A 57,076-nucleotide genomic window follows, 5' to 3' on the forward strand; every position below is an offset into this window, starting at 1 on the left:
ATTCTACCAAGAAAGGGTCTTCCTTTTTACATGGAATTTTTCATTTACACAAAATATTTTATACTCTCATGACGAAAATGCTTTAGAGATAAAAAAATAGTTTGAGGTTATAAAAGATATATCTAAAAAATGATAAAGTAGTGCATAAATATATCTTGTTTTGTATATTTAGAGTTAATTTTATAAAATTTGTATTTTCAAATATTGATAAAAACAGAAAATTAAAAAATAAAAAATTTAAGTGAAGAAATGGATAAATGAATGAATTTAAAAAACATTTAATTTTTTTGTTAAATAAATGTTTAAGATTGAGAGGGGGCGGGTATGTACCGTACAGTGGTGTTTTTCGTGAAAAAGTTGAAGTTTAAGCATTTGACATCTCAATTTCTTTCGTATAACATTGCTAATCAGACTGAAATTTAATAAAAAAATCAAATATTTTCGGAGTTGATATGTGTGGAACCAATTATAAAAGTCGAAAATCTTTCCAAGGTTTTCGGGACACGAATTAAACAAAGTGTCCAGTTACTAGAGGAGGGGAAAACGAAAGAACAAATTTTAAAAGAAACAGGAGATACGGTCGGTGTCAATCGAGCGAATTTTGAAGTGTATCCTGGTGAAATTTTTGTCATTATGGGACTTTCTGGTAGTGGTAAGTCGACACTCATTCGTTTAATTAACCGACTCATTGAGCCGACGGAAGGCAGTATCGTCATCGGTGGACAAGATTTAGCAAAAGCAGATAAAGCAACTTTGCGTGACATTCGACGCAAAAAGCTCGGAATGGTATTCCAAAGTTTCGCGCTCTTTCCGCATCGAACAGTGCTTGAGAACGCAGCGTTCGGTTTGGAAGTTCAGAAAGTAGCGAAAGCAGAGCGCGAGAAAAAAGCGCAAGAAGCATTAGAACTCGTGGGGTTAGGTAATTATATCCATCAATATCCTGATCAATTATCAGGCGGTATGCAGCAGCGTGTCGGGTTGGCACGTGCATTAGCAAATGATCCGGATGTTCTCTTGATGGACGAAGCATTCTCCGCTTTAGATCCTCTCATTCGTAAAGATATGCAAGACGAACTCGTCGATCTTCAAGCGCATATGGCTCGCACAATTTTATTCATTACCCATGACTTAGACGAAGCGCTCCGTATCGGAGACCGCATCGCTTTAATGCGTGACGGTGTCATCGTTCAAATTGGTACACCAGAAGAAATCTTAATGAATCCAGCAAACGCGTATGTAGAGAAGTTCGTAGAAGATGTTGACCGTTCGAAAGTGTTAACGGCTCAACATATTATGAACCGTCCTGAAATGATCAACGTCGATAACCATGGACCGCGTGTCGCATTAGAGCGTATGCGTGAAGAAGGGATCTCGGGTGTGTATGTCGTAGACAGCAAACGACATCTCGTCGGTTATGTGACAGCTGATGCGGCAAGTGAAGCAATTAAAGAGAAAAAAGAATTACGTGATGTGCTCATTACAGACATTCCAACAGTCGATAAAGATTTACCGATGAGTGATATTTTCAACGTCATTCACGATTCACCTTTACCGATTGCGGTGACGGAAGAAGGACGTCTATTAGGCGTGCTCGTCCGCGGTGCTGTAATCGCCGCATTATCGGAAGAAGGAGAGGTGAATATGAATGTCTAGTATTTTAGACTTCGCTCCTCGTATTCCAATCGCGGAGAAAACGAAAGACTTTGTCGATTGGATGACAGATGCATTTTCAGGGATTTTCGGTTATTTGAAAAAAGACGGGAAAGAAGCTTTAAATGGCTTATCCGACGCAATGGAAGCTATTCCGCCTGTCGTCGTCATCATTCTCGTCGCTTTACTCGCATTTTTCATTACGGGTAAAAAATTCGGCTTAGCGACATTCTCAGTAGTTGGGCTTTGGCTCATTTATAACCAAGGATTCTGGAGCCAATTGATCGATACGTTCACGCTCGTATTAGTGTCGAGTGTTTTATCGGTCGTCATCGGGATTCCGCTCGGTATTTTAATGGCGAAAAGTAAAGTCGCAGAAGCGATCATCACGCCTGTTTTAGACTTTATGCAGACGATGCCAGCGTTCGTGTACTTAATTCCAGCGGTTGCCTTTTTCGGAATCGGAATGGTGCCAGGGGTGTTCGCATCACTCATTTTCGCGACACCACCTACTGTGCGTATGACGAATTTAGGAATTCGTCAAGTGTCGACGGAGTTAGTGGAAGCGGCGGATGCTTTCGGTTGTACACCTGGACAAAAATTGTTCAAAGTAGAATTGCCAATGGCGAAATCAACGATGATGGCTGGTGTGAACCAAACGATTATGCTCGCCTTATCAATGGTCGTTACAGCAAGTATGATCGGTGCGCCAGGTCTCGGAAGTGAAGTATTGAGTGCCTTACAACGTGCTCAAGTCGGACCAGGATTCGCAGCAGGGCTCGGTATCGTTATTTTAGCGATTATCGTCGACCGTTTAGCACAAAACATTAATAAAAATAAGAAAAAAACGTCATGAACACTTTTCCATTGAAAAGTTTCATATAAAAATTTTAAAGGAGATGGATTATTTGTTAACAACAGGATTAAAGCGTTTCGGCTTAGTAGCTGGACTCTCATTATCACTCATCATCGCAGGATGTAGTTCAGATGACAACGCAAAAGAAGAAGGAAATACGGATGGCTCAAGTGCTGAAACTTCAGTAAGTGAAGCAGTCAACTATACAATTACAGGAATTGAACCAGGTGCAGGTGTATTCAAAGCGGCAGAAAATGCGGTAGACGAATATGACTTAAAAGGCTGGGACGTTCAAGCGTCATCAAGTGGTGCGATGGCGACAGCGCTCGGTGAAGCGGTGAAAAACGAAGAGCCAATCATCGTTACAGGATGGACACCACACTGGAAATTCGCAAAATATGACTTGAAATATTTAGAAGATCCAAAAGGTGTATTTGGTGACGTGGAAACGATCAACACGATGACACGTAAAGGATTTAAAGACGACAATCCAAATGCTTACAAATTTTTAGAGCAGTTCGAATGGACGACAGAAGATATGGAAGCAGTGATGGCTGAAATTGAAGAAGGAACTTCACCAGCAGAAGCAGCAGCGAACTGGGTAGAAGCGAACGAAGAAAAAGTCGCTACTTGGACAGAAGGCGTTGAAGAAGGTACAGGCGAGATCGAACTCGTTTATGTTGAGTGGGATTCTGAAATTTCATCGACAAACGTTGTCGGTAAAGTGTTAGAAGACTTAGGTTACACAGTGACATTAACACCGCTTGACAATGCGATCATGTGGCAAGCAATTGCAGGTGGCGAAGCGGACGCAATGGTGGCAGCTTGGTTACCAGCAACACACGGTGACTTATACGAGCAGTTCAAAGATGACATTGACAATGTAGGTGTGAACTTAACAGGTGCAAAAATCGGTTTAGTCGTTCCAACATATGTCGACATCGACTCAATTGAAGATTTAGAGTCAAAATAATACGCTCTATTTTTCATTAAATAGGGTGAACGACAGAGGCATTTTCCGTTTACAATTGAACGGAAAATGCTTTTTTACGCTGGAAAAACATTTCGGAAAGGATGAGGTGTTTTTCGTATATATGGTAAAAATAAACTATAATGAAAGAAAAGAGAGGAGAATGTAATATGTTATTCCTTTGGTACGGTTCTATTTTGGCAGCGCTCGCGACGTTAGCATTCGGCTTATCTCGTCGCTCACCGAAATATGTTGTAATTAGTGCTATTTTATTTTTACCATTTTCTTATTATTTCTTAGGGTTTCCAGTGGCAATTCGCTATGTCGGTTTATTACCTGTCGCGCTTCTTCTTCTCGCTATTATAATGAAGCGTAAACATATGTCGAAAGCAGCGGTTTAAACGGTTCCTCCTCTTTTTGTTTCGCTTATTTCACGATAGGGAATAAGGAGAGCGAGGTGATCAAGATGTATCCGAAATTACTTTGGAAACGAGAAGCATTGCGACAAAATGTTGAAACACTTGATTTGTATTGTCAGAAGCAAGCATTGCAGTGGATTGCGGTGACGAAAGGTTTTTGTGCGCATTTACCGATCGTGGAAGCATTAGTTCAATCGGGCGTGACCCATTTTGCAGATTCGAAGTGGCAACATATTCACGAAATGAAAGAACGCTTTCCGAATATTCATGTTGATCTCATTCGAATTCCGGCGAGAGAAGAAATTCCGTACGTCGTAGGAGTAGCTACACGCATCGTCGTCACGTCGTATGAAGTAGCGCATTTATTGAATGAAGAAGCAAAAAGTAAAAATAGTATACAGCCGATCATCGTGTTTATCGAACTAGGTGATCGACGTGAGGGCATATCGCAAGAAAAGGCAACGCAATTATTAAAACGTTTGGACGAGCTTACACATATTCGAGTCATCGGAGTAGGGATGAATGTCACTTGTTTTAACGGAGTGGTGCCAGATGGAGAGAAGATGCAAGAGTGGGCATCCTTTGTCGAACGTCTTCCTCGAAAGTATGACGTATATTCAGGGGGAAGTTCTAGTGTTTTGCAAACTTTGTGGAATGAGAAACCTCTACCGTATGTGACGGAGTTACGGATCGGTGAAGCATTGTTATTTGGTGTGGAAGCTTCGTATGGGGAAGCTTTGCCAAAGATGCGTCAAGACGTATTCGAACTGCATGTGCAAGTCGTCGAAGTAGAATGGAAAGAAGAACGACCATCAGGGATGTGCAGTGCGCGTACTTTTCAACAAGGGGTTCGGCAAAATCGAGACGGGTTACGCAAGCGTGCTATCATTCATCTTGGGGCGCAAGATGTTGCGGTTGAAGCGATTTGTCCGGTAGATTCGAATATCGAAATAATCGGTTGGTGTAGCGATTATACGATTTTAGATGTGACGGACTGCCACGAGGACATCGATGTTCATTCCATTATCGCTTTTCACATTCAATATGCCGCCTTGTTGCGCTTGACGACATCGCCTTACGTTACGATAGAAGAAATGGAAAAAAACGAGAAGTGATTAGTCTTCTCGTTTTTTCTTTTCTTGTTTCGCTTCTTCTTTTTCTGTTACCGTAAATGTCGTCGACAATGTAACATTGAACGTATTTTCATTTTCGCCGAGAATGTTAAATTGAAAAATAGCATCCACTTCATATTCTCCTGGCTCAAAATCCCCTGCATTTAAAGCGGCAACATGTTCGTCTGTGTAAGGTTTTCCGATGCCTTGAATGTGCGGAAGTGCTTTGAATTGATACGGTTCAACGAGCATTTGTTCAGGTTGTAACGTAATGCGTCGTGCCGCTCCGCTCGGGGGAGATGCGTACTCAAATCGTTCATCGATGCGACGCGTATGGAAAGTAACCCACGAGGAGTCGAAAGTCGCAAATGTCGCTTCTTCGCCATTGTATTGAAGCAAGGCAAGCATCTCAATTTGTTCACCGGTGTAGTAATTTGTCTTCGCATCCGCCAGCGTAAACTCAAAATCTTCTATTTCCTCTGTATGCACAGTTTCTTCACGTTTTATTTTTTTCTCATTTTGACAAGCAGTTAGAACGAGAAGTACGCTGACGATCAGGAGAGTCATTAACTTTTTATTCAACATAAAACCGCCTTTCTATCGTTATTTTACCACGATTAATAGGGAAGTTGAATGTCAAAATTCAGATTGACTCTCATTTTGAAAATTGTTACGATGAAGAAAATAGCAGAAAAGTAGGCGACGTCTTTGAATTGGAAAGTAGTAGGGAATATCGTCGGATTTATTCTCGTCATCGTTGTAGGCCTTTTTATTTTTGGAGATTCCTTTCAAAAACAATTAACGAGCGTCATGAATCAAATCGATCAAGTCGATGAAATTGTCGTCGATGGAAAAACTGTTTTTGAAGGAGAGCAAGCGAAACCGTATGTAGAAAAAAATCCGGTATCGTTCATTATGGAATTATCTAAAAAAGAGCGGAAACAATTCGTCAACGCACCGTTACATGAAATCGAATATCGAATCGATGGGAAAAAATTGTACGATGTTCATATTTTACAATGGGACGGCGATGAAAGTGAGTGGCAACAGTGGATTGCTCAAAATCATCTCGATGATACGGTCATTCGTACGTATTCCTTTATGAAAGAAGGTCAACCGCTCATCATTTACTGGCCGAAAAACCGCTATATTTTATGGGCGGATACGGAAGCGACAGAACGATTGTTTGAACAACTCAATGGATAGAAAAAGCTCGGACGACGATGTCCGAGCTTTTCTTTATGAACGTTGTTGAGGTAAAAGCCATTCATAAATGACTTGAGTTCCTCGTTCTCCAAGACCTTCACTTTCGATTTGTTCGTACAATTCGAGTGCTAAGTCAAGTCCTGGCGTTTTGAAATTGAGTTCTTTTGCGACTTCTTGTGCGATGCGCATATCTTTCACGAAATGTTTCACGAAAAATCCAGGATCCGTATCGCCTTTTAACATGCGCGGTCCGAGATTGTCCATCGTCCAGCTTCCACCAGCACCTGGTGCGACAGTTTGGCGTGCACGTTCTGGATCAAGTCCTGTTTTGTTCGCGTAAAGGAGCGCTTCCGATACCGATAACATCGTGCCAGCGACGGCGATTTGATTGCTCATTTTCGCATGTTGTCCAGATCCTGCAGGACCGTGCAACATTATATTTTGTCCGATCGCTTGGAAAATTGGCTGCACTTTTTCGTAAGCTGCTTCGTCGCCACCGACCATGATTGATAACGTTCCATTTTTCGCACCGATATCTCCCCCAGAAACAGGCGCATCTAAAGCGAACATATTGCGTTTTGCAGCACTTTCGCCAATTTTTTCTGCAAGTAATGGACTCGAAGTTGTAAGATCGATAAAGATTGTCCCTTCTTTGGCGTTTTCCAATAAGCCGTCCGCTCCGAAATACGTTTCCTCTACGTCGATCGGATAGCCGACAATCGTCATAATGACGTCGCTCGTTTCAGCGATTTCTTTCACCGTATCGAGCACGCGAGCTCCCGTTTCTTCGAGTGCTTCCGCTTTCGCACGCGTTCTGTTGTACATGTTCACTTCAAATCCTGCTTTTCGTAAATTGCGGATCATGCCACTTCCCATAACCCCTGTACCGATAAATCCAATTTGCATCCAAATAACCCCCTTAAGTTGTGTTGTCTTTAGTATAGAATGAACTTATTTGAAAAGAAAGGTAAGTCTCTGAAAAAGTAACGATTTTGGAACGTAAGGAAAAATCGTATCGCGCAATGTGACGAGCCAGCGCCGGTCCCATTGTGCCGCCCAACCGATTTGTCTTGAAATATCGATGACCTTTTTCGTTTTCGGAACACGGTACGCATCGTATCGCTCTGCAATGAGTTCCCACGTATCTTCCCGTTCAAAAGCGAGCATTAACTCATACGCATCTTCAATCGATTGCCCAGCACCTTGTCCCATATTCGGCGTCGTCGCATGAGCGGCATCCCCTAACAATAAAATGCGTCCGTAATGGAAAGTAGAAAGAGGCGCAATGTCATATAAATCGTGATGTAAGAAATAATCGTCTTTCGTCTCTTGAATGAGCCGTTCGACAGTAGGGCCGAAATGTTTAAACTGCGCGGCTACTTCACGGGGAGATAAATTTGCATAAAATGCGTCTCCTTCGCGCGCATTGACACAAGCAAACCAGTACACCTCGCCATTATGTAAAGGAGCCCACCCGAAACGCCCGTCCGTCGACCATGCTTCACTTGAAACGTGTAGTGGGACATCTCTCTCATTTTGCGAAATGCCGCGCCAACATGTGTATCCTGCGTAGCGTGGAGAGGAGTTCGGTACGAGTTGTTGGCGGAAAAGAGAATGAATGCCATCTGCTGCGATGACGAATTCATGTGTCGTTACCGTCCCGTCTGTAAAAGTTAATGTGACACTATCTTCATTTTGTGTAAAATGTTCGACTCGTTTATTGAAATGAAATGAAGCAGAAGGAACTGCTTCAAAAAGGGCTTCATGTAAATCAGCACGCTGAATCGTAATCGTTTCCTCACCGAATTGCTTTTTTAAACGGGTGAAATCAATTGTATTCATCAATTTTCCTTTCCCGTTATAAAATCGTTGTTCGTGGAGTGGCAAGCCGTGCGCTAAAATTGATTCCCCAACTTCCATTTGTTGCAAGGCGAGCATCGCATTCGAACCGATCCCAATCCCTGCTCCTAACGGTTTGAAAGAAGAAGTACTTTCATAAATTGTTGTCGAAATCCCAATTTTATTTAAAGCGACCGCTGTTGCTAAGCCTCCAATGCCACCACCGACAATCGCAATGTCCATCATAGTTCTCCTCCTTTTTCTTCATTATAACAAACCGTGACGAGAAAGATGTTTAAAAGAAAGTGAAGGTGGTATACATACAATGATTCAAAAACATGAGGAGGAATATAACATGGCAAAAATCGCAGCAGTACTCGCAGATCAGTTTGAGGATATTGAGTTTACACGTCCGAAAAAAGCATACGAAGATGCAGGTCATACAGTAGAAGTAGTAGGGCTTGAAGAAGGCACTGTAACAGGTAAACATGGCGAACAAGTACAAGTCGATGTGAAAGTAGCAGATGCCGATTACGGTACGTACGATGCACTCTTTATCGCAGGTGGCTTTTCACCCGATATTTTACGTGCAGACGACGAAATGGTTGAATTTACAAAGCAGTTCATGGATGACATGAAACCTGTTTTCACAATTTGTCACGGTCCTCAACTATTAATTAATACGAAAACATTAGACGGTCGCGACATTACAGGATACAAATCGATCTTAGTCGATTTAGAAAACGCAGGTGCAAAATTGCACGACACATCTGTTTTCGTCTGTCAAAATCAACTCGTCTCAAGCCGTACACCAGACGACTTAGATGACTTTGAAAAAGCGTCAGTCGAATTACTTCAAGAAAAAGGTCTATAGTCAGCATTTATTGCATGAATGTGCTATAGTGAACATAATTTCATAGTGAAAAGCATTCTAGGGTTCCGAGCTATCGCTGTCTGTGACCGAGAGAATGCGCGAAGGAAACTTCGTACACGGAAGGAGAAAAGCCTGGGAGATATGACTCGTCATATGTCCTAGGCTTTTTTCTATGTAGAAAGGAATGAAAATCATGGCAAAAGAATGGTTGAAAATTGTCGTCGCCGGTTTATTTGAAGTCGGTTGGGTTGTTGGTTTAACGCATTCGACGACTTGGTGGCAATGGGGATTGACGGCGATCGCTGTTTACATTAGCTTTTATTATTTAATCATGGCGGGAGAGAAGTTGCCAGTCGGTACGTCGTATGCGGTTTTCGTTGGAATTGGCACCGTCGGAACGGTCTTGATGGAAAATGTTGTCTTCGGAGGCGAGTGGAGCTTTTTACAAGCATTATTTGTCACGACATTGCTCGCAAGCATTGTCGGTTTAAAACGCGTATCGGGGGAGGGGTAATATGATTTGGGTCGTCTTAATTTTCGCTGGTTTATTTGAAGTGTTAGGGGTGATGATGATTTCTTATTTTCATCAACAGCGCAATTTACGTTCTGTCGTATATATGATCGGTAGTTTTGCGATTAGTTTTGCTTTATTGAAAATCGCACTCATGACATTACCGATGGCGACCGCTTATGCCATTTGGACAGGGATTGGCGCAGCGGGTGGCGCGCTCGTCGGAATGTTGTTTTTCGGAGAATCGAAAGATGTTAAGCGTATTTTCTTTATTACACTTATTATCGCCTCTGTCATCGGCTTGAAAGTGATCGGCAGTTAAAGCGATTAAGTATAGTACAAAAGTTTTATTTCCATTTTTCAAGAAAAAGCGAGAGTCCCTTATATGATAGCGTTTCGATAAATTTTTGCAAAATTCATTCTCTAAATCTTCTTTGAACGACATGTGAAAGTGTGTAAGAATGGATAATGCGAGACATTTTGAGGCGAAGGACGTATCGTTTGTCTGCTTTTGTTTTTTGAGAGCACGGACTCACATTTTACGCTTCGCAAAATGTTACACTTATCACTCTCTTTTAGAGCGATGAGCGATATTCGTTTTGAAATGCCAAATTAAGTGAGCCGTTCGTACGTTTCTCGCCGTACATGAAAAGAACGAGCTGACGTCATTTGGGAAGGTGGAACTTTTTACATGTCGGAACAGGTGTACCAATTCATTGCGCTTCTTTTGTATATGGTCGCGTTATTATGGATTGGCTGGTATGCGTATAAGAAAACTACAGATTTAACAGATTTTATGCTCGGAGGACGTTCGCTCGGTCCAGGCGTAACCGCATTAAGTGCGGGGGCTGCGGATATGTCAGGTTGGCTGTTAATGGGCTTGCCTGGTGCGATTTATTTATATGGAGCGAGTGAATTGTGGATGGGTGTCGGCTTGCTTGTCGGCGCGTATGTCAATTGGTTGCTCGTCGCTCCTCGCTTACGAGCATATACGGAAGTGAATGATTCCATCACTGTCCCGAGCTATTTGGAAAACCGTTTGAAAGATACTTCGAATATTTTAAGAATGGTGACAGCGCTCGTCATTTTACTATTTTTTACGTTTTACGTATCGAGTGGAATGGTCGCAGGCGGGAAGTTTTTTGAAAGCTCATTCGGCCTCGATTATCACGTCGGTTTAATTACCGTTGCCGTCGTCGTCATCGCGTACACATTATTCGGTGGATTTTTAGCGGTAAGTTATACGGACTTTTTCCAAGGACTTATTATGTTTTTCGCTTTAATTCTCGTCCCGATCGGTGGCGTCATCTATTTTGGTGGATGGGCTGAAGTGAAAGAAATTATCATGTCGCTCAATCCGTCTCATTTTAGTTGGACCTCTTCGGTTGAAGCGGGCTCTGTCCTCGGTGATTATTTAGCGAGCATTGACAAAGTGCGTGCTGTCACATTTGCTGGAATTGCTTCGTCTCTCGCATGGGGGCTCGGTTATTTCGGTCAACCGCATATTATCGTGCGCTTTATGGCGATTGAATCGCTAAATGAAGTGAAAAGTGCTCGTCGCATCGGCACAGGTTGGATGTTGTTAAGTTTGATCGGTGCGACATTTACCGCATTTGTCGGGCTCGCGTATTTTTCACAACGTGAAGGAATTGGGGCGATTGACCCTGAAACGGTCTTCATCGTCATGGGGCAAGTGTTGTTCCATCCGATTATTGCAGGAGTCATTTTAGCGGCGGTACTCGCAGCGGTGATGAGTACGATTTCGTCTCAATTAATTGTGACGTCTTCAGCGCTCGTCGAAGATTTGCACAAAGCGATCTTCAAGCGTCATCGTCCAGACCGCTATTATGTGTTGTTAGGACGTGTTGCGATCTTATTCGTCTCGGCTATCGCTTTACTGCTTGCATGGCCGAACAATGAGTCAATTTTATCGCTTGTAGCTTTCGCATGGGCAGGCTTCGGGGGAGCATTCGGACCGATCGTTTTATTGTCATTGTATTGGCGCGGTCTCACTTCACAAGGAGCGATTGCAGGGATGATCGTCGGTGCGATCACTGCTTTCATTTGGCATTACACGCCGATTGACACAGGAATTTTCGCTGTGTATGAAATTATTCCAGCGTTTATTTTAAACTTGCTTGTTGCGATATTCATTAGTCGCAAAACTTATACAAAGAACGACCAGATTGAACAGGAATTTGAAGAGACGCTCGCTTTATTGAAGAAGCGTCCATAAAGGAAAGCGTACAGTTTCGCACTGTGCGCTTTTTCTCATTAGACAAATTGACGAACTTTTATTACGCTAATAGAAAGAACTTATGAGGAGGAGAAAGACCGATGCCGACGATTGTAATTGCAGAAGATGAAATGCCGATACGCCGTGTGTTAGCGCTATATTTTGAGCGTGCTGGTTATGACGTATTGCAAGCAGAAAACGGAGAAGAAGCGTTGCGCTTTTGGAAAGAGCATGCCGTTGACGGTTTCGTATTAGATATTATGATGCCGTTCGTGGACGGTTGGACTGTTTTAGAAACAATTCGGGCGGAAAGTGATGTGCCGATTATTATGCTGACGGCACTCGGGGATGTGCCGAATCGCATTCAAGGATTAAAAAAAGGAGCGGACGATTACATTGCGAAGCCGTTTGAAGCGGAAGAAGTCGTCTTGCGAATGGAAGCGATTTTTAAACGGATTGCGCCACCGCGCTTCGTCTACGGTTCTCTCGTCATCGTTCCAGAAGGGCATACGGTTACATTAAAGGGTCGCCCAATCGATTTAACACCGAAAGATTTTGCGATGTTAGCTTTTCTCGCTCGGCATCCGAACCGGACTTTTACGCGTGAAGAGATTATTGAACATGTTTGGGGAAATTTTTATGAAGGAAGCGACCGAGCGATCGATGTAGCGGTGAAACGTATTCGTCAAGCGTTGCGCGATTGGCCAGCGGAAGAAGGGCAAATTAAGACGATTCGCGGCACGGGGTATCAATTCCATGTCCCGGCGTAAATGGCCGATGAGTCGCTACTGGTCGCTCTTGTTTTTTGCAGTGTTAATGATCGGACTACTGATCATCGGTTTCGTCGCATCTTCTTGGTTGAAACAAAATGCACTCGATGACCGTCTTCGTTTAATGGACGCTTTAGCGGTCGATGCGACAGAAGCGATTGCGCACGGCAATCCGAATGCCATTCCACAAGATATGACGACCGTGCCGCTTCTTACACAAAATGGCTCATTCGTGGCGATGAAACGAACGCCGACGATGTATGTGATGGACCGTCAAGGCATTATTCGTTTAGCGAATCAACATCAACTGATCGGCACATATGTTGCGGACGAGCGAATTTTACAAGCGCCTGTCGGGACGTCGCAACTGAAAGGGAAAGATACGATTTTCATCGTGAAACGTCCGATTGAAACGGCGTATGAAACGATTGGATATGTCGTCATGCTAGAAAAGAAGTCGGTGCTGACGGCACTTGATTCGAGTCGTTACCAGCAGTTTCTCATTTTCATCATCGCCTTGGCAGTCATCGGATTCATCGTTATTTCGCTCATTTCTCGCCGTTTAACAGCACCGATTGCGACCGTTGTCGAAGCGTCACGCGCGATTGAGCGAGGCGAATATGAACAATACTTAAATACGAATTCAGTGAAAGAACTCGAACTTGTCGAGTTGATGGAGTCCTTTAACGCGATGTCGAGCCGTCTGCAACAGCTCGAATCGGTTCGAACGGAATTGCTTGCGGGCGTGACGCATGAATTAAAGACGCCACTCACATCGATGACGAGCTTACTACAAGCGTTGCGTGACGATGTCGTACCTGAAGAAGAACGTGCGGAGTTCGTCGAATATGCGTTAGAAGAAGGAGAGAAAATGAAGCGCCTCGTCGATGATTTAGTCGAATTTAATACGTTTGCGACCGGACGTGTGCACGTTGAATTAGAAATGCTCGATGTGCGTGAAGTACTCGAACGTCTCGCTCATGTTTATGAAGCGACTTATCCAAACGTAACGATCGAACTTTGGGAAGCTCCGGTTTTATTATCGGTCGATCGTTTACGCCTCGAACAAATCGTCAAAAACTTATGGAATAATAGCGTGCGTGCTATCCGGGAACGAGGGGCATTACAAGTCGTGTACGAAAATGAAAGTGACGCGCATTGTTTTTATTTCATCGATGAAGGGAAAGGAATACCAGAGGAAGAACAGCCGTATATTTTCGAGCGATTTTTCAGAGGACAAGAGAAGCTCGAAAGTCGTGGATTCGGTCTCGGTTTAACGCTTGCGCAAATGATGGCGCATTCGATGAATGGTCATTTACACCTTGTCCGAAGTGACGAACGAGGAACGGTTTTTCGTTTAATTTTTCAAAAATAAAGAGCGTTTGTCATACAGCTGACATATAACGGCTTTATAATGAAACTATAAGAACGAGACGGAGGAGATTGTTATGGCGAAAGAAACAGGAAAATTAGCAGTACAATTAATTGGAGCGGGTGTTTTAGGTTCCGCTTTTACATTGATTGGCGTCACGCAATTTGACCTATTAAATACAAATCATTCGGATGAACAAAATAAAGAAGTCGTCGATCAACAAGTGAAGCAGCAAAGTGAACAAGCGACACAAGTGAATCATACGACGCAAAATTTAAGTGATATTATCGCAAAAGCGTCGCCGAGTGTTGTAGGTGTCGTCAATTATGGCCAACATCCTTTCCAACAACAGACAGTTGAACAAGGCGTCGGTTCAGGTGTCATTTATAAAGTAGATGGCGACAAAACGTATATTGTGACGAACAACCACGTCATCGAGCAAGCGATGAACATCGAAGTGTCTCTCCATGATGGTGAGCGCGTTCCTGCGAAATTGATTGGAACAGACGTATTGACGGATTTAGCTGTGCTCGAAATTGCGACGATTGACGGCATGGAACCTTTACCATTCGGCGAAACGACAAACCTTCAAATGGGGCAAGATGTCATCGCCATTGGAAACCCGCTCGGCTTAAATTTATCGAGCACTGTGACGAAAGGAATTATTAGTGGACTGGACCGAACAGTTCCTGTCGAAACGTCACAAGGAAACTGGGAATTAAACGTTTTACAAACGGATGCTGCGATCAACCCCGGAAATAGCGGGGGCGCCTTATTAAATTTACAAGGCGAAGTGATCGGCATTAACACGTTGAAAATCGCGAGTGAAAAAGTAGAAGGGCTCGGATTTGCGATTCCGAGTGAGGAAGTGCAAACGGTCGTCGATGAATTGTTAGAAAACGGTGAACTCAAGCGTCCGATGCTTGGCGTGCGCGTCATTGATTTAAGTCAATATGCGAATCCTTACGCTGCCTTGCAAGGTCGTGAAGTCATTACCGGACTTAGCGTCGATTCAGTAGAACCGGGTTCTATTGCACAAAAAGCAGGAATGCAACGAGGCGACATTATTAAAAAATTAAACGATGTCGAAATTGAATCGATGTACGATTTACGTAAGTTTTTATATCGAGATGTGAAAGAAGGAGATGTCGTGACAGCGACAGTGCTCCGCAATGAAAAGCCGATTCAATTACAACTCCAATTTTAAAAGATGACATATATATAAACGAGAGTACGGATATTCATTCCATGTACTCTCGTTTTGCATTCCTTTACGTCGTTTGTTGTTTTTTCATCCGATAAATTAAAAAGCGTGCGTGATCGTCTTTTTCGTAAAGTCCGGGCACAACGACTTCTTGCGTTACGCGGAACGGGGTGCTTCGTTCTAAAAATCGAATGTATGATTCTGTAGGGTAATATAAAATAATGTCAAGATCTCGCGGATGTTCTTTCGCGGAAGCGACGATTCGTTGTACGACTTGTTGGAATAACTCGACAGTGAACGGATTGAAGAAGTAAAAATGAGTATCTTCTTTTTTGATCGTATAGCGTTCCGCAAATTTTTGTTTAAAGCGAATTTTCCCTTTACCGCGGCGGATGCGTGTGCGGAATGTTTCTTTATTAAGTAATGCTTTCGCATGTAATTCTTCACTCATTTCAATTCCTTTGACGAGGTTTTGAAAACGGCTATGGACGTAAAAAGGGACGCGTCCTTTACCACTACCGAAGTCGACAAGTACCGCATCCTCTTGTAGATCATACTCGTAAAACAATTCGTCTAACGCTTCATACGGCGTCGGTTCATATCGGTGATGATGTGTTGATTTTTTTAAGTCACTCCGCCATCCAGTCGTTTTAATTTTTAACTGTTTTTCATAATGAGCAGCAACCAATGAATTCACTCCATTTCCATATTCAACAGCATTATACTAAATAATAGGAAGAAGTCAAAAATGCAATGAAATTGTAACTTTTCTGTACTGGCAGGTCGATTACAATAGAAAAGGAGAAAGGAAGAGTAGCTGTCAACAACCCGCCACTTAACGACCTTGCGGTCTGTTTGAAGTGGGGGCTTGCGTCTACCAAATTACAGCAGTGCCTCTACCCTCATAGAGTGCAATTACGCTTGTTCCTACCCAGTAGTGCGAACGAGCAAAGCTCTCCTACCTTCGAGTGGTGGAACACAAGGACGGTTGACTTCGCCCCTACCGCAAGGGATATACCCAAACAGTAACCGTTAAAACGGATTTCGATACGCTAAAGATTTTACGGTTACAACGATTTCCTGTAACCAACCTCATATCTTTAGTTGTCAAAGAACGATAAGAGTGCCTTCAGCAACAATTTGCCCAACGGTTTTCTCTTATTGTTTATTCTAATAAAATTGAAAGGAGGAGGCAAGGTACAGGTTTCAGATACTACCGTATCTGACGGCAATTCCTCCCCCACTTATCGTTGAGCGATCGCCCTTCACACGATTAAAGTGGGGGTATCCTTGCCGATTTCAGATGAAAAGATTTCTATTGTTTAGCCTCTTATTCGTATTGACGGCTTGTCAATTGGGGGCGTATGAAGAAGTGGACTTGTTAGATTTTGAAGTCGTTGTAGCAGGGGATGTCGTACCGCAGCAAGTAGAACAAATGCAGCTCTATACATTAGGTAGCCAATGTGTCAGTTTAGAAAAAGCAGCGACATGTACAGATGTCGGATGGGAACCTGAAGCTTTAAATGTCATCGATGTCCCTCAAGGCGAGACGATTGAAATTCACGAATTGACGTACGGTGAACGAGCAAAAAGAATAACGGTCGATCGCGTCATTGATGTCGAATCGTTAAAGACGGAGCGGATTTTAGAAGATGGGGGCGAAGCATTTCAAGTGCCTGAACAATCCGGACATTATATGTACATCGTCACTTTACATTATGCAGACGGCAAGCAGTTCAAAAAAGCGGACGGTTCGATTTTACTCAATTTACGCGTGAAATAAAAAAGACAAAGTCGGTTTATTTCGACTCTGTCTCTTTTTGTTTCACCGTATCAAGCGCAGCTCTTCGGCGTGCTAAAATCGTCATCGATAAAAATAAATAAAGGGCGAAAATCGTCGCGATCAATGCTGTGACGAATGACCATTCAAATAACTGCTCGCGCGAAATTTGTCCTGTCGCGTCACTTTGTTGAAACTTCACATAGTTGACGACCGTATTTATAAGAAAGGCGAGGATGGGTGCTACCCAAACACGCTTTAAAAGGAGCGTCACACCAACGCTGATTGAAACGATGACGAACGGGATGATGACGAACTGTACAAATGGATCCATTGTTGAACACCTCACTTCTGACAATATAACGAAAAGAGCGTACAATGTAAATGAATTTCAAAGAAAGGCGTGACCGAAATGAACAACCCACGTGTCGGTGTAGGAGCCGTCATTTTAAATGAAGCGAGTGAGATATTATTATTAAAACGATTAAAATCCCCAGAAATGTATGCCTGGAGTATACCAGGAGGGAAAGTCGATTGGATGGAAACGATTGAAGAAGCGATCGTTCGAGAAATCGAGGAAGAATTAGGGGTATCGATTGAGCTCATTCGTCTCGTCGGCGTTACGAATCACATTTTACCTGACGAACAAGCACACTGGGTGGCACCTACGTATTTGGCGAAAATTGCGAAAGGGGAACCGCGCAATATGGAGCCGAACAAACATGAAGCGATCGGTTGGTTCGCCTTGGATGATTTGCCTGAGCCTCTTACACTCACAACAACTTCGGCATTACGAGATTTACAACAAATGATTTATTAAAGAAGGTGAACGGTTTGCGGTGGGTAGAACAATTGACAATCGGTCGAATCGCGATTGAAGTGACGGAAGTAGGCATTCAAAAAGTAGAATTTACAGAAGAAGCTGTAGGTGGCGAACGCAATCATTGGACGAACGAATGTCTAGCATGGCTCGCGCAATATTTTGAAGGAGACACTACGCCGTGCGATGTACCGCTCGTTGCGACAGGAACTGAGTTTCAACAGAAGGTGTGGCAAGCGTTGCGAACGATTCCGTACGGAGAGACGCGCACGTACGAAGGGATCGCGATTCAAATCGGTAAGCCGAACGCATATCGAGCAGTCGGGAATGCGAACAATAAAAATCCTTGGATGATCCTCACGCCGTGCCATCGCGTCATCGGAAAGAACGGTAAACTCGTCGGATATCGTGGAGGATTATCGTTTAAAGAACAGTTATTAGTACATGAACGACGACATTCACATTGAATGTCGTTTTTTAGTACGATATAATAAATGAATAGTCATTCAGAAAGGAGAGAGTGTATGAACGTTGAAACGATTCAAGGGGTGACGGCCGTTTGCCAAACTGTCAAAACGATTGGCAATATGCAAATGGACGTTTGTTTTTATATGATTGACAATACATTGATCGATAGTGGGCCGTATCGTTTGGAGAAGCCATCGCTCGAAATGATTACAAATTCAGCAGTGGACCGCGTCTTATATACGCATCATCATGAAGACCATACAGGAAATGGAGCAGCGCTTGAGCAACTCGGCTATGATCAATGGATTCATCCACTCGGTCAAGACATTTGTGCAAAAGATGCGGAGATTCCATGGTACCGTGAACAGTTTTGGGGCAAACGTTCTGCATTTCAAACGCAACCGCTTAGCGAAATGTTTGATACAGGAAAACGAACATTACAAGTATTACATACGCCAGGACATTCTTTCGATCATGTAGCGTTATATGACGCATCGGAAGGGATTTTGTTCACAGGGGACTTATTCGTTCAACCACGTCCGAAAAGTTTGTTCGAATTCGAAATTGTTCCTGAACATATTCAGTCTTTGCAATATTTATTAGAACAAGACTTCGAGACGACATTTTGTCATCATCAAGGGTATTTGAAAGATGGACGACAAGCACTTGAACAGAAACTCAATTATTGGCTAGAATTGACGGAGCGTGTACAAGAAGAAGCGAGTCGAGGATACACGATCGATGAGATTACGAAAAAGCTGTTCCCGAAACAACATCCGATGAATATCGTGTCGGAAGGGCAAAACTCACCGAAACATATCGTACAAAGTATTTTGACCGGAAAGGGTGTCACTTTATATTAAGAAAACGCCGAAGTTGGTGAAAAGGACCAACTTCAGCGTTTTTTTATTTCGTTTTAAATTGTGCGATTTCTGCTTTTAAAACATCTGCGAGTTGAGCGAGACGTTCTGTACTTGCTGATATTTCTTGCATCGCTGCGAGCTGCTCTTCTGTTGCTGCGGTCGTATCTTGTGACGTGCTCGTCGACTGTTCTGCGAGATCTCGTAACGTGCTCGTCGTAGATAATACTTCATTAGACATCGCTTGAATTTGCTCAACGGCTGCTGATACAGTTTCAATTTTATGATGCACTTCAGAAACGGAACATTCAATCTGCTCGAATGTAGCGAGTGACTCTTCTGTACGTTCGAGCCCTGTCGTTACTTTTTGTTGCCCTAAAATGATGGATTGTACAGCTTGCTCAGCAGATGTGCGCACTTCGATGATCATTTCATCGATTTTTGATGCAGATTTCGTCGATTCTTCTGCTAAGTTTCGTACTTCTTCTGCAACGACAGCGAATCCAGCACCGTGTTCACCTGCGCGAGCGGCTTCAATTGCAGCGTTTAAAGCGAGTAAGTTCGTCTGTTCACTTATGCCAGCGATCAATGCGGAAGCTTCTTGGATTTCGCTCGATTTGCGAGCCATTTGCTCCATAATTGTCGTCGATTGTTGAATTGTTTCGTTAATATCATTCATTTGAGTTGAAACGTCATGCATCACATGCTTTCCACTTTGGACGTAACGCTCCATTTCATCAGCAGACTGCAACATTTCTTCGTTGCTCGCTGTAATTTGATCGATACCGAGTCCGACTTCTTTTAAAGATTCTGTCGACTGTTCGACGTAATTCGCTTGTTCTTCACTCATTCGCATACTACTTTCAGCAGCAAGTGTGACCATTTCACTGGAAGCGAGAGATTCTTCTGTGCTTGCAGAGAGTTGTTCGGATTGAGAGGCGAGTTCTTGTGAAGAATCATTCACTTTACGAATGACACCGTTCCACGTCGCAAGCATTTGGTTTAAGGCAGCTGCCATTTGTTGAATCTCATCTTTCGTTTTGACCGAAATTGGTTCGACGGCTAAGTTTCCGTTCGCCATTTCAATTAAATGATTCGTCGCTGTTAAAAGAGGGCGACGAATCGAGCGGCTTAAAATTAAAATGATCGTTAAACCACCTAAAATCGCAAAAATGACAATCGCAATCATCGTCATATTCGACTTAGCAATTGATTTTTCCAAGTCGATAATGGCTACATCTGCTTCATCGTGCAGTTTTTCAATTGTCTCTTCAGCCATTTGAACGAAATCACGGTTCATAGCAGTAGCGGTAGCTGCAACGCCCATTAAGTAAGCGCTTTCACCTTCCGTGTGATAATTCATTGCAACTTCAATTGCCATATCGAAGTATTGATATAAGTAATCTTTCATTTCATCGAGCCGAGCCTCGTAATCGGGACCGAGTTCTTCGTACAGTTCATCCATCGTTGCTTTTGAGTTTTGTTCAAGTTGATCAATGTTCGTTAAGTAAACATCTTCTCGATATAACATATATCCTCTTAAATTCGCTACGATTTGTAGAGAGTTAGAAAGAAGATGATCGAGTGCGGCAATGGGTTCCATTTTTTCTTCTAATATAACATCATATTGATCTGTAACTTTCTTACTAGTCAAAAAACTTAGACTAGCAACGATGAGTAAAAGTATCGCAATTAGTCCAAAAGCAGCTAAAAATTTTGATTGTACAGACTTCATTTTTACACATCCTTTGCATCATTATGTATTATACGTATCATCATATAACAATTTTGATATAAAAACGAGCGCTTTTTATATAAATGTTATAAATAGACTGATTTTTAGGTCGTTAGGTTCGATATTTGCTATTTCGGGTATGTAAGCAGGAGAAGAGGAATGAATATGCAACAGTTAAAAATTTTAGTCGTCGGGCAACAAGTCGAAGCGATTTATGAGCGGTTTGTCGCATTGGATAGTGAACGTTTTGCACTGACAATCGTTCAAGGGTATACAGATGAGACGACGTATGAAGATTTCTCGAAGCGTGTTCAGCAGTACAGTGAAGTAGGAGAAGATGTCATCGTCTATACGATTCAATCGAACGAACGATGGAAAGAGATTGATGAGCAAACGTTAAAGTTTTTACGAGGACATGATAAACGAGTCGTCGTTTTACAAGTAGGGCAAGCGAGTATTTCTGAAAAGAGAGAAGAAGAGTGGGCGAAAGAGCAAGTGGACTATGTAAATTTGAACGCAGTTGAAGATTTAAATAGTTTTCTTCATCAATTAGGAGAACGTCAAGTCCAATTCGCTGAATTAGATCAAGTGAAAGAGGAAGTGGAAAAGTCGATTCGTCGTCACGTCGGCATTGCTTTCGCAGTCGGCTTTACACCGATTCCTTTCGCGGACGGGCCGATATTGTTAGCGAATCAAGCGAAAATGTTATCGAAAGCGATGCAGCGATACGACCTTGGCAGTTTAACGCGCCAAATACAAACGATTGTCGGGGCACTTGGACTCGGACAAGTCGTATCGCAATTCGGGCGTTACGCTGTATCCCAAGTGGCCAAATTAATTCCAGGTGTCGGAACTGTCGCAGGTGGTGTCATTAACGGAGCGGTCGCTAGTGCTATTACGACAGCGCTCGGTTTGACGATTTCAGAGCTGAGTTATCGTGTGAAACGAGAAATGATTCTCGACCCGAACGTTTCAAAAAAAGAATTGATTGACCGTATTTTTACAAAAGAAGAAGCAAAACAATTATTTGACCAATTTTTGAAAAAAGAACAGCAATCTTAAAAACGAGGGCGTTGATGCTCTCGTTTTTTGTTATACTGATGGGGAGGTGAAAGAGATGGATAGTCATAGCACATACTTGTTATATACGTTACTCGTTTTGAAAAAATATAGTCATAGTGAAAAGTTATTAGGAATAGCAGATATTATGGAGTATATACAAGAAGATTTTGAGTTGGAAAAAAAGCTCGATCGGCGGACTGTGTCGAAACATTTAAAGATTTTGAATCAATTGCATATACATAGCGAAGATTTAAAAGAACCTATTTTCCCATATGAACTTATACAAGAAGGGCGTAAATATTATTTGCGCAGTAATTTTGAACAGTCTGAAGTGAAGATGCTTTGTGATGCGGTCGCTTCCTCTCGCTTCATTCCGAAAGTGTATAGTGAGCAACTCATTCAGAAGCTCGGTGCACTCGTCGGTCAAAATTACACAGCGAAATATGCCACTCGTATTCAATTTAAAGACCATGAAGAAAAAGAATATAATGCAAGTTTATTTTACAATATTGAACAAGTGTCTGAAGCGATTGAACGAGGACATGCGATTGAATTTGATTATTACAAATACAATTTAAATAAAGAGTTGATTCCGTTTAATGGGACAGATTGTGATCGTCGTAAAGTGTATCCGTACTATTTAATTTGGACATTGAATCATTATTACGTCATGTGCCGTTATGAAGATTATGAAAAAGATTATTTTTTACGTTTAGATAAAATGAAAAATATTGACATTTTAAAACAGAAGGTTGACCCGTTGCCGGCAGACTTTGATATTCATACGTACACGCGCAATCAAGTGTTCATGTTCGGTGGAACATCTGAGCCGATTCGTTTTCGTTGTAAAATTTCAATATTAGGTCCTGTCATCGACTTTTTCGGAGAGGATGTTGAAATTCGTTCGCTCGACGAGGAACATTTCCAAGTGCGCATCGAAACGAGTCAGCAAAGTATTTTTTATTGGCTCGTTCAATATGCAGGGTCGATTGACCAAATTGAACCTGTTGAATTGCGCGAACGTTATATCGAGCAACTGAAGACCGCTCTTCATATGAATGAAGAAGGAGCGGAGTAAATGAAAAGAAATCAGCAAAAAATGGGGCGAGTGTCTCGATTTATCGGGATGCTTAGTTTGATGATTGCGGGGATTCTGTATTTTACACCGCTTCCGCTTGAACAAAAGATGGACGTTTGGACTGTCGCTTTGCCACTCGGTTTAGTCAGCATCCTCTTCGGGAATTATTATATGAAGCAAGCGAGTGCACACGTTCAAGAAGAGTATGGCCCGTTCGATATCGCGTCACTGTCCGAGCTCATTTTTATCCCGAAAATGCAATGGACGCGCGAATGGCTCAATGTGGATGCGGACGGTCGTATTTTATTTACGATTCGTGTAGCGGGTTCTACGTCATCGAAAGGGTTGCGAAGCTTTTCAGATGCAGCGGAACGAGGATTATTCGTTCCTGTCACGTATGAAATCGTCGATGAAACAGGTGTCGTCGCAGCCTTCCGCATGTCTCAAAATGTGAAGCAAGCCGAGGTCGAAATATTCGATGCTGAAGGAGAATTGCTCGGGACGTACGATGAAAATGTGATGGATAGTTTATTAAAAAAGCAAGGACAGCTCGTTTGCTTAGGAGAAGTGTTGGCGGAAGTGAAAGAAAAGTCTGCTGCTGGAGATATCGATTTGCGAAAGCCGGATGGAACTTTTATTGCACAACACCGATACGGACGTTTCAAACATGCGATCAAACCAGCATTTGAGTCTTATTCAGAAGTATATTATGTCACGCTTAATGAAGCGCTCGCTGCGGAAGAAAAATGGTGTGTCGTCGCATTATTTAGCAGCTTTTACATTCGCAGTGCAAAATGAGGAGGAATGAAGTGAGACGTTTAATCGGAGTACTAGTATTAAGTGTCGTACTCGTCGCTTGTGGGAACAGTGATGAGTTTATGAAAGTGAATGATGATTTAATTGAACATGTCGGTATCCCGTACGATGCGATTTGGGTGGAGCTTGATCAAATCGAACAAGATGTTGAAGCGGGCCTCGTCACGTCTGAAATGTTCGAAAGTCGTGTGGAAGATTTGTATGAAGAGAGTAAGGCAATCGTCGCTTATGCCGAAGCGTATGAACAGCCGAAAGATAAAGACGCGCAACAATTGTTGAAACATATTCAAGAAAATGCGCAAGTGAAACAACAATATATCGACGCTGTACAAAGCTATTTGCAATGGTTAAATACAGTGCCTGAAGATGAAGAAGAAATTGTAACCGAGACTTGGGAATATGAAGACCGTATTGAATCGTCTCGACAAGCGTTAATCGACAGCGATGAAAAAGTACAAACGTTCATCGATTCAGTGATCGGTCAATAAGCAAACCCCGTACTCCGACGTTTAATCGTTCGGTACGGGGGTTGCTGCATTTAATCTCCGTTCGCTGTTCGGTGTATTCGAGAATACCTTCATTGTATAAGTCGCCAGCTCCGCGTGTTCCAGCGGAAGGTTCCGCCACTTTCTTCGCATAAGCTTCGCGATCTTCTAACCATTGACGCTGTTGTTGTAACGCTTGAAAGTCCGCTTTAGGCAGTTGCTGTTTCAAAATGTTATAAATGTGATTGAGCTGTGCGTCGACTTTTGTGGAATGTTCTAATTGCACTTCACGATACTTGAATAAATCGCTACTGCTCGTCTCTAATGCAGCATACGCTTGTTCAGCAGTTTGGCGCGCTTCTTTTAATCGTTTCATTTGCTCTTTTGTCGATAAAAGAGCGCTTGGTTGTTGTTCTTCTTTCGGCAGTTCCTCCTGTTTTGGAGTTGTCGCTTCTTTTTCATTGACTTCTTCTGACGGTTCGGAAGTCTTTTGTTCATTTTCTTTTTCTTCACCCATTGTAGATTGTACTTTTGTCGCTTCATTTGTTGGAGAAGAACAGGCGACGAGTAGTAGGGCAAGTAAGCTGATGCTCATTATTTTTTTCATCTTTTATTTCCCTCCCTTTCGACATTTTCCATGAAATGGATAGCGATTTCAAGGGAAGACGAGCAACACGTGAATAAAAGCTACTTTCTCTTCACGCGTTGCTCTTTTTTGCCTATGAAATGTGCAATATTTTTAATGAGAGAGAAGTACGCTTTAATTGCCTGAATATTTGTCGATCCATTCTTCAATGCGCCACGTCGTATATTCTAAAAGGGCACCGTTATAAATGTCATTCGCTGCTGTGCCGCCTTCCGCAATTTTCGCTTGAGATTCAGCGTACGCATCGCGATCTTTAATCCATTGACGTTGCGTCTGTTGTAACGCTTTAAACTCTGCATCAGGCAAGTTTTGGCGAAGCACTTGGTAAATACCATTTAATTGCGCGTCAACTTTTTGATAATGTTCGTATTGAATTTCGCGGTAGTCTGCCATCGAAGCACTTGAAGGAAGGGCGTCATATTGTTCGCTCGCCCAACGTTCCGCATCGTCTAGTAAACGTTGTTGTTCAGGTCGTGATAAATACGATTTCGGTTTTTCGACAGGTTTTGGTGTCGGTGATACTGCGACAGGTTTCGGTTGTTCTACTGGTAATGTTGCTATTTTTGCTTCTGCAATTGTTTGTAATTTCGGATGTTGAATCGCTTCTAGCTGTTTTTTCGCCTCGTCATATTGCTCCATTTCGAGTGATTTTTCCGCTTCAATCAATTGAGTTAATTGTTCGATCCACGTTTCAGTTTCAGCGCTCGGCTTCGCTTCATGTGCTTTTTCGAAAGCGTTGCGCGCGGCATACCAATCTTCATTTTCGAGTGCTTTCATAGCCATTTCTTTTTCAGCCATTGCGTCCACAGTGACTTCTTCTTCGACTGGCGTTGAAACTTTTGTCGCTTCGTTCGTCGCATTGGAACAAGCACTGAGAACGAGTAAACTAGCGATAATCCACTCTTTTTTTAACATATGTCCCCACCTCTTTAGTTCTAATTTCTTATTCTCTTTACATTATACGATAATTTCCAAAAAAGAATAGACACGAAAAAGAGTTATGTTATAATTTAGTCTAGTAAAGCACTAAAGTATAAAGGGGGAATTAAAATGAATGCTGTATTAATTAGTGTCATCGTCATGCTCGTTTTAAGTTTATTGCGAGTTAATGTCATTTTCTCACTCATCTTCGCATCATTAACAGCTGGACTCGTTGCGGGAATCCCAATTAGTGACGCGACGACATTGATGGTGAATGGAATGGGAGATAAGTCAGGAACGGCACTCAGCTACGTCTTACTCGGGATGTTTGCGGTCATGATTGGACTGTCTGGCATTATGTCGCTGCTCGTTCAATTTTTAAGAAAAGTGTTTCCGAATCGTCGTTTTGCACTCATTTTAATGCTTGCGTTCATTGCGAGTTTTTCACAAAACTTAATTCCCGTTCATATCGCATTCATTCCGATTTTAATTCCGCCATTACTTCACGTATTCAATGAGATGAAAATTGATCGTCGTGCAGTAGCGAGCGCTTTAACATTCGGCTTGAAGTTTCCGTATATTACAATCCCTGTCGGTTACGGACTTCTGTATCAAACTTTAATTAAAGAAGCGATGGATGAGAATGGAATGCCAATTGCGAAGTCGACAGTTTCCGTTGCGATGTTATTTCCTGGAGCGGCGATGATCATCGGTTTGTTTATCGCTGTATTTATTACGTATCGCAAGCAAGTAGAACCTAAAGAGCCGATTCGTAAATTAGAACAGCCTGAAGCGGTGGAGAAATGGAATATTCATCATACGTTGACGATTCTTGCGATTATCGGGGCACTCACTGTACAAATTTGGCAAGATTCGCTCATTTTAGGGGCGCTTACAGGTATTATCATTTTATTTATCGCACAAGTTGTACCGGCTGCGCGTGGGGATGAAGTCGTCCAAGAAGGGATTGCGATGATGGGCTTTATCGCTTTCGTCATGCTCATTGCAGGTGGATATGCGAACGTTTTGAAAGAGACGGGACATGTGAACGAGCTCGTTGAATGGACGTTAACGATTACAGGAACGTCGCCATTTATTATCGCTTTTTTCTTATTATCGATTGGTCTCATCATCACGCTCGGAATCGGTTCGTCGTTTGCGACAATTCCAATTTTAGCGACATTGTACATTCCGGTCTTTTTAGAAGCGGGAATTTCGGTTACACTAGCGGCTGTTTTAATCGGTACTGCTTCTGCGCTAGGAGATGCGGGTTCACCAGCGAGTGACTCGACGCTTGGACCGACAGCTGGATTGAATGCTGACGGAACCCATCACCACATATGGGATACATGTGTCCCGACTTTCGTACATTACAATATTCCACTCTTCTTAATTGGACTCGTAGCGGCAGTCGTTTTAGGGTAATATTTGAAATGGAAGCAGAACCGTGTGAAAATATGAAGAGAGAGTGAGAAGGGGATGAAGAAATGATTGAATATGTTAATTTGGACATTTTTAAAAGTAAGGCGGATGCGATCGTCAATCCTGTCAATACGGTCGGTGTAATGGGTGCAGGACTTGCGAAATTGTTCGCAGAGCGTTATCCGAAGATGGAAGAAGAGTACGTGCAATTGTGCGAAGAGGGCGATTTACGTGTCGGCATGTTGCATTGGTATGAATCGGATGATTATTGGCTCGTCAATTTTCCGACGAAAGCGCATTATCAAAATTTGTCGAAACTTGCGTACATCGAAGCGGGATTGAAAACATTTGTCGCGACTTACGAAAACTATCCGATTCAATCAATTTCATTTCCTCAATTAGGATCGGGCTTAGGAGGCCTCGTCTGGGAAGATGTGCGTCAATTGATGGAGCGTTACTTACAAGATCTCCCTTTACATATTTATATTCACGTTCCGCCATTTCACGATGCGTAATATTGAAGGGGCGTACGGCACGAATCAAAATTGGCTTGCGACATATGGGGAAACGACGCCATTTTGGGCAGCGCGTGCTTGTGGTGTTGCGGCAGCTACGAATGTTTTATTGCAAGAAGAGCGAGTGACTGAGCGACAAGCGGCTGTTCGCATGGGAGCTGTATTTCGTCAAATGAAGCCGAAATGGTGGGGGATGCCTTCGATGCATAGTTGGTTGCGTCATATGCAAAAACTCGCACATTCGCAAGGCTGTAGACTCCACATGAGCAAACCTCATCATACGGATGAACGAGCGTTGCGCCAGTTTATCGAATATAGTTTAGCGCGAGGACAATTTGTCGTCGTTCTCCATTGGTGGCATCCGATTAAAATGCTGCGCTACCATTGGGTGACGATCACAGCCTCCAATGAACGAGGTTTAACGATATCGAGTTGGGGAAAACGTTACACGTTTACGTGGGAAGAATGGTTCAGACGATCATTTCATGCAAAGTACGTCGGGTTAAAACTCATTGATATATTATGATTTTTCACTCATAATAAAAAGCAGACCCTATTCGGAGAGAACTGAGAGGGAAATGATTTAAAGGAGACAGGACTTATATGGAATTACAACGTGCCAAAATTATTAATCCAGTCGACCCGAACCGTGCGACGAAATTATTCGGTGGAGAAGCTTCAGGAATTTTGAATTGGAATGACTTGAAATATCCGCACTTTTACGAACTTCGAGAAGAAGTACGTGCGAACTTTTGGATTGCAGCAGAAGTCGATATGAGCGCGGATGGTCGAGTATTTCCAACGTATGCGCACCGCGATGCTGTGCTCGAAACACTCGCGCTACTTGCGCACCATAACGAACAACAAATCGATCTCTCATCGCTCGTAGCGGATTATACGACAGACCCGTCTGTCACGAGTGTGTTTGCGACGATGTACGACCAAAACAGTGAGCATAACCATGCGCTCAACTATGCGATCGGCCATTTAGCAGGTGAAGAAGAACAAGCAGAAGTGTTACGCGTTGACAATGACGTCCTTTCAAAACGTCGTCTCCGCGCAAAAGAACAGTATGAAAAGCTGCAAAAAGAACCGACAGAACGTCACATTTTAGAAGCGCTCGCTTACTTAGCGGTATTTAAAGGAATGCAATATTACACACGTTTCGTCACGACGTATGAAATGACAGAGCGTGGCGAAATGAAGTCAGTGAGTGAACTCGTCGGTCTCATCCATCGCGACCGCCTCGCGCAGTTGAAATTTATCGGCGAACTGTTCCGTACAGCGCTTCAAGAGAGTGGTATCGACAAATTAGACATCCACCCGTACGTAAAAGAACTCATTCGTGAAGAAGTCGAATTAGAAAAAGACGACGTTGCACGAGAAGATTTAGAGTCATATATTCGTTACCGTGCGAATCGTGTTTGTCGGGTACTTGGGGTTACGGAAATGTATCAAGAAACATCGAATCCACTCGCTTGGATCGATAAGTATACGACATTCGAATCGACAGACGAAGCACCGAAGCAAGAAAGTGTCGGCTTCGACTTAGACGGCTTTGACGATTTGTAATATGTAAAACGAAAAAACTTCCTCCTTTTTTATTTAGGAGGAAGTTTTTTATTATTTTTGCAAATGATCGTGTGCGACTGGAATATTTAATTTTTCAAGGTGTTTACGCATTGCATATGTAATGAGTTGTAATGTGCGAACGCGCGCATAGCGTTTTTGATTACCTTCGACGATGTACCAAGGAGCATTTTTGGTATTCGTTTTCGCAAACATATCGTCTACAGCTTCTTCATACGCATCCCATTGTTCGCGGTTGCGCCAATCTTCTTCTGTTAATTTCCAACGACGGAAGGGATCTTCTTCACGGCTCTTAAAACGTGCGAGTTGTTCTTCTTTACTCACATGGAACCAAAACTTCAAAACGAGGAACTTTTCGTCTGTTAACATTTTTTCGAAATCGTTAATTTGTCCATATGCACGTTGCCATTCATCCTCTGTTGCGAAACCTTCGATGCGCTCGACGAGAACACGGCCGTACCAAGAACGGTCGAAAATCGCGATTCCACCGTAACGTGGTAAATTGCGCCAAAAGCGTTGTAAATAATGTTGACTCTTTTCTTCAGTCGTCGGTGCAGCGGTCGGATGCACTTTGTAACCGCGTGGGTCGAGTCGCTCTGTTAAACGTTTAATCGCTCCACCTTTTCCTGCTGCGTCCCATCCTTCAAAAGCGAATACTGCAGGAATATCGTTTAAATAAAACGTCTGTTGTAATTTGAGTAATTCGAATTGGTAATGTTTCAACTGTGCTTTATACTCTTTTTTTGATAACTTTTTTGATAAATCTACATCTTGTAATGTTAAATGCATGTTAAAAACCTCCATGTTGTATTTGTCATATGTTGAAAAATCGATTATGATTTGTAACAACCCATTCAGGGTATATGTAAGGCGTTATGAATTGAGGAAGGTGCTAACTATGTCTCACAAAATCAGTATTATCGACATCGGATCCAATACGATTCGACTCGTCATTTATGAAAAAAGACAAGACCGATACAGTTATGAATGTATCGAGAACATTAAAGAAACCGCTCGACTCCGCTCACGTTTTGATAAAGAGGGAAATTTATCCGAAGAAGGAATAAATATCCTCGTCTCTACATTACATGAATTCATGAAAATCGTCGACCATTATGGTGCGGATGAATGTGTAGCGGTTGCGACTGCTTCTCTGCGACTCGCAGAAAATTGCGACGATGTACTCGCTCGTGTGAAAGCGGAAACAAATATTGAAATCCGTTTGCTTAGTGATTACGAAGAAGCGTACTACGGATATTTCGCCGTTCATCATTCCATTAGCTTGCAAGAAGCTGTGACGATTGATATAGGTGGGGGCAGTACGGAAATTACGTATTTCAAAGATGGCAAAATGAAAAATTATCATAGTTTTCATTTTGGAGCGCTCTCTTTAAAAATGGAATATATTTCAGATGAAATGCTCACAGCGAAAGAACAGAAGCGTATGAAACAATTTTTAGCTGAACAGTTTGCTTCACTTGACTGGTTACAAAACTTGCAAGTACCTGTCATCGCAATCGGTGGCAGTGCTCGAAATATCGGTCGTGTATATCAACAAATTGTCGACTACCCACTCGACGAACTTCACCATTACGAAATGACCGTTAAGCAATTGCGTAAAGTAGAAGAAGTCATTTCCGAGCAAAGCTTATCCAGTTTGCAGAAGATGGACGTCATCGATAAAGAACGAGCAGATACGTTACAACCTGCAATCGCAACATTTATCGCATTGTGTGAAACGGTCGGTACGTCGACGTGGATCATTAGTAATCGCGGGCTACGTGATGGTCTCCTTTACGAAATGCAAGGGAAGACAGAAGAGCAAAGTGATGAATTAATTGAAGAGAGTTTGTATGAATTGAAAAGTCGCTTCTATATTGGGAACCAACAAGAAGATGACTTACGTCGACTTGCTCTACAACTATTCCATGAGGTTAATCACCTACGTCCCGTCTTCGATTCTTCAGATGAACGTTTGCTGAGACTTGCTACGCCAATTTTCAACTTAGGTAAAAAAGCGGATGCTGAAACGAGTAACATGACTTTCTTCCTCGTTTCACATTATACACTACTTGGCTTGTCACAAAAAGAGCGAATTGCGATTGCGCTCATTGCCTCGTTTAAAAATCGTAGGCTTTTCAATCAATATGCAGAACCGTTCTCCCCATGGTTTACAGAAGAAGAGCTCCACCGTTATGCAGCGCTCGGTGCGATTTTGAAAGTGGCACAAACGTTAGACCGTACGAAAACATCCCACGTTAAAATGATTATCATTAGTGAGCCGAAAGAATCACAATGGGAAGCTAAAATTATTTATGAATGTTCCATCATGGCGGAAAAATATCATTTTAACAGACAGAAAAAACATTTAGAAAAACAATTTAACGTAGTAATCTCCCCGAATTTTGTAGAAAAGTTGTAATTTACAAGAAATTTACGAAAATTCACAGAAATGAAATAGATTCTTTGGTACTATATTGTTATACTAAAGAATAGGAAATTATTTGAATTTTAAATAAAGGAGAGCGATGACGTGGAAACGACACAATTAACGAATGAGAAACAAGAACTTGTAAAAGTGGAAGAAGAGGTTGACTTAAATAACACGCTTTATTACAATAACCGCGAAATTAGTTGGTTAAATTTTAACTTGCGCGTATTGGAAGAAGCGATGGATGAACGCAATGCTTTTTTAGAACGTTTGAAGTTTTTAGCGATTTACGAATCGAACTTAGATGAGTTTTTCATGGTGCGTGTAGCGAGCTTGTTCGACCAAATTCATGCGGGATACAACATTCCAGAAAACAAAGCAGGAATGACACCGCGAGCACAGTTGAATGCGATCTCAGATGTGTTACATAAACATGTCGAAATCCAAAACGATACGTACTTATCTTTAGTACCGAAGTTGAAAGATTACAACATTCACGTTTTGAAAATGGAAGAACTGGAGAAGGAAGATGTGCGCTATTTAGAGCAACATTTCGATGAGCATATTTTCCCTGTACTCACGCCGATGGTCATCGATGCGCATCGTCCGTTTCCGAAATTGTTAAATAAATCGTTAAACTTAGCGATTACAGTTGGAAACAAACCGTCTAAAAAACAAGGAGATGCGACAGATGATGAGAAGTTATCGATCGTCCAAGTTCCTTCTGTATTGAAACGTTACATCGAAATTCCAGCAGAAGATGAGACGGAAACGAAGCGCGTTTTCGTGTTGTTGGAAGATATTCTTAGTCATTTCATTCATAAATTGTTTAAAGGTTTCCAAGTAACGTCTGTCACAGCTTTCCGTATTACACGCAATGCAGACTTGACGATTCACGAAGAAGGAGCGCAAGACTTACTCGCAGAAATCGAACAAGAATTGCGCAAACGTCAATGGGGCGCGGCAGTTCGTCTTGAAATTCAAGGAGATAATAAAAATGATACGATCGTCAACTTCTTAATTGAGAAATTAGAAGTTGAGCGTAAACATACGTATTTTTATGAAGCGCCACTCGATTTGACATTTTTATTCTCGTTTTACGGCGCGTTAAAAGAGACGCATCCGACATTGGCAGACGCACCGCACCCACCGCAAGTGCCACAAGATTTAGTAGCGGGCCAAAACGTGCTTGATGCAGCGCTTGAAGAAGATTTATTACTTCACCATCCGTATGAATCGTTCGATCCGGTCGTCGAATTGATTGCACGTGCAGCGGAACATCCTGACGTATTAGCGATTAAACAAACGCTTTATCGTGTCAGCGGAAATTCACCGATTATTAAAAGTTTAAAACGCGCAGCGGAAAACGGCAAACAAGTGACGGTATTACTTGAGTTAAAAGCGCGCTTCGATGAAGAAAATAACGTCCAATGGGCACGCGAACTTGAAAAAGCTGGGTGTCACGTCATTTACGGCATTATTTACTTAAAGACGCACAGTAAAATTTCATTGATCGTTCGCCGTCGCAACAATAAAATTGAGCGCTTCGTGCACCTCGGAACAGGGAACTACAACGACGCGACAGCACGTATTTACACAGATCTCGGACTCATCACAACGAATGAAGAGATCGGGGAAGATGCGACGAACTTCTTCAACCATTTAAGTGGCTATATGAAGAAACCGAAATACAATCATTTAATCGTTTCACCACTCGACATTCGTAAAAAGTTTATCGAACTGATGGAAAAAGAGATAGAACATCATAAAAAGCATGGCAATGGACATATCATAGCGAAAATGAACTCACTGTCCGACAAGGCGCTCATTATGAAAATGTACGAAGCATCACGCGCAGGAGTGAAAATTGATTTGATTGTGCGAGGCATTTGTTGCTTGCGTCCAGGCATTCCGGGCATTAGTGAAAACATTACTGTTCGCAGTATCGTCGGTCGTTTCCTCGAACATACGCGCATTTTCTATTTCCATAACAATGGGGATGAGAAAGTGTACTTATCTTCAGCGGACATGATGACACGCAACATGGACCGTCGTGTTGAAATTTTGTTCCCGATTTTAAAACCGCATTTACGCGACCGCATTATCGACTGGCTCGACCTCATCTGGTCAGACAACGTAAAAGCGCGTGAGCAAGCGGCAGATGGCACGTATCATTACGTTCCACGCAAAGCAGGAGAGCAAGTGATCAATAGCCAAGAAGTATTGTACGACCGCGCAAAACGCAACGCGACTGCATCTTCGCAAGCATTGACAGATATTCGTAAAAATAAAGTGAAGAGCCCGTTTTGAAAAGCTCTGCATTGGCTAAAAAATTGGCTAATGCGAAGGCGAACAGCTCGCATTGAATAAAAAAAGTCGCAATTCCCTCATTTTAGTAAATAAATGGGGGGTTGCGATTTTTTTGCGTCTGACGTGTTACAATAAATAGGCCGAAAGATTGAGTACATTATTATGTCTCATTCATTCGATATACTAATAAAAAGGAGTTGAAAACAATGGAAAAAAGCGTAAAAGATGAAAAACGAGCACATGTATTTTTAAAAGATTACTTATACCATTATTTAAGGAAAGAAGGGTTGATCAATTTAATTGTTGCGACAGGTGGAACAATTCAAGGTTTTTCAAAAAATAAATATATAAAAGCACCAGAACCAATTATTCGGAAAGCTGCCCGTGACCAAATTCGGCATATGAAAAGTTCATATGCGTATTTAGAAAAAATATCAGAGTCGGAGATGGAGAAATATGCCGAACTGACAGTGGATGAATTTTTTACAAAATTGAACATGGCAGAAGATATGAAAGATGATGAAAAGCTCATTTTATTTTTTATGAAATATCCAGAACTATTCGAGGAAAAGCGGGAGGTCATCGATGCGAACATGAAGGCAAAGCGCCCACCGTTAGAAAACATAGTTCAAGTGGAAAATAAAGAAATTTTACAAATGGTCTCCAATATTAACGACAATCAATTAAAGAACAAAGTCGACCGTTTTTATGAATTGTATTTACAAGAGGAGGAAGAAGAGGAAGCAGCAGAAGAAGATGTCAAAATGACAATATCTGAACTATTAGAAACCGCTTACTCACCAGGGGAAGGCCATTATATTCGAGCATTTTATTACGATTATGATGAATTGTTATTAGAGGAGGAAGCGGATCGAGAAGCCTTTTATCGTTTATTGTTAACAGACCTTGTGACACTCGCACTAACCGAACGCTTTGAGTCGAAGCACAAGTTTTTGGATGTATTACAAGAGTTGAAAGATGCTTTGGAAAGCTCTGAACAGCTAGAAGTACAATTAGAAAAGAAGGAAAAAGAAGCGAAACAACTGGCGACAGAATTACAAAAATTAAAAGAAATTGAACGAGCGCATGATGTGTTAGAAGAAGAAGTTGAACAATTGAGAGAGCAGTTACGCCAATCATCAATCCGCTTAATTGAACGAGACCATTTATATGTCGTAACGAATCGTCCGAAAGAACAGTGGACATCGTATGTCGACCCGTCTCAAATTTTGCATTATGAAACGTATGATGAGTTAAACCGACTATTGGAAGAGGCGGATGAGCAGGCGGTTTATTTCATCGACCAACACTGTTTATCTTCGAAACAAATGTTTGAAGTAGAGCACCGAGCGCAGTCTGTGATGATGCGATTTATTAGTGGCTCATTCCCTGCGATGGTGCGTACGATTATTTATTATTTGGAGAGTGAATTGCGTTATGAAACTATTAAAAAAGATTAATCCAACGATAGAAAAACAAGCACAGGAACTATTATATGTAGGCCGTTTAGCGACAACAGAAGATATGGCAAGTATGATTGAACGAGATCCGATTTATTTTAAAGATATGCATGAAACGGTCATTCAATTTCATATTAAATGCTTATCTCCCATTCCGAGCGAAATATCTTCCTGCTTTGAATACAATCATCGCGTCATCACCGGGAACACGATTAGTTATAATAATACCGACATGTTGAATGCGTGGTTTAATCTCGACAAACTCGCCCATACTGAAAAAATTAAAACACTTCGTGAAGGATTGGAAAATAAATTAATCGCTTTTCGTCTCAATGAAAATTATCGTTCTGAAATGATTTTTGCGGAATTGTATATGATTGAAGATTGTGAACCTGCCGACAGTTATCAAGTCATTCCGGGTCCTGAGATGAAATTAGGAGAAGGGAAAAAAGAATTTGAAACGATTTTATTAGAACAAAAACCATTTACATTAAAAGAGTATCCGAAACTTTGTCCGCCTGCTCCGTACATATATGCAGAAGGCACAATTTATCAGACAGAGTTGAAACAGACGCTCAATGCGACGACCTATTTATCCAATGAAGAGTCACATATTTGGTATACGGAAGAACTGGCGGAGTCATTCCAACAGATGGTTGACTTACGCATTAATCAAGCGCTTTATTTTATTCCGCAGTCTAATTACGAGCAACTCGTGGAACAATTTGAAAAGAACAAGAAAAATTTACGTCAACAGCGAACATCATCGTCAAATGTTGTCGAATTCAGTTCGTCTCCTAAGAGTGTAGCTGTTGAAAAAACAGTGCCGCAACGTCCAGTTCATATCGTCAGTGCCGCAGCGAAAGAAGATGAGTTAGCATTTATTCAACAGTTGCAAAAGAATGCGACAAATCGAGGCTTGTATTGGACAGAAGAAGATCTTTTGTCATTCCATATTAGCGCGAAGACGAATTTACTGACGGTACTCGGTGGGATGTCAGGAACGGGAAAATCACAAATGGCGAAACTGTACGGGGAGACTTTGAATTTAACGTATGATGAGCGATTATTACTCGTCCCGATTTCACCTTCGTATCACGAGCCGAGTGATGTGCTCGGATATTTCAATCCGACGACAGGGCAATATTATGAAAGTGAGACAGGACTCGTCCGCTTACTCATGCGAGCAGAGCGTCATTCCGAAGAGCTTCACTTAGTCATTTTTGACGAGATGAACTTATCTCAAGTGGAGCACTGGTTTAGTCCGTTTATTTCGCTATTAGAAATCGAAGAAGACAATCGTTATTTAACATTGTATCAGCCGATGGAAGATCAACCATGTGCGACACATCCATCCCGTATTCATATCGGTTCGAATGTTATTTTTGTCGGAACGGTAAACTTTGATGAGACGACGAAAGAATTTTCGGATCGTCTATTAGACCGAACGAATATGATCGTCCCTCAAAAACTTTCATTCCAAGAAGCCTTTTTATTGGCGGAACAAGTAGCGAATTATCCAACGTTTACTGCGATGGAAGTAACGACATCTCGCTATCGAAATGATTGGAGAACGCAAGTACAACATCCATTAACTTTATTGTTGGAAGATGAAGTCCAACTATTAGACTTAATGCACGAGCTCATGAGCGAACAAGATGAAAATCGTGGAATCTCGTTCCGAACGGTGTTAGGAATGGCACAATTTTTAGCGAATATTCCGATTGTGGAAGATGAGCCGATTCTTTCTCGTGCCCGCGCTTTTGATTTGCAAGTGAGTCAACGTATTTTACCGAAAGTGAATGGTTTAGCGTCCTATGTCGAACCACTCGTCGGATATGTGGAAGGAGACGACTACTATTCTGGGCTATTAACTGAATTATTCGAAACAGAACAAGCTCAAAATATATCAACTTTTGAAAAAACGATAGCGGAGCTTCAAAGTAAAGCGAAAGAGTTGATGTTGTATGGCTATGCAAAATAGTGCACTCCCTTTTGAGTTAAACATTCTCGAAGGAAAAGGACAGCGCAAAATTCCGATCACGACGTTGAGTGAAACGAGATGGGAAGATCGGCAACATACGTATGAAGTAGAAGAGCTCGTAATGATTACGCTTCAATTAACAAGCAGTGCGCAACCTCTTCATATTACGTGGGGGATGCTCGGAAAAGGAAAGGAAGAGGGTTTGCGACGCTTCCAGATGGAACAAGGGGAAGAGGAAGTTTTATTCGGAGCGACACGCAATGAACGATATCCGTGGCGTTGCGGTTCATACTCATTTGAAATATCAGACGGAGAGAAACGTTGGTATGGGACATTTCGAGTGCGGCCGAAAACGCTTAATTTAAAGCAATATGAACAAATGAATCAATGTATTGAGTCTTCTATCGAAGGACTCGTGACGGATGCACATTTTCGGAAAATAGGTCGACGCACAGCTGAAAAACCAAATGGAGAACATACAAATTGGTCATTTTTCCAATGGTTTGAACAAAATCAGCACGCTCTTTTTCAAGTCATTTACCAAATCGAACGTGTGAGTGAACAGAGGCTTACTCGATACTACGTGCTCGAACAACAACCGAAAAAGCAAGATGCGCGCAGTGCGCGTTATACGCAATCACCGAAAGGGAAACTTGCCCCGCAATCACGCTACTATAACCGTAAGTTTAAGATTAATCCGAATGATGAAGCGAATCGCTACGTGAAATATCAGTTGCGCCAATTGTTCGCTCAATTGCAAGCGGTGCACGATATGTTAGTCGTCGAAGTTCATCGTCGCGAAGCGCAAAGTGAAAGGATTGAAATGAAAGTGAGTCAATTAAAAGAACGTAAACGTCGACTCACTCGCAATGAACGTGTATCAGCAAAAGAAATTATTCGTTCTGACAAAACGTACGAAACGAATCGCATTGAACAACAGCAATGGGAAGAGGAAAGCGAGCTTTTCTCTCGTTATTTAATGGACGTGACACGCTCCTTACATCGTTTGCAACAACTGCTTCATTCTCCTTTTTGGCGTCTCGTTGACGAAGCGATTCCGAGGACGATTCGCTTGCATCGAGAAGCAGCTTACCAACAGTTTCATCAATTACTTATGCAGCGTCCTTCTGCGACAAAGCAAAGAAGAAGAGGGTATCAAGCCGTCGTGAAGCCGACTGCTCTGTTATATGAGTATTATATGTATTTCCATACGATTGCTCTTCTTCAACAGTTAGATTTTATATTAGAGCAATCTTTGGAAGAACAGTTAGCGCAGTATGTGATGGCTGAAGGTTTACAAGAAGGAGCGAAAGTGGTCTTGACGAAAGGCGACCGCCGTGTTGTCGTAACGTATGATGAAATGATTGCGGACGATGAGAAAGATGCTTTGCGTGAAAGCAGTCATTTCTTTAGCGGAGGGACGCATCGTAAGCCTGATATTCGACTGGATGAAGAACGAATGCGCGAAGGTGAATGGACTTATCGTTCATCCTTCATCATTGAAGTGAAATATCGTCCGTTAAACAATTTATATGTCGAGACAGGAAAGACCGATCCGATGCGTCAAATGTGTGAATACTGGATGATTAAACATGTGAGAAAAGCAGAAGGCAAGACGAAATTTACGCATCATGCGGTTCGTGATGTGATTTGCGTCTATCCAGGAGAAACAGAAGAACCGTATACACTAGAAACAGGTGACGGAACATTTTTGAAGTATCATCCACATCCTGAACAAGAAGGGGCTCTAGCTGTCGGAACTGATGAACTAATAGAACGGTTGGAACAGTGGTTATATGATTAAAAAACGCATGACATTTGTCTCGTTTGGCAGTGTCATGCGTTTTCATTTAGTTAATTCCTCTAATGTCAGCGATTTTCCAGCGTTTTCCGTCTAACTGATAACGGAAGCGGTACTCGGAATATCCATGCCAATCGCTATACGTTGAATACTCGACATAAACATAATCTCCTGCAGGCGAAACATCACCGTAGCGCATAAATTTTAAAGGATCATATTGGCCTGGAATAATTTCCATGTCGCACCCATAACAAATTTGGCCGTTCGCGTAATATTTTGCGTAATCACTGAGCACAGGGTTCATTAAATAATGAGACAACGTATTCATATACGGCTGTAAAGTAGGAGACCCATCTTCAAATGCTTGAATAATAGTACCGACTACTTTATCGATATAAGCTTGACCGTTCACTTGCGTTTCCATATGATCAATTGTCGCTTGTCTTTGGTTCGCGGTCTCTTTCGTTTTTTCGTCTGCCATACGTTGTGCTTCATCTAAAATTGCTTGTTGTTCACGTTTTAATGAATCGAGCTGTTCTGCTTTTAAGTTCGTCGCTTCATTCGTTAATAAATGTTCGATTTGCTCGAATCGTTTCCCATCGTCTTCAATCGCGAGCGCTTCTGCGACGAGGTCAGGTTCTTCTAATGCTTGTGCAATTTGTTGACGCTCTTTTTTTCCGATATTTTGATGAATGGTCGGATTGAGTACGGTAGCTGGTCGTTTTTGAAGTTCTTCAAAGAAAAGTTGTGCTTCTTCCCAACGTTCTTCTTCGATTAACTGTTGCCCTTCAAGCATCGCTTTCGTCCAGTTCATCCATTCCTTCACTTCGTCAGTATTTTTTTCAGACAGTGCTTTTTCAAACATCGTTAGAGCGACACGATATTCACCTGCTGCAAACTGTTCTTCGCCTGTTTCAATCATCGATTTATACGTCGATGATTGACAGGCTGTTAATAATAAAATGAGTGCGAATAAAAAGAGTTTCCTCATTAGAAAATCCCCCCAGTTATATAGTCCTTTTATCATGCACGAAAAGAGTAGGAAAGTAAATACAAATATGAAATTGTTCTTCAAAAAATGCCAAATGATACGATAGTAAAGGAAAGGAGAGAACGATGATGTATGAAAAAATAATAGAAACCCCGATTGGTCCATGGGTCGTCCAAACGTTAGAGCGTAAAATTACGTGGCTCGCCCCGATTGACATGCCGAGAGTGAAGCAAATTTCTCAAAACGCTGCGATTTTACAATTAGCTGAACAGCAAGTGCTCAGTTATTTTGCAGGGGAGCGTATGGAATTTGAGCTCGCTTCGGCCTTCGAATTAACCGATATTCAAGCGGATATTTTTGAAGCGATTATGCTCATTCCGTACGGTGAAACACGAACAATTCAACAAGTTGCCGCTTTTATTGAAAAGCCCGAAGCGGTACAGGCGGTGAAACGTGCCCTATTACATAATGGATTGTGGCTCATCGTTCCAACACATCGCGTCGTAGATGATGGGCAGGAAGTGTTTTCTGGAGCACGCGCAATCGAACAACAGTTACTCCGTCATGAACGCGATTATCGCATATTGTAAAAAACCCGTAAACTTCGTGTGGCGCGAAGTTACGGGATTTTTTTATTGAAGAGAAGAAGCCGTTTGTGTTTTATTTTTTAAAGAGACGTGCTTTCTTTTCTCATGTTGCAATAAATAGCGCTGATATAAGTTATTCGCAATGATCATCGCAGATACGATGAGTACACCTGCAATTTCATAGAAGCTCACCGTATATCCTTGTAGGACGCGGATGATAATTGTCGTTACTGGTGCGACGTTAATGAATAAAATCGCATTGATCGGTTTTAAAATAACGACCGCTTGGTTCCAGAAAATTAAAGCGAGTAAACCTGGGATGAAAATCATGAATAACATATGATAACGAACCGTGTACACTTCCGCAATCGTCGGGACGTCTATCCAACCGACGATGCTAGAAAGAATGACAACGACTGTCGCTGTAAGTGTTCCGTACAAGACGCTCAATGCCGAGTAACGGAGAACCGTCCAACGAGGGAACACACTTCCACCGATCGTATAAAATGCCCAACCGCCCGCTGCGATTAATAAAATGATGAACGGGATGAGACGGCCTGGTCCGAACAATGATAAGAAGTCACCGTTCGTCACGACGAGCAACACACCGACGAACGCGCCGACGACTGTAAACATCGTGAAAGTGTGAGGGCGTTGTTTATATAAGCCCCAAACGATCAATACCGAAATAATTGGTGCGAGAGATTCCATAATCGAAGCGAGGACGACGCCTGAATCGCCAAGCATATTTTGTCCCCAGAAAATGAACAAATTATAGACGGTGAAGCCCATCGTTCCGAAAAACCAAATCCGGAATCCATTTCCTTCTGTTTTGAAAGCTTCTTTTCCTTCCACCATCCAAAGCGAAATGCTTAAAATGAGGGCAACAGGTAAATACCGAATAATTGTGAAATAAAACGGGTCAATGTGTAAAAACGCGTCGTTCGCAACGGGGAACATCGCGCCCCAAGAAGCGCTGGCAATGATCGCTAAAAGTGCTCCTACAAAAATATTGTTACGCATTTTATCTATCTCCTATCTCGAATGGATATGTTCAACTTACTTTCTATTTAACAATATTCTTCATATCGTGTAAAATGATTGTTAAAGATATTACATATCTCAAAGTGAGATATCTAGGAGGAGTTCACGTGAACATTCGAGATTTACGTATATTTCAAGAAGTGGCGAACTGCGGCAGTATTAACCAAGCGGCACATCGTTTAAACTACGCGCAATCGAATATTACATCCCGCATTCAAAAATTAGAAAAAGATCTAAATGTACAACTTTTTCGCCGACATCCGAAAGGGGTTTCATTGACGAATGAAGGAAAGGCACTCATTCCGTACGTGCAACAAATGATTTCGCTATCCGAAAAAATGCAAATGATCGCGTCGAATCAAGATTTAGTCGGAGGAGAGTTGAAAATCGCGTCTGTCGAAACGGTAATTGAATTGCCGTTAATATTAGCGACGTACATTAAACGTTACGAACAAGTCGACCTTACGTTATCGACAGGGGTGACAGCACAACTGCGTGATGAAGTGCTCGATTATAAATTGGACGGGGCTTTCGTGACGAAAAGCAATATGATCAACGACCCGCAATTAGAACAAGTGGAAGTGTTCGATGAGAAACTTGTCATCATTTCGAATAAAAAAGACCGCTCTCTCGATGAAATTATGCAAGAACCGATCATTCGTTTCAGTGAAGGGTGTATGTACCGTGCGAAGTTGAATGAATGGTTTTTTGACCAAGGGGAAGTACCGAGCAAAACGATGGAACTCGGAACGCTTGAAACGATGATTAACTCGGTTATTTCAGGGCTCGGCATCGCCTACATTCCGTATGAAGTAGCGGAACGATATATCGAAGATGGCTATTTGTATTATTACGAGTTACCGAAACAATATAGTAAAATCTCAACGGTATTCATTTATCGGAAATCTCAATACGTCACACCTGCTCTGCAAAAATTAATTGAAACGATCGATGAAATTCGCGAACGTCTTCTCACCTCTCAACAACCGTTGAAATTATCCGATATTACGGAGGGGTGAGAATATGAAAATTATGCCACATGTGCCATTAGGACGAGGAGAGAGTCGAGTAGAACAAACTCGCTCGCGCACAGAAGTTTCTTTTCATGAAACGTTACAAACGCGCTTAACAACGAAGGGGAATGCTGTCGATCCGTCGACTGCAACACGTCAAGTGAATGCGATGTCAGCGGAAGAAAAGAAGCGACTGATCGCTTATTATCAGGAGTTGCTTCAACAATTATTGCTCCTTGCGGCGACAGAACCGAATATGCCAGGTGTTCAAGAGCGCATTCAAGAAGTGCGTGATGAATTGGACGCTTTAATGGGTGGAGGCGCAGGAGAAGCGCTCATCGGCTCATAAAAAAACGCTTCCTCGTAAAAAATACGGGGAAGCGTTTTATTTTGTTAATCGAAAAGAACGAAAGGTTGCACACGCCTGTGTGTCGCGATACTCATGATGAGAAAGGCGAGTAACGAGAACAAAATCGGCAAAGTGACCGAATGCATGCCGAATACGTGTGGCCACCAAATCGAAATGGCGATGTAAGACGTCATCCCGACAACCATGGAAGCGAGCGCGCCGTACTTGTTCGCCCCTTTCCAATATAGGCCGAACACGACGGACCAGACGAATGCCGCTTCCAGTCCACCGAATGCGAATAAATTGAGCCAGACGATTAAGCTCGGCGGATTCATCGCAAATAAAACGACAGCGAGCCCGATGATGCTCGTCGTCCAGAAGCTGACTCGTTTAATCGACGTTTCGGATGCTTCTGGTTTGACGTAATTTAAATAAATGTCTTTCACGACGGTCGAGCTGACGAGAATGAGTAAAGCATTCACGGTCGACATCGTCGCAGCCATCGGAGCGGCGAGGACGAATCCCGCAACAAATGGAGGGAGTACTTCCAATGTTAAAAGAGGCATCACTTTGTCTCCGATTTCAATGCCAGGCAAAATCGGACGTGCGAACACTCCGATTAAATGCATGCCGAACATAATCGTTCCAATCGCAATCGTTCCGATAATGATCGCTCGGTGCATACTTTTCGAGTCTTTATAACTCATCGCACGCACCGCAATTTGAGGAAGCCCGACAACGCCAATCCCGATTAAAATCCAAAACGTGGAGACATATAACGGGGTTAAATCTCCCTCCGCTCCGAACGGCGTAATGAGCTGAGGGTTTTCAGCGACGAGCGAAGCCATAATCGCTTCAATACCACCACCTGCGATGATCGTCCCGACGAGTAAAATAATCGTCCCAATCACCATGATCGATCCTTGCACCGCATCTGTTAAAGCGACTGCGCGGAACCCGCCGATAATGACGTAAATGAGGACGCTCGCTGCGAAAATGAACAATGCGGTCGTGTATGAAAGACCAGTGAGCGACTCGATTAAACGAGCGCCTCCGACCCATTGTGCCGTCATCGAAGAAAATAAGAAAATAATAATTGCAAGCGCAGAAAGTAGCACAATCGCATCGCTTTGATAACGAATTTTCAAAAAGTCGATGAGCGTAATCGTATTAAATTTGCGCGCGATAATCGCGAACTTTTTGCCGAGCACCATTAAGACGAAATAGCCCGCAGGTAACTGCGCCATCGCCAGCAATACCCAGCCGAGTCCTTTCGTATAGGCGACACCAGGTCCTCCGATAAAACTCGAAGCGCTCCCATATGTTGCAATCATCGTCATCGCGAGTAAAAACCCACCCATTTCCCGACCGCCTAAAAAGTATTCTTGTAAAAAAGAATCGCTTTGGCGCAATCGCGTATTCGCCCAAATACCAATCATAAAAATAAGGATTAAAAAGAGGACGAGTGGAAGGATGACTTGCCAATGAATCATAATTTTTCCTCCTCATCGTCAAACGGTACGTCTTTGAAGTAACGTTTTAAGACGAAAATAATGAGCGCAATCATAAAGACGGTACCTGCCATCGTGCTATAAAAAAACCAAGCAGGGAAGCCGAGCACATATGTATAATTTTTAGGATCGGTACTTCCGAGTCCGTATGCGAAGCCGAACCAAATCGCAAAGTTAATGATGACAAGTCCAACGCCGATCAATGCTTCGCGATTCGCGATACGAAAACGTTGATCTTTCATATGGATAACCTCCTCTTATATGAATCTGTTTTCCATTGTACGCATGTCGCACAAGAATGAAAAGAGGAAAAAGACGTTCCGCACGTATTTTAGCGAAACGTCTTTTGCAAAGTGTTAAATGTTTAATTTTCCGTGCACGATTTCACTCTTTTCAATTTGAATCGTACTATGTTCGAGCTTGAATTGCTCGTATAAGACGTCAATCGCTCGTTGTAAAACGACTTGCTCATCGACGTCATCCTCCACGACGATATGCGCACTTAACATATCCATCCCCGATGTGATCGCCCAAATGTGCAAATCATGCACTTTTACGACACCATCTAAAGAACTGAGAGCACGTTCCACTTCATCAAAATCCATATGGCGGGGCACACCTTCCATTAAGACGTGCATACTTTCTTTAAACACACCCCAAGCGCTTTTTAAAATAAGTAAAGCAACGACGACGGAAATAATTGGATCGGCGATGTACCATTCAAAAAAGTACATGACGACTCCCGCGATAATCGCACCGACAGAGCCGAGCAAATCCCCGAGTACGTGAAGATACGCACTCTTCATATTTAAATTCCCTTCCACGTCACCTTTCTTCAATAAAATCGTCGCACTTCCGAGATTGGCAATGAGTCCGATCGTCGCAATGAAAATCATCGTACCACTCGCGACATTCGGCGGTGCAGCGAAACGGCCGATCGCTTCATAAATGATAAATCCAGCGATGACGAACAGCGTCACACCGTTAAAAAGAGCGGCCATCATTTCAAAACGGTAATAGCCGAATGTTTTATTCGGAGAAGGTGGGCGCATCGCGAAAGAAATCGCAATGAGACTGAGCGCTAACGAACTCGCGTCGCTCAACATATGCCCAGCGTCCGACAAGAGCGCTAAACTATTCGTCCAAAGTCCTCCTACAAATTCAACAATCATAATGGTAGATGTTAAAAGTAAAGTGAAAATTAAAGCTTTTCGATTCATATTTCGCGTGTCATGAAAATGGTCGTGATGATCATGACTATGCGCATGTTCCATGCAATTCCCCCTTTTCTTTCAGTATAGCAAAAAAATGAAAAAAAGAGTGGAAATACATCGATTGGCAAAAATCGGGTAGAATGAAAAGAGAAGATGAAACTTCACGAATCGACGAGACGTAAAGAACATGAGGTGACGAACGGATGGAAACGGTAAACATTTTAATTTTAGGAAAAAGTGGTGTCGGCAAAAGCTCGTTATTAAATTATTTATTTGAAGAAAATGTCCGCGAAACAGGCGTAGGCCGTCCGGTAACGGCGGAAGGCTTTTTTAAAGAGCAGAAAGTATTGCAAGGAGTGCCGATTACGCTCATTGATTCATGGGGAATGGAAGCGGGTAAAAGTGACGTATGGTTTCAACAGTTCGCTCACTTTTTACGTGAACACGGCGCAGAGCAACGTGTCGAAGAATGGATTCATATCGCGCTTTACTGTATCGACGCACAAGGCGCTCGTATCGAGCCGTTTGAAGTGGACGTGTTAAATCGTCTGCGTGAAGCGGGCATTGAAGTTGTCGTCGCGTTAACGAAAAGTGGCGGAGTAGAAGAAGTACAACTCGCTAAGCTAGAACAAACAATTAAACGACAAGTGTCTGAACAAGTGACAATCGTTCGTGTCAACAGCGTTGAAATGACATTACTCACAGGGGAAACATTGCATTATTTCGGAAAAGAACAACTGCTTGCGACAATTCGCCAAAACTATTTTCAATCATTGCGCCATCAGTTGCCGATTCGGATTAAATATGTGATGAAAGAGCGCGTCGAACTCGTGAAGCAAGCGATGTTACAAGCGGACTCACGAAAAGAAGCGGAAAAAATAGCGACGTATTCGTTAGAGCACTTTTACGAAACGATCACTTCGCGCGTCATTCAAGAAGAGTTAGGCGCTGTTTATCAACTGTACAACAATCAATTAAATGTTTTGTTCGGGGATTCAAGTGTAGCGATTACCGATATGGAAGCGTTTTGGGAAGAAGTGAAAGAATGGACGATGCAAATCGTCGAAACGGTCCAAAAAGTGATGAAAGGCATCGCGATCGTCTTACTTCCGTTACTATCGATTCCATACTACACGGCAAAAGGAATCAGCAAACTTTGGCAAACGAAGAAAAAACTAGCCGAACGTTACGAAGAACAAGCGGATGAACTGATACGTGAAGCGATGCCATCCATTCGCTCATTAATCGAACGAAATATTGACGTGTTGGAAGAAAAAACGAGAGGAGCACAAGGATGAAAATGAAAGATCAAGTCGTCGCACAATTATTTGTCGGCGTTCAAGAACAATTAGAGAAAAAATACGAAGGGGAAGATGTCCACATTTTAGTAAGTGGGGCGACAGGAGCGGGAAAAAGTACGCTCGTCAACCTCGTATTCGATGAAGACTTAGCGCAAACTGGCGTCGGTACACCCGTCACCCAACAAACTGAAAAATATACGAAAGAAGACTATCCGATCGTCATTTACGATACGAAAGGATACGAACTAACGGACGCGACACATGCGTTGTATGAACGAGAAATCGCAAATATGATGGCAACGGAAAAACTTCATTTAATGTGGCATTGCGTATCCGCTGCGAGCCGGCGCGTGCTCGATTACGACATTCAATTTATCGAACAGTGCAAGCGAGAACAGTGGCCGGTATGTGCCGTATTAACGAAAGCGGACCAGACGGATTTGGACGGTTTGGAAGCGATGAAAGCGGAACTCGCAAAACTCGATGTCCCTGTCTTTGCGGTGTCGCAAGTGCCTGCTTTAATCGACAAATTAGACTTACAAGCGTTAATCGAATGGTCGGGGACACAACTAGAAGCAGGACAACGTCAAAGCTTTGCGATGAAACAACGCCATCATATGAAGTTGAAACGAAAAGAAGGCATCAACCTCGTCGGCAAAGCATCAGCCATTAGTGGCACCGTCGCGCTCACTCCGATTCCGTTCGCGGATGCGCCGCTTTTAATTGCAAATCAGACGAAAATGGTAGCCGATCTCATTCGCATGTACGATTTAAAAGGATCGCAACATGAATTTATGCAAGCGTTGCAAGGATTAATTGGTGGCACAATCATGGCGAACTTAGGGCGCTCCGCAGCCGCTCAAGCGGCGAAACTCGTACCAGGAGCGGGCAGCATCGTCGGAGGTGCGATGAACGCGACGGTCGCCACGTCGTTAACGTATGCGCTCGGCTACACGGTGAACGAAATTTGCTATCAATTTAAAGTGAAAGAAAAAGAAGAAGCGAACTTATCCGTCGTCGACTTCTTCAACAACTTCATGTCCCCTGACCAAATACAATCGATCTTCGACACGGTGTTCAAAAAGAAAAATGATGAATCCGAAGATTGAATGAAGGACCGTTCGAAAGAGCAATCACCCCGCGAACCCGAAGTGCCCATGAAAACCCCAGGACCTTCGCAAAGAAAATAGCGTACTTTATGAAGTTTTAGTGAAATATAAGCGATTGCTTGCAAGAAAAAGGGAAATGAGGCACAATATGTAGTAATAGAGGGGAAAAACAACAACCCCTCGCAGTCTCCCTCTGCTTAGAGGGAGTGGATTGAAATTGCAATCGTTGACGGGCAAGAGTTAGCTTACAGTCTCCCTCTGCTTAGAGGGAGTGGATTGAAATTGATTCCTCCGCTTTCCTCAACTCTACCTCTACAGTCTCCCTCTGCTTAGAGGGAGTGGATTGAAATATGAACCGAGACGGCTTTACTTTATTGGTCATGGGAGTCTCCCTCTGCTTAGAGGGAGTGGATTGAAATTGTGATTGTGATTTTTGGCGCGCGATTTGGAACGACGTCTCCCTCTGCTTAGAGGGAGTGGATTGAAATCTCCTTATACTTTGCTTTTGTGTCATCGATTATTTTCGTCTCCCTCTGCTTAGAGGGAGTGGATTGAAATTAGCTCTTTAATGATTTCGTTTGGTGCAAACTCTTTGTCTCCCTCTGCTTAGAGGGAGTGGATTGAAATATTAGAGCTGATTTTAGCGCAGTCTGTAACGCCAGTCTCCCTCTGCTTAGAGGGAGTGGATTGAAATTTCTTAAAACATTATGGTGAACAATTTAAGAGTTGTCTCCCTCTGCTTAGAGGGAGTGGATTGAAATGATGCTAAAGAGCCGACGAACACTAATAGCGACCGTCTCCCTCTGCTTAGAGGGAGTGGATTGAAATGTCAAAGGGAAAGTTGAAGTCGATAAAGGATGGAAAGTCTCCCTCTGCTTAGAGGGAGTGGATTGAAATAGCATACCCAAAAACAGCTTTGCGAAGCGTTAGGTCTCCCTCTGCTTAGAGGGAGTGGATTGAAATCCATCCTAAATATGATTGCAATACCCAACAAGGCGTCTCCCTCTGCTTAGAGGGAGTGGATTGAAATAGTAAGTGTGCTGTACGGTCAAGGTCACAACGTAGTGTCTCCCTCTGCTTAGAGGGAGTGGATTGAAATTTATCGTGTTGCGAGTCATCTAGCTACACAAAACGTCTCCCTCTGCTTAGAGGGAGTGGATTGAAATAAATGTACATCGACATCGCCTTTGCAGACATAACGTCTCCCTCTGCTTAGAGGGAGTGGATTGAAATGGGCGATCTGTTAATCGCAACCATCCTGGCCTTGAGTCTCCCTCTGCTTAGAGGGAGTGGATTGAAATAGGTGATGCGTTAAACTCTAATGTGTAAACTCCGTCTCCCTCTGCTTAGAGGGAGTGGATTGAAATGACGAACTCGTGCAACGGTTTTATTTAGACACGTGTCTCCCTCTGTTTAGGGGGAGTAGATTAAACTAAAAAGAAAAGCGCCGACTCGAAAGGATAGTTTGAAAGAGCAGAAACGATCTGCTCTTTTTTATTTTCAAAAGAGAACTACTTTACAAAAAAGAAGGTTTTGAGATAATTGGGGCAGTAAAGAAAAGGAGCGGCGGGTATGCGACAATATGTAGAAAAATTAAAAGAGAGAGCGGAGCAAAATCAAAACGGCCAAACGCAAGTGAAGGTGAGGACGATTTTGCGCCAATGTAAAACGAAACGTCGTACGGAAGCGTTCGTGACACGGTGGCATGAAATGATGGAAGTATATGGGCTACATTACGTCAATCCAGGCGAAACGATCGCCACCGTCTCCCTTGAAAAAGCGATTCATTTTCAAGTAGAGAAAGAAGAACAGATGCATCTATCAGAAACGAAGGCTACAACAAAAGTTACTGTGCAAAGTAGATTTACCCCACAGCGACCGTACCCTCATCAAGAAGAGGCTCTCCGTCATTTAGACCGCTTATATGAACGAAAACGTCATTTTTCAAGCTTGCTCGTCTTGCCGACAGGTGGAGGAAAGACGGCGACCGCGGCACGTTTTCTTGCGAAGCGGAGCATCGCAGAAGGGAAAAAAGTGCTGTGGCTCGCTCATCGTCATGAGTTGCTTGACCAAGCGCATCACGCCTTTTTGAATGTCTCCTACGAAGAGCTAATCCCAGAGCGCGAGAACTATCATTGTCGTGTCATATCCGGCGTCCATGAACGCGCGCGAGCGATTGAAATGACGGACGATGTCATCATTGCGAGTAAAGATAGTTTGTATCGGCAAGAAGCGGTTTTGCAACAGTGGCTCGCTAATGATGAAGAGTTATTCGTCATCATTGATGAAGCGCATCATGCGCCAGCGAGAACGTATCGTGAACTGTTGGAAAGTTTAGAAGCTGTCGTATCGGTGACTTTGCTCGGACTAACGGCAACTCCTTTTCGTACGGTGGAGGAAGAAGTCGGGTCGATGCGTGCTATTTTTCACGATGATATCGTCTATAAAATCGACTTAACCCAGCTCATTACAAAAGGAATTTTAGCCGAGCCTCACCTCATCGATGTAGAAACGAATTACATCGTCGAGACGGATTGGAAAGAACGAGACATCCACCAAATTCAAGCGTTGGATAAACTACCGCAACACGTATCGCGTCAATTAACGGACAATCACCAACGAAATGAACTGATCACTCAACATTATAAGGAACATGAAGCGGAGTACGGCCAGACGCTCGTCTTTGCGATGAACCGGGTTCATGCGATTGCACTTCGGGAAACGTTCCGCTTATCAGGGATTCATGCTGAGGCAATCATTTCGAGCGTCACAGACGACACATTGCGTATCGACACGTCTCAAGAAGCAAGGCGCCGACATATCGCAGCATTTAAGCGCGGAGAATTTCCCGTGTTAATCAATGTGAATATGTTGACGGAGGGGACAGATTTACCGAATGTCCAAACGGTCTTTTTAACACGACCGACGACGAGTAAAATATTGATGACACAAATGCTCGGACGCGCTTTGCGTGGAGAGCGGGCAGGGGGAACGCGTCATGCGTATATCGTCAGCTTCATCGACGATTGGTCCAATACGATCGCTTGGGAAAACCCGCGTCATTTACTCGTAGGTGAAGATGTTCAAAATGGGCGAGACACGCGTCAAGAACGACTCGTCACTGAATTACTTTCGACGAAAATGATCCGTGCCTATGTCGAACAACTTTCAACCGATCGCGACGGCTGGCTGAAAGAAATTCCTTTTCAAAAGTCGATTCCTCTCGGATTGTACTTATTTGAATTGCTCATTCCGACAGAAGAGGGAGAGGTTACAGAACATAGAGAAATTATCATTTTTGAAAGCACAGCCGAAAGTTATGCGAAACTGATGCAAGGATTGCCTGAGCTCGTCGCTAGAGACTTGCGAGATGAGCGGTTAAGCGACGAACGACTTACCGCTTTAACGCGAGAAGCAGAACGTTTATATTTCCAAGAAGCTTCTTACATCCCGGCATACGAAACACGCGACATTCGGGCGCTCATCCAACATTATGCGATGACGGAACAAATTCCGAATTTCTACGCTTTCGAACAGCGGGAAGAAACGAGTATCGAACGCTACGTCGAGCACATTATGACTCACGAACTATCCCGCCGTGAAGAAGTACAGTGGCTGAAACAACAATGGGAACAAAACGTCTTCCTACAACTTTACTTCGGCCACCGCCTAGAACTGTTTGTTCGTGCAATTAATGATGAAATCGAGAAGACGTTGCTTAAATAAAAGTAGAAAAAGACAATGTAATGGCAGTTCTGTCGTTCCGATCACTTGTTGTAATGATTGTTCAAAAGGCGCCATCGCTTCGTCTACAAGCGCTTTCGTTTCGGCATGTTCTGGAATGCTCGCTTCAGCTTCGAGCAGGTCATGTGTATAATGAACGATCTTACCTCGTTCGACCGTCACCGTTAATTTTCCAAGAAACGAACCGTGGCAACCGGATTGGATGAGCAGTGTATCGTTCACAGTAGCGGGCTCCGTTAATCGGTTATGCGTATGTCCGCTTAATATGATGTCGATGTCATCGAATGATTCGGCAAGCTTCGTCTCTTGCGGAAAGCCGAGATGAGATAAAATGACAATCAGTTCTGCTCCGCGTTCTTTTAAATGATCTATTTCTTCTTGTAGACGCTCATCCCCGTTCGTAAAATAAACGCCTTCCGAAAAAGAAGCAGGCATCGTTTTGTCGATGATGGGCGATGCGATGCCGATGATTCCGATCATCGTGTCACCGACGGGAAGGAGCATAGAAGGAGGGAAAAGCAGTTCGTCCGTCTCTTTCTGAAAGCAATTGTTCGCTAAAAATGGATAGTGTAGTTGTTGAACGAGCTGTTGTAAATGTTCGGGTCCGTAGGCGAAATCCCAATGACCCGTCATCGCATCAAATCCGAGTTCGTTCAAAATCGGGATGAGCGATTCACCTTTCGTTTTGACGACAGGATACGTTCCGTGAAACGTATCTCCATTATCGAATAACAAGACATGTTCTTCTTCCGCTCGAATGCGGTCGATCATCGTCTTGAGCCTCGCATATCCTCCAACTTGTCGAAATGTTTCTTTTCCGTCTTGTAAAAACCATTCAGGATGTTCGTGTAAATATCCGTGGACATCATTCAATTGTAAAAAAGTCATCGTTGTCATAGCACATTCTCCTTTCAAGTAATCTAAGTGTAAAAATAGTATGTGAAGGGATGATGATTGTTGCATTTGTACCTCTTATGAAAGGGAATGAAACGTTTTTTGAAAATAAGTATCTAGAGTATTCAGAATATAGTATACTATTCGTATGTTATTTTGAAGGAGGACGTTACATTGAAAATTCAACAAGCGAAACGAATGTCTATTTTTGAACCGTCTATTTTCGTGCGATTGCGCGAAGTGATGGCAAAACGAACAGCGAATGGGGGATCGGTCATCGATTTAAGTTTAGGGAGTCCTGATTTGCCACCTGCTTCGTTCGTGCGTGAACGTCTTTCGAAGACGAGTGCCGACCCGAGTCGTTACGGCTATACGATGGCAGGGACGGCGCGATTTAATGAAGCGGTCGCGCGTTACTATAAAAGACGGGACGGTGTCGAGTTAGATCCTGAGACGGAAATTTTGCAGACGATGGGTTCTCAAGAAGGACTCGTTCATTTACCACTCGCTTTTTGTGATGAGGGGGATGTCGTGTTGACGACGAATCCAGCCTATGTCGCATATGATGCGGGCATTCGTTTAGCAGGAGCGGAACCGTATTACATGCCATTATTGAAAGAACATCAATTTTTACCGCAGTTTGAGGAGATTCCAGAAGAGATTGCGAAATGTGCGAAATTAATGATTTTAAATTTGCCAGGAAATCCAGTCCCAGCAACTCCGACGAAGCAATTTTTTGAAGCGGCGGTCGCTTTTGCGAAAAAATATCATATTTTAATTTTGCACGATGCGGCGTATTCGGAATTTTATTATACGGATGAGCCATTCCCGAGCTTTTTAGCGACAGAAGGGGCGAAAGAAGTCGGATTGGAGACGAATTCATTATCGAAAAGTTTTAGCTTAGCTGGGGCACGCATCGCTTACTTCGTCGGAAATCGGGATGCGATCCGCATTTTAAAAGAATTGAAATCGAATTTAGACTACGGGGTATTCGAACCGATTCAAGAAGCGGCTGTTTCTGCATTAGACCGAGCGGAAGAAATTACGGTGCCACTCCGTGAAGTGTTTAAAGAACGTCACCATGTTTTAAAAGAAGGGCTCGAACAATTAGGATGGGACGTCGCGGATTCAGAAGGGGGCATGTTCGTTTGGGCGAAGTATCCGTTTGAACTCGACGATGAAACGTTTGCGATTCAAGCGATTGAAAAAGTCGGTGTCGTCATGGTGCCTGGAAGTTCATTCGGTTCAGAAGGCGAAGGGTATGTCCGCATTGCGCTCGTTCAGCCTGCAGAGAAATTACGAGAAGCGGTTCAACGTTTGACGAAATTAAATTAAAGGGGAGAGCATCATGCCGTGGATGCCATTTTTCATTTACGCGGTCGTGTCGAGTTTCACACCAGGACCGAACAATATTATGGCGATGACGTTTGCGAGTCAAACGTCTGTCCGTCGCACATTGCGCTTTTGCGTCGGTGTGTCGGTCGGATTTTTTAGTTTAATCGTCGCAAGCAGTGTATTTGGGGTATTGCTTGCGACATGGGTTCCGAAAATAGAGTGGGGAATGAAAATTGTCGGAGCGATTTATTTACTCTATTTAGCGTATCAAGTGTGGAAAAGTACAGGAAACGAACAAAATACCGAACAAATCGAAGCGAACAATCGCTTTTTCACGGGAGTCGTCATGCAGTTTGTGAACCCGAAAGCGATTTTCTATGCAATTACCGTCATGTCTTCGTTCGTCATCCCGTATTACTCCTCACCACTTTCTTTATTTTTATTCGCTTGTTTACTCGGTGGAATCGGATTTTTAAGTTCATTTAGCTGGAGTATGCTTGGGGGCTTATTCCAAACGTGGATTGAGCGAGAAGAGCGTCTTTTTAACAATATTATGGCTCTTTTACTCGTATACTGTGCCGTTGCCCTATTTTTATAAAGAGTGACTTTTTTCATGTTAAATGTTAAAATAATGGAAAAATTCTAGGGGGGAATCGCGATGGAAAAACAATTGTACAAATTGTCGCGCAAAATTGGGAAGGCTGCGACGATGGTCAACGATGTGAAAACATTAGCATCGGGAGATCCGAAAAGAATTGCGAAGCGCTTGATGAATAAACAGACGTACAAAGCATCTCACGGAGGAGCGAATAAATTAGCTCGAAAGATTACGAAAAACTTATGGAAATAAAAAAACGAGAAGACGTCATGTCTCTCGTTTTTTTGCATTTACACCCCTTGGCGATTTCCCCAGACGAGGGCGTGAAGTTGAGGGAGGACGCGCGCATGAATCATCGTGTCACAATTCGTCGCGCGTTCGATGAGCCATTCGTAGCGCTCGAGTAAGTAAGCAGAAGCTGCTCGCTCATCGGATTGTTCCGTCTCGGCATTGCCAGGTTGAATATAGAAAGGGACGTTCGGATAACGCACGTACAATTGTTTCGCAAACGCATAGTCCGCTTCGTCAAAAATGACAATTTTCAAGCTGTAATTCGCAGAACCGAGCTTGTCGATAAAGGCGTCGAGTTTGTCGAGGTCTGTCGTCATCCCAGAACTCGGTGGCTTCGGTGACAATGTAATGTCGTCGATTTCAAGGAGCCAATCTTGCCAAAACGTCGCTTGTGTTTCCACTGCGAGTGAAATATCGCGTTCTTTCAATAATGAAACAAGTTCTCCGAGCGCTTTATGGAGCAGTGGATTTCCGCCGGATAGCGTAACATGTCCTGTGCGGGATAGTCCGAGATGGTCGAGCTCTTCAATGATTGCTTCCGGCGCGAGGAGTGTTGGCTTTTGAGAGCCGTCCCAAGTGAAGGCTGAATCGCACCAAGCGCAAGAATAATCGCAACCGGACGTGCGGACGAACATCGTCTTTTGACCGATGACCATCCCTTCTCCTTGAATCGTCGGTCCGAATATTTCGAGTACAGGAATTTTAGCCACGGAAATCACTCGCTTTCGGACGATAACAAATGTAACTCGTCGGTGTTTCACGCACGAACACTTGGAGGCAACGCGCACCGTTCGATTTATCATCTAATTTTTGCTGCACCGCTTGCCAAATGTATGCTGCGACACGTTCTGTCGTCGGATATACGTTCGTAAAGGCAGGGTGATCGTTCATTACCATATGATCGAAGGCGCCATGAATCGCTCGTTTTAATTCTTTAAAGTCGATCAAAAAGCCGACTTCATCCAGTTCATCGCCTGCGATTGTCACATTGACGAAATACGTATGCCCGTGCATATTTGCACAAACGCCCGCCGCTTCATGTGGAATGAAATGCGCTGCAGCAAAATGCATATCTTTATTTAGTTCATAGCGAAAGTCGTGGGCGACAGAAGGGTAAATTTGTTGAATCATGCTTCTGCCTCCTTTTCGCGTAAATATTGTTCCAATCCTTCTTGACGCAATACACAAGAAGGGCATGTGCCACATCCGTCTGCTGGAATGCCTTCATAACAAGTGAGCGTGCGTTCTCGGACGTAATCGAGTGCGCCGAGTTCATCGCTTAAGCGCCAAACGCCCGCTTTGTCTAACCACATTAACGGCGTATGGAAAACGAAATTCGCATCCATCGCTAAATTGACGGTGACATTTAACGCTTTCACAAAATCGTCACGACAGTCGGGATATCCGCTAAAGTCGGTTTCGCTCACACCTGTAATGATGTGGCGTGCCCCGACAGAGTACGCATAGACGGCAGCGAATGAGAAAAATAAATGATTGCGTCCTGGGACGAAAGTGTTCGGCAATCCGTCTTCTCGTTCAGCAATCGGAATGTTCGCTTTTGTTAAAGCGTTCGGGGACAACTCGTTGATGACTTGCATCGGCATGACGTAAAAAGGAACGCCTCTTTCTTTTGCGATCGCTTCGGCATGTTGTAATTCGGCTTTGTGACGTTGCCCGTAGTCGAAGCTAATCGTATACACTTCTTCAAAGTGTTCCAATGCCCAAAAGAGACATGTCGTACTGTCTTGACCGCCGCTAAATACGACGACCGCTTTTTCTTCATGTAATTTCATAATCGTTCATCTCCTTAGTTTTTTAGAGAGGGATTTCGCGAACCTCTAAACGTCTCTCTATCGAGAAACATTTTGAAGTATAGCACATATCTGAACAAA

At 42.9% G+C, this 57,076-nt stretch carries 57 protein-coding genes, 1 CRISPR repeat array and 2 riboswitches; of the genes, 39 read left to right on the forward strand and 18 right to left on the reverse strand.

Annotation, left to right across the window (positions count from 1 at the left end):
• Positions 1-456 precede the first annotated feature (456 nt).
• From ACFQ0V_RS07700 to ACFQ0V_RS07720, 5 genes are all read left to right on the forward strand, one after another.
• A complete protein-coding gene (locus ACFQ0V_RS07700) occupies positions 457-1,653 on the forward strand; it encodes a quaternary amine ABC transporter ATP-binding protein (RefSeq protein ID WP_381011888.1) in 1,197 nt (398 codons plus the stop codon).
• Positions 1,646-2,506, forward strand: a complete 861-nt coding sequence (locus tag ACFQ0V_RS07705; protein WP_381011891.1) for an ABC transporter permease — start codon at positions 1,646-1,648, stop codon at positions 2,504-2,506. Before ACFQ0V_RS07700 ends, ACFQ0V_RS07705 begins: the two co-directional genes overlap by 8 nt.
• A 52-nt stretch (positions 2,507-2,558) precedes the next feature.
• On the forward strand, positions 2,559-3,479 hold the full coding sequence (locus ACFQ0V_RS07710; RefSeq protein WP_381011893.1) for a glycine betaine ABC transporter substrate-binding protein: 921 nt from the start codon (positions 2,559-2,561) through the stop codon (positions 3,477-3,479).
• A gap of 167 nt (positions 3,480-3,646) precedes the next feature.
• Positions 3,647-3,877, forward strand: a complete 231-nt coding sequence (locus tag ACFQ0V_RS07715; RefSeq protein WP_381011896.1) for a hypothetical protein — start codon at positions 3,647-3,649, stop codon at positions 3,875-3,877.
• A 65-nt stretch (positions 3,878-3,942) separates the two neighbouring features.
• Positions 3,943-5,010, forward strand: a complete 1,068-nt coding sequence (locus ACFQ0V_RS07720) for an alanine racemase (protein WP_381012064.1) — start codon at positions 3,943-3,945, stop codon at positions 5,008-5,010.
• On the opposite strand, the gene ACFQ0V_RS07725 is transcribed toward ACFQ0V_RS07720, so the two are convergent.
• Complete coding sequence (locus ACFQ0V_RS07725) at positions 5,011-5,589, reverse strand: hypothetical protein (protein ID WP_381011898.1); 579 nt, start codon at positions 5,587-5,589, stop codon at positions 5,011-5,013.
• Between the two features lie 126 nt (positions 5,590-5,715).
• On the opposite strand from ACFQ0V_RS07725, the gene ACFQ0V_RS07730 reads away from it, so the two are divergent.
• The gene (locus tag ACFQ0V_RS07730) at positions 5,716-6,213 is read left to right on the forward strand and encodes a hypothetical protein (RefSeq protein ID WP_381011899.1); all 498 of its coding nucleotides are present in this window, start codon (positions 5,716-5,718) and stop codon (positions 6,211-6,213) included.
• Between the two features lie 33 nt (positions 6,214-6,246).
• On the opposite strand, the gene ACFQ0V_RS07735 is transcribed toward ACFQ0V_RS07730, so the two are convergent.
• Both ACFQ0V_RS07735 and ACFQ0V_RS07740 read right to left on the reverse strand, forming a co-directional pair.
• A complete protein-coding gene (locus ACFQ0V_RS07735) occupies positions 6,247-7,119 on the reverse strand; it encodes an NAD(P)-dependent oxidoreductase (protein ID WP_381011902.1) in 873 nt (290 codons plus the stop codon).
• A 45-nt stretch (positions 7,120-7,164) separates the two neighbouring features.
• Complete coding sequence (locus ACFQ0V_RS07740; protein WP_381011905.1) at positions 7,165-8,295, reverse strand: FAD-dependent monooxygenase; 1,131 nt, start codon at positions 8,293-8,295, stop codon at positions 7,165-7,167.
• Between the two features lie 112 nt (positions 8,296-8,407).
• Between ACFQ0V_RS07740 and ACFQ0V_RS07745 the strand changes: the two genes are divergently transcribed.
• The 7 genes from ACFQ0V_RS07745 (at position 8,408) to ACFQ0V_RS07775 (ending at position 15,022) form a co-directional block, all read left to right on the forward strand.
• Entirely contained in the window at positions 8,408-8,926 is a 519-nt protein-coding gene (locus ACFQ0V_RS07745; protein ID WP_381011908.1) for a type 1 glutamine amidotransferase domain-containing protein, read from the forward strand.
• A gap of 46 nt (positions 8,927-8,972) precedes the next feature.
• A riboswitch (guanidine-I (ykkC/yxkD leader) is annotated at positions 8,973-9,067 on the forward strand.
• A gap of 52 nt (positions 9,068-9,119) precedes the next feature.
• Positions 9,120-9,440, forward strand: a complete 321-nt coding sequence (locus ACFQ0V_RS07750) for a DMT family transporter (RefSeq protein ID WP_381011911.1) — start codon at positions 9,120-9,122, stop codon at positions 9,438-9,440.
• Position 9,441: 1 nt separating this feature from the next.
• On the forward strand, positions 9,442-9,759 hold the full coding sequence (locus ACFQ0V_RS07755) for a DMT family transporter (protein WP_381011914.1): 318 nt from the start codon (positions 9,442-9,444) through the stop codon (positions 9,757-9,759).
• A 369-nt stretch (positions 9,760-10,128) separates the two neighbouring features.
• Positions 10,129-11,673, forward strand: coding sequence for a sodium/proline symporter PutP (gene putP / locus ACFQ0V_RS07760; RefSeq protein WP_381011917.1), 1,545 nt, complete (start codon positions 10,129-10,131; stop codon positions 11,671-11,673).
• Positions 11,674-11,774: 101 nt separating this feature from the next.
• Positions 11,775-12,443, forward strand: coding sequence for a response regulator transcription factor (locus tag ACFQ0V_RS07765; protein ID WP_381011920.1), 669 nt, complete (start codon positions 11,775-11,777; stop codon positions 12,441-12,443).
• Complete coding sequence (locus tag ACFQ0V_RS07770) at positions 12,430-13,818, forward strand: sensor histidine kinase (RefSeq protein WP_381011923.1); 1,389 nt, start codon at positions 12,430-12,432, stop codon at positions 13,816-13,818. The genes ACFQ0V_RS07765 and ACFQ0V_RS07770 overlap by 14 nt, the downstream gene beginning before the upstream one ends.
• Before the next feature lie 73 nt (positions 13,819-13,891).
• Positions 13,892-15,022 (forward strand): S1C family serine protease, encoded by a 1,131-nt coding sequence (locus tag ACFQ0V_RS07775; RefSeq protein ID WP_381011926.1) that lies wholly within the window; start codon positions 13,892-13,894, stop codon positions 15,020-15,022.
• Between the two features lie 64 nt (positions 15,023-15,086).
• On the opposite strand, the gene ACFQ0V_RS07780 is transcribed toward ACFQ0V_RS07775, so the two are convergent.
• Positions 15,087-15,707: an SAM-dependent methyltransferase gene (locus ACFQ0V_RS07780; protein WP_381011928.1), complete on the reverse strand. Its 621-nt coding sequence runs from the start codon at positions 15,705-15,707 to the stop codon at positions 15,087-15,089.
• Between the two features lie 684 nt (positions 15,708-16,391).
• Here ACFQ0V_RS07780 and ACFQ0V_RS07785 point away from each other — a divergent pair.
• Positions 16,392-16,802, forward strand: coding sequence for a hypothetical protein (locus tag ACFQ0V_RS07785; protein ID WP_381011930.1), 411 nt, complete (start codon positions 16,392-16,394; stop codon positions 16,800-16,802).
• A gap of 16 nt (positions 16,803-16,818) precedes the next feature.
• On the opposite strand, the gene ACFQ0V_RS07790 is transcribed toward ACFQ0V_RS07785, so the two are convergent.
• Positions 16,819-17,133, reverse strand: a complete 315-nt coding sequence (locus ACFQ0V_RS07790) for a hypothetical protein (RefSeq protein ID WP_381011933.1) — start codon at positions 17,131-17,133, stop codon at positions 16,819-16,821.
• A 78-nt stretch (positions 17,134-17,211) separates the two neighbouring features.
• Between ACFQ0V_RS07790 and ACFQ0V_RS07795 the strand changes: the two genes are divergently transcribed.
• The 3 genes from ACFQ0V_RS07795 to ACFQ0V_RS07805 are packed head-to-tail and all read left to right on the forward strand — an operon-like array spanning position 17,212 to position 18,950.
• The gene (locus tag ACFQ0V_RS07795; RefSeq protein ID WP_381011936.1) at positions 17,212-17,619 is read left to right on the forward strand and encodes an NUDIX hydrolase; all 408 of its coding nucleotides are present in this window, start codon (positions 17,212-17,214) and stop codon (positions 17,617-17,619) included.
• 14 nt (positions 17,620-17,633) lie between these two features.
• A complete protein-coding gene (locus tag ACFQ0V_RS07800; protein WP_381011939.1) occupies positions 17,634-18,086 on the forward strand; it encodes a methylated-DNA--[protein]-cysteine S-methyltransferase in 453 nt (150 codons plus the stop codon).
• 57 nt (positions 18,087-18,143) lie between these two features.
• Entirely contained in the window at positions 18,144-18,950 is an 807-nt protein-coding gene (locus tag ACFQ0V_RS07805; RefSeq protein ID WP_381011941.1) for an MBL fold metallo-hydrolase, read from the forward strand.
• 43 nt (positions 18,951-18,993) lie between these two features.
• Here the strand turns inward: ACFQ0V_RS07805 and ACFQ0V_RS07810 are convergent, their stop codons facing one another.
• Positions 18,994-20,682 (reverse strand): methyl-accepting chemotaxis protein, encoded by a 1,689-nt coding sequence (locus ACFQ0V_RS07810; RefSeq protein ID WP_381011944.1) that lies wholly within the window; start codon positions 20,680-20,682, stop codon positions 18,994-18,996.
• A gap of 165 nt (positions 20,683-20,847) precedes the next feature.
• On the opposite strand from ACFQ0V_RS07810, the gene ACFQ0V_RS07815 reads away from it, so the two are divergent.
• Genes ACFQ0V_RS07815 through ACFQ0V_RS07830 form a run of 4 tightly spaced genes read left to right on the forward strand, consistent with a single transcriptional unit; the run spans position 20,848 to position 24,126 of the window.
• Positions 20,848-21,744: a YcjF family protein gene (locus ACFQ0V_RS07815; RefSeq protein WP_381011947.1), complete on the forward strand. Its 897-nt coding sequence runs from the start codon at positions 20,848-20,850 to the stop codon at positions 21,742-21,744.
• 55 nt (positions 21,745-21,799) lie between these two features.
• Positions 21,800-22,822, forward strand: a complete 1,023-nt coding sequence (locus ACFQ0V_RS07820; protein WP_381011950.1) for a helix-turn-helix transcriptional regulator — start codon at positions 21,800-21,802, stop codon at positions 22,820-22,822.
• Positions 22,823-23,620 (forward strand): hypothetical protein, encoded by a 798-nt coding sequence (locus ACFQ0V_RS07825; protein ID WP_381011953.1) that lies wholly within the window; start codon positions 22,823-22,825, stop codon positions 23,618-23,620.
• An 11-nt stretch (positions 23,621-23,631) separates the two neighbouring features.
• Complete coding sequence (locus ACFQ0V_RS07830) at positions 23,632-24,126, forward strand: hypothetical protein (RefSeq protein ID WP_381011955.1); 495 nt, start codon at positions 23,632-23,634, stop codon at positions 24,124-24,126.
• Here ACFQ0V_RS07830 and ACFQ0V_RS07835 read toward each other — a convergent pair.
• Both ACFQ0V_RS07835 and ACFQ0V_RS07840 read right to left on the reverse strand, forming a co-directional pair.
• Positions 24,101-24,730, reverse strand: coding sequence for a lysozyme inhibitor LprI family protein (locus ACFQ0V_RS07835; protein ID WP_381011956.1), 630 nt, complete (start codon positions 24,728-24,730; stop codon positions 24,101-24,103). The genes ACFQ0V_RS07830 and ACFQ0V_RS07835 overlap by 26 nt on opposite strands.
• Before the next feature lie 153 nt (positions 24,731-24,883).
• On the reverse strand, positions 24,884-25,684 hold the full coding sequence (locus ACFQ0V_RS07840; protein WP_381011957.1) for a lysozyme inhibitor LprI family protein: 801 nt from the start codon (positions 25,682-25,684) through the stop codon (positions 24,884-24,886).
• Between the two features lie 135 nt (positions 25,685-25,819).
• On the opposite strand from ACFQ0V_RS07840, the gene ACFQ0V_RS07845 reads away from it, so the two are divergent.
• From ACFQ0V_RS07845 to ACFQ0V_RS07860, 4 genes are all read left to right on the forward strand, one after another.
• Positions 25,820-27,115, forward strand: coding sequence for a Na+/H+ antiporter family protein (locus tag ACFQ0V_RS07845; RefSeq protein ID WP_381011959.1), 1,296 nt, complete (start codon positions 25,820-25,822; stop codon positions 27,113-27,115).
• 62 nt (positions 27,116-27,177) lie between these two features.
• The gene (locus tag ACFQ0V_RS07850; RefSeq protein WP_381011962.1) at positions 27,178-27,627 is read left to right on the forward strand and encodes a macro domain-containing protein; all 450 of its coding nucleotides are present in this window, start codon (positions 27,178-27,180) and stop codon (positions 27,625-27,627) included.
• A complete protein-coding gene (locus ACFQ0V_RS07855) occupies positions 27,620-28,153 on the forward strand; it encodes a hypothetical protein (protein ID WP_381011965.1) in 534 nt (177 codons plus the stop codon). The genes ACFQ0V_RS07850 and ACFQ0V_RS07855 overlap by 8 nt, the downstream gene beginning before the upstream one ends.
• Before the next feature lie 77 nt (positions 28,154-28,230).
• A complete protein-coding gene (locus tag ACFQ0V_RS07860) occupies positions 28,231-29,199 on the forward strand; it encodes a ribonucleotide-diphosphate reductase subunit beta (RefSeq protein WP_381011968.1) in 969 nt (322 codons plus the stop codon).
• Positions 29,200-29,250: 51 nt separating this feature from the next.
• Here ACFQ0V_RS07860 and ACFQ0V_RS07865 read toward each other — a convergent pair whose 3' ends face one another.
• Positions 29,251-30,006: a polyphosphate kinase 2 family protein gene (locus tag ACFQ0V_RS07865; RefSeq protein ID WP_381011971.1), complete on the reverse strand. Its 756-nt coding sequence runs from the start codon at positions 30,004-30,006 to the stop codon at positions 29,251-29,253.
• A gap of 109 nt (positions 30,007-30,115) precedes the next feature.
• On the opposite strand from ACFQ0V_RS07865, the gene ACFQ0V_RS07870 reads away from it, so the two are divergent.
• The 5 genes from ACFQ0V_RS07870 (at position 30,116) to ACFQ0V_RS07890 (ending at position 39,206) form a co-directional block, all read left to right on the forward strand.
• Positions 30,116-31,639: a Ppx/GppA phosphatase family protein gene (locus ACFQ0V_RS07870; RefSeq protein WP_381011973.1), complete on the forward strand. Its 1,524-nt coding sequence runs from the start codon at positions 30,116-30,118 to the stop codon at positions 31,637-31,639.
• A 111-nt stretch (positions 31,640-31,750) separates the two neighbouring features.
• On the forward strand, positions 31,751-33,958 hold the full coding sequence (locus ACFQ0V_RS07875) for an RNA degradosome polyphosphate kinase (protein ID WP_381011976.1): 2,208 nt from the start codon (positions 31,751-31,753) through the stop codon (positions 33,956-33,958).
• Positions 33,959-34,164: 206 nt separating this feature from the next.
• Entirely contained in the window at positions 34,165-35,418 is a 1,254-nt protein-coding gene (locus tag ACFQ0V_RS07880; protein WP_381011979.1) for a hypothetical protein, read from the forward strand.
• A complete protein-coding gene (locus ACFQ0V_RS07885; RefSeq protein ID WP_381011982.1) occupies positions 35,396-37,402 on the forward strand; it encodes an McrB family protein in 2,007 nt (668 codons plus the stop codon). The genes ACFQ0V_RS07880 and ACFQ0V_RS07885 overlap by 23 nt, the downstream gene beginning before the upstream one ends.
• Positions 37,386-39,206, forward strand: a complete 1,821-nt coding sequence (locus ACFQ0V_RS07890; RefSeq protein ID WP_381011984.1) for a hypothetical protein — start codon at positions 37,386-37,388, stop codon at positions 39,204-39,206. The genes ACFQ0V_RS07885 and ACFQ0V_RS07890 overlap by 17 nt, the downstream gene beginning before the upstream one ends.
• Positions 39,207-39,252: 46 nt before the next feature.
• Here ACFQ0V_RS07890 and ACFQ0V_RS07895 read toward each other — a convergent pair whose 3' ends face one another.
• Positions 39,253-40,194, reverse strand: coding sequence for a hypothetical protein (locus ACFQ0V_RS07895; RefSeq protein WP_381011987.1), 942 nt, complete (start codon positions 40,192-40,194; stop codon positions 39,253-39,255).
• Between the two features lie 128 nt (positions 40,195-40,322).
• Here ACFQ0V_RS07895 and ACFQ0V_RS07900 point away from each other — a divergent pair, with 128 nt between their 5' ends.
• Positions 40,323-40,784: a methylated-DNA--[protein]-cysteine S-methyltransferase gene (locus ACFQ0V_RS07900; RefSeq protein ID WP_381011990.1), complete on the forward strand. Its 462-nt coding sequence runs from the start codon at positions 40,323-40,325 to the stop codon at positions 40,782-40,784.
• Positions 40,785-40,826: 42 nt separating this feature from the next.
• Here the strand turns inward: ACFQ0V_RS07900 and ACFQ0V_RS07905 are convergent, their stop codons facing one another.
• Complete coding sequence (locus ACFQ0V_RS07905; protein ID WP_381011993.1) at positions 40,827-41,804, reverse strand: DMT family transporter; 978 nt, start codon at positions 41,802-41,804, stop codon at positions 40,827-40,829.
• Positions 41,805-41,932: 128 nt separating this feature from the next.
• On the opposite strand from ACFQ0V_RS07905, the gene ACFQ0V_RS07910 reads away from it, so the two are divergent.
• Complete coding sequence (locus ACFQ0V_RS07910) at positions 41,933-42,844, forward strand: LysR family transcriptional regulator (RefSeq protein ID WP_381011996.1); 912 nt, start codon at positions 41,933-41,935, stop codon at positions 42,842-42,844.
• A gap of 4 nt (positions 42,845-42,848) precedes the next feature.
• Positions 42,849-43,187: a hypothetical protein gene (locus ACFQ0V_RS07915; RefSeq protein WP_381011998.1), complete on the forward strand. Its 339-nt coding sequence runs from the start codon at positions 42,849-42,851 to the stop codon at positions 43,185-43,187.
• Positions 43,188-43,231: 44 nt separating this feature from the next.
• Here the strand turns inward: ACFQ0V_RS07915 and panF are convergent, their stop codons facing one another.
• From panF to ACFQ0V_RS07930, 3 genes are all read right to left on the reverse strand, one after another.
• A complete protein-coding gene (gene panF, locus ACFQ0V_RS07920; RefSeq protein ID WP_381012067.1) occupies positions 43,232-44,677 on the reverse strand; it encodes a sodium/pantothenate symporter in 1,446 nt (481 codons plus the stop codon).
• Positions 44,677-44,940, reverse strand: coding sequence for a YhdT family protein (locus tag ACFQ0V_RS07925; protein ID WP_381012001.1), 264 nt, complete (start codon positions 44,938-44,940; stop codon positions 44,677-44,679). Before ACFQ0V_RS07925 ends, panF begins: the two co-directional genes overlap by 1 nt.
• Positions 44,941-45,054: 114 nt before the next feature.
• The gene (locus ACFQ0V_RS07930) at positions 45,055-45,972 is read right to left on the reverse strand and encodes a cation diffusion facilitator family transporter (protein WP_381012003.1); all 918 of its coding nucleotides are present in this window, start codon (positions 45,970-45,972) and stop codon (positions 45,055-45,057) included.
• Between the two features lie 143 nt (positions 45,973-46,115).
• On the opposite strand from ACFQ0V_RS07930, the gene ACFQ0V_RS07935 reads away from it, so the two are divergent.
• The 3 genes from ACFQ0V_RS07935 (at position 46,116) to ACFQ0V_RS07945 (ending at position 52,048) form a co-directional block, all read left to right on the forward strand.
• A complete protein-coding gene (locus ACFQ0V_RS07935; RefSeq protein ID WP_381012006.1) occupies positions 46,116-47,210 on the forward strand; it encodes a GTPase in 1,095 nt (364 codons plus the stop codon).
• Positions 47,207-48,322 carry a YcjF family protein gene (locus ACFQ0V_RS07940; protein ID WP_381012010.1) on the forward strand — a complete coding sequence of 372 codons (1,116 nt, stop codon included), beginning with the start codon at positions 47,207-47,209 and terminating at the stop codon, positions 48,320-48,322. The genes ACFQ0V_RS07935 and ACFQ0V_RS07940 overlap by 4 nt, the downstream gene beginning before the upstream one ends.
• A gap of 185 nt (positions 48,323-48,507) precedes the next feature.
• A CRISPR array of direct repeats spans positions 48,508-49,756; the repeat unit is 33 nt; unit sequence GTCTCCCTCTGCTTAGAGGGAGTGGATTGAAAT.
• Between the two features lie 138 nt (positions 49,757-49,894).
• Positions 49,895-52,048: a DEAD/DEAH box helicase gene (locus ACFQ0V_RS07945; protein WP_381012012.1), complete on the forward strand. Its 2,154-nt coding sequence runs from the start codon at positions 49,895-49,897 to the stop codon at positions 52,046-52,048.
• Here the strand turns inward: ACFQ0V_RS07945 and ACFQ0V_RS07950 are convergent.
• Positions 51,992-52,963 carry a bifunctional metallophosphatase/5'-nucleotidase gene (locus tag ACFQ0V_RS07950; protein ID WP_381012015.1) on the reverse strand — a complete coding sequence of 324 codons (972 nt, stop codon included), beginning with the start codon at positions 52,961-52,963 and terminating at the stop codon, positions 51,992-51,994. The two genes, ACFQ0V_RS07945 and ACFQ0V_RS07950, sit on opposite strands and share 57 nt — an antisense overlap.
• 171 nt (positions 52,964-53,134) lie before the next feature.
• Between ACFQ0V_RS07950 and ACFQ0V_RS07955 the strand changes: the two genes are divergently transcribed.
• Genes ACFQ0V_RS07955 through ACFQ0V_RS07965 form a run of 3 tightly spaced genes read left to right on the forward strand, consistent with a single transcriptional unit; the run spans position 53,135 to position 55,145 of the window.
• Positions 53,135-54,295, forward strand: coding sequence for an aminotransferase class I/II-fold pyridoxal phosphate-dependent enzyme (locus ACFQ0V_RS07955; RefSeq protein ID WP_381012017.1), 1,161 nt, complete (start codon positions 53,135-53,137; stop codon positions 54,293-54,295).
• A 13-nt stretch (positions 54,296-54,308) separates the two neighbouring features.
• Positions 54,309-54,893, forward strand: a complete 585-nt coding sequence (locus ACFQ0V_RS07960) for a LysE family translocator (RefSeq protein WP_381012020.1) — start codon at positions 54,309-54,311, stop codon at positions 54,891-54,893.
• A 60-nt stretch (positions 54,894-54,953) separates the two neighbouring features.
• Positions 54,954-55,145 carry a hypothetical protein gene (locus ACFQ0V_RS07965; protein WP_381012023.1) on the forward strand — a complete coding sequence of 64 codons (192 nt, stop codon included), beginning with the start codon at positions 54,954-54,956 and terminating at the stop codon, positions 55,143-55,145.
• Positions 55,146-55,183: 38 nt separating this feature from the next.
• Here the strand turns inward: ACFQ0V_RS07965 and queE are convergent, their stop codons facing one another.
• Genes queE through queC form a run of 3 tightly spaced genes read right to left on the reverse strand, consistent with a single transcriptional unit; the run spans position 55,184 to position 56,977 of the window.
• A complete protein-coding gene (gene queE, locus ACFQ0V_RS07970) occupies positions 55,184-55,894 on the reverse strand; it encodes a 7-carboxy-7-deazaguanine synthase QueE (RefSeq protein WP_381012026.1) in 711 nt (236 codons plus the stop codon).
• Complete coding sequence (gene queD, locus ACFQ0V_RS07975) at positions 55,887-56,315, reverse strand: 6-carboxytetrahydropterin synthase QueD (RefSeq protein WP_381012028.1); 429 nt, start codon at positions 56,313-56,315, stop codon at positions 55,887-55,889. Before queD ends, queE begins: the two co-directional genes overlap by 8 nt.
• Positions 56,312-56,977, reverse strand: a complete 666-nt coding sequence (queC, locus tag ACFQ0V_RS07980) for a 7-cyano-7-deazaguanine synthase QueC (RefSeq protein ID WP_381012031.1) — start codon at positions 56,975-56,977, stop codon at positions 56,312-56,314. Before queC ends, queD begins: the two co-directional genes overlap by 4 nt.
• A gap of 8 nt (positions 56,978-56,985) precedes the next feature.
• Positions 56,986-57,029: riboswitch (PreQ1 riboswitch) on the reverse strand.
• Positions 57,030-57,076: the final 47 nt, after the last annotated feature.

Source organism: Savagea faecisuis, from assembly GCF_042675605.1.
GTDB lineage: Bacteria > Bacillota > Bacilli > Bacillales_A > Planococcaceae > Savagea > Savagea faecisuis.

What these genes read in the sequence shown, in the direction of transcription:
- ACFQ0V_RS07705 (WP_381011891.1), top strand. Translation starts at nt 1,646, where the DNA reads ATGTCTAGTATTTTAGACTTCGCTCCTCGTATTCCAATCGCGGAGAAA.
- ACFQ0V_RS07715 (WP_381011896.1), top strand. Translation starts at nt 3,647, where the DNA reads ATGTTATTCCTTTGGTACGGTTCTATTTTGGCAGCGCTCGCGACGTTA.
- ACFQ0V_RS07720 (WP_381012064.1), top strand. Translation starts at nt 3,943, where the DNA reads ATGTATCCGAAATTACTTTGGAAACGAGAAGCATTGCGACAAAATGTT.
- ACFQ0V_RS07735 (WP_381011902.1), bottom strand. Translation starts at nt 7,119, where the DNA reads ATGCAAATTGGATTTATCGGTACAGGGGTTATGGGAAGTGGCATGATC.
- ACFQ0V_RS07740 (WP_381011905.1), bottom strand. Translation starts at nt 8,295, where the DNA reads ATGGACATTGCGATTGTCGGTGGTGGCATTGGAGGCTTAGCAACAGCG.
- ACFQ0V_RS07745 (WP_381011908.1), top strand. Translation starts at nt 8,408, where the DNA reads ATGGCAAAAATCGCAGCAGTACTCGCAGATCAGTTTGAGGATATTGAG.
- ACFQ0V_RS07750 (WP_381011911.1), top strand. Translation starts at nt 9,120, where the DNA reads ATGGCAAAAGAATGGTTGAAAATTGTCGTCGCCGGTTTATTTGAAGTC.
- ACFQ0V_RS07755 (WP_381011914.1), top strand. Translation starts at nt 9,442, where the DNA reads ATGATTTGGGTCGTCTTAATTTTCGCTGGTTTATTTGAAGTGTTAGGG.
- putP (WP_381011917.1), top strand. Translation starts at nt 10,129, where the DNA reads ATGTCGGAACAGGTGTACCAATTCATTGCGCTTCTTTTGTATATGGTC.
- ACFQ0V_RS07765 (WP_381011920.1), top strand. Translation starts at nt 11,775, where the DNA reads ATGCCGACGATTGTAATTGCAGAAGATGAAATGCCGATACGCCGTGTG.
- ACFQ0V_RS07770 (WP_381011923.1), top strand. Translation starts at nt 12,430, where the DNA reads ATGTCCCGGCGTAAATGGCCGATGAGTCGCTACTGGTCGCTCTTGTTT.
- ACFQ0V_RS07775 (WP_381011926.1), top strand. Translation starts at nt 13,892, where the DNA reads ATGGCGAAAGAAACAGGAAAATTAGCAGTACAATTAATTGGAGCGGGT.
- ACFQ0V_RS07790 (WP_381011933.1), bottom strand. Translation starts at nt 17,133, where the DNA reads ATGGATCCATTTGTACAGTTCGTCATCATCCCGTTCGTCATCGTTTCA.
- ACFQ0V_RS07795 (WP_381011936.1), top strand. Translation starts at nt 17,212, where the DNA reads ATGAACAACCCACGTGTCGGTGTAGGAGCCGTCATTTTAAATGAAGCG.
- ACFQ0V_RS07805 (WP_381011941.1), top strand. Translation starts at nt 18,144, where the DNA reads ATGAACGTTGAAACGATTCAAGGGGTGACGGCCGTTTGCCAAACTGTC.
- ACFQ0V_RS07810 (WP_381011944.1), bottom strand. Translation starts at nt 20,682, where the DNA reads ATGAAGTCTGTACAATCAAAATTTTTAGCTGCTTTTGGACTAATTGCG.
- ACFQ0V_RS07815 (WP_381011947.1), top strand. Translation starts at nt 20,848, where the DNA reads ATGCAACAGTTAAAAATTTTAGTCGTCGGGCAACAAGTCGAAGCGATT.
- ACFQ0V_RS07820 (WP_381011950.1), top strand. Translation starts at nt 21,800, where the DNA reads ATGGATAGTCATAGCACATACTTGTTATATACGTTACTCGTTTTGAAA.
- ACFQ0V_RS07825 (WP_381011953.1), top strand. Translation starts at nt 22,823, where the DNA reads ATGAAAAGAAATCAGCAAAAAATGGGGCGAGTGTCTCGATTTATCGGG.
- ACFQ0V_RS07835 (WP_381011956.1), bottom strand. Translation starts at nt 24,730, where the DNA reads ATGAAAAAAATAATGAGCATCAGCTTACTTGCCCTACTACTCGTCGCC.
- ACFQ0V_RS07840 (WP_381011957.1), bottom strand. Translation starts at nt 25,684, where the DNA reads ATGTTAAAAAAAGAGTGGATTATCGCTAGTTTACTCGTTCTCAGTGCT.
- ACFQ0V_RS07845 (WP_381011959.1), top strand. Translation starts at nt 25,820, where the DNA reads ATGAATGCTGTATTAATTAGTGTCATCGTCATGCTCGTTTTAAGTTTA.
- ACFQ0V_RS07850 (WP_381011962.1), top strand. Translation starts at nt 27,178, where the DNA reads ATGATTGAATATGTTAATTTGGACATTTTTAAAAGTAAGGCGGATGCG.
- ACFQ0V_RS07855 (WP_381011965.1), top strand. Translation starts at nt 27,620, where the DNA reads ATGCGTAATATTGAAGGGGCGTACGGCACGAATCAAAATTGGCTTGCG.
- ACFQ0V_RS07860 (WP_381011968.1), top strand. Translation starts at nt 28,231, where the DNA reads ATGGAATTACAACGTGCCAAAATTATTAATCCAGTCGACCCGAACCGT.
- ACFQ0V_RS07865 (WP_381011971.1), bottom strand. Translation starts at nt 30,006, where the DNA reads ATGCATTTAACATTACAAGATGTAGATTTATCAAAAAAGTTATCAAAA.
- ACFQ0V_RS07870 (WP_381011973.1), top strand. Translation starts at nt 30,116, where the DNA reads ATGTCTCACAAAATCAGTATTATCGACATCGGATCCAATACGATTCGA.
- ACFQ0V_RS07880 (WP_381011979.1), top strand. Translation starts at nt 34,165, where the DNA reads ATGGAAAAAAGCGTAAAAGATGAAAAACGAGCACATGTATTTTTAAAA.
- ACFQ0V_RS07885 (WP_381011982.1), top strand. Translation starts at nt 35,396, where the DNA reads ATGAAACTATTAAAAAAGATTAATCCAACGATAGAAAAACAAGCACAG.
- ACFQ0V_RS07890 (WP_381011984.1), top strand. Translation starts at nt 37,386, where the DNA reads ATGGCTATGCAAAATAGTGCACTCCCTTTTGAGTTAAACATTCTCGAA.
- ACFQ0V_RS07895 (WP_381011987.1), bottom strand. Translation starts at nt 40,194, where the DNA reads ATGAGGAAACTCTTTTTATTCGCACTCATTTTATTATTAACAGCCTGT.
- ACFQ0V_RS07900 (WP_381011990.1), top strand. Translation starts at nt 40,323, where the DNA reads ATGTATGAAAAAATAATAGAAACCCCGATTGGTCCATGGGTCGTCCAA.
- ACFQ0V_RS07905 (WP_381011993.1), bottom strand. Translation starts at nt 41,804, where the DNA reads ATGCGTAACAATATTTTTGTAGGAGCACTTTTAGCGATCATTGCCAGC.
- ACFQ0V_RS07915 (WP_381011998.1), top strand. Translation starts at nt 42,849, where the DNA reads ATGAAAATTATGCCACATGTGCCATTAGGACGAGGAGAGAGTCGAGTA.
- ACFQ0V_RS07925 (WP_381012001.1), bottom strand. Translation starts at nt 44,940, where the DNA reads ATGAAAGATCAACGTTTTCGTATCGCGAATCGCGAAGCATTGATCGGC.
- ACFQ0V_RS07930 (WP_381012003.1), bottom strand. Translation starts at nt 45,972, where the DNA reads ATGGAACATGCGCATAGTCATGATCATCACGACCATTTTCATGACACG.
- ACFQ0V_RS07935 (WP_381012006.1), top strand. Translation starts at nt 46,116, where the DNA reads ATGGAAACGGTAAACATTTTAATTTTAGGAAAAAGTGGTGTCGGCAAA.
- ACFQ0V_RS07940 (WP_381012010.1), top strand. Translation starts at nt 47,207, where the DNA reads ATGAAAATGAAAGATCAAGTCGTCGCACAATTATTTGTCGGCGTTCAA.
- ACFQ0V_RS07945 (WP_381012012.1), top strand. Translation starts at nt 49,895, where the DNA reads ATGCGACAATATGTAGAAAAATTAAAAGAGAGAGCGGAGCAAAATCAA.
- ACFQ0V_RS07950 (WP_381012015.1), bottom strand. Translation starts at nt 52,963, where the DNA reads ATGACAACGATGACTTTTTTACAATTGAATGATGTCCACGGATATTTA.
- ACFQ0V_RS07960 (WP_381012020.1), top strand. Translation starts at nt 54,309, where the DNA reads ATGCCGTGGATGCCATTTTTCATTTACGCGGTCGTGTCGAGTTTCACA.
- ACFQ0V_RS07965 (WP_381012023.1), top strand. Translation starts at nt 54,954, where the DNA reads ATGGAAAAACAATTGTACAAATTGTCGCGCAAAATTGGGAAGGCTGCG.
- queD (WP_381012028.1), bottom strand. Translation starts at nt 56,315, where the DNA reads ATGATTCAACAAATTTACCCTTCTGTCGCCCACGACTTTCGCTATGAA.
- queC (WP_381012031.1), bottom strand. Translation starts at nt 56,977, where the DNA reads ATGAAATTACATGAAGAAAAAGCGGTCGTCGTATTTAGCGGCGGTCAA.